Below are 55971 nucleotides of genomic sequence, written 5' to 3'. Positions count from 1 at the left end.
CGGCTGGGCGCGCGGGGGAAACCGTCCTCGACGTACGGGACCTGGCCAAGCACTACCCGCTGACGCGCGGCATCGTGCTGCGCCGGCAGATCGGCTCGGTCAAGGCCGTGGACACCGTCTCCTTCACCCTGCGCAAGGGCGAGACGCTGGGGATCGTGGGGGAGTCCGGCTGTGGCAAGTCGACGGTCGCCAAGCTGCTGGTCGGGCTGGAGAAGCCGACCGGCGGACAGATCCTGTACCGGGGCGAGGACATCACCAGGCTGTCGGGGCGCGCGCTGAAGGCCGTGCGCCGCAACATCCAGATGGTGTTCCAGGACCCGTACACCTCGCTGAACCCGCGCATGACGGTCGGGGACATCATCGGCGAGCCCTACGACATCCACCCGGAGGTGGCTCCTAAGGGGGACCGGCGGCGGAAGGTCCAGGACCTGCTGGACGTGGTCGGGCTCAATCCGGAGTACATCAACCGCTATCCGCACCAGTTCTCCGGCGGGCAGCGCCAGCGCATCGGCATCGCGCGTGGGCTGGCGCTGCGCCCCGAGGTGATCGTGGCGGACGAGCCGGTCTCGGCGCTGGACGTCTCCGTCCAGGCGCAGGTCGTCAACCTGCTGGAACGGCTTCAGGACGAGTTCGACCTGTCGTACGTCTTCATCGCGCACGACCTGTCGGTCGTCCGGCACATCTCCGACCGGGTCGCGGTGATGTACCTCGGCCGCTTCGCCGAAGTCGGCACGGAGGACGAGATCTACGGGCATCCGACGCACCCGTACACCCAGGCCCTGCTCTCCGCCGTACCGGTACCGGACCCCGAGGCGCGTGCCCGGCGCGACCGCATCCTGCTGAGCGGCGACGTGCCCTCGCCGGCCGACCCGCCGTCCGGCTGCCGCTTCCGTACCCGCTGCTGGAAGGCGCGGGAGCGCTGCGCGCTGGAGGTGCCGCCGCTGGACGTGCCGGAGGGCTTCGCGGGGGTGACGGGCCCGGCCCGGCACGCCTCGGCGTGCCACTTCGCGGAGGAACGGCAGGTCGTGCCGGGCGGGTAGCGGGCCGCGCCGTCCGCGGTCCCGGTTTCAGCTCCCGAAGGGCACGTCGCTGTTGGTGGCCATGCGCCGCTCGGCCGGGTGCCCGGCGACGTAATCGGTGACGGAGGACAGTGCCTTCTTCACGGCGGACCCGTCGGTGCCGCAGCCGCCGCGCCACCCGGACGTGCCGTCCGGGTAACAGGCGGCGCGCAGCCCGTAGATGAGGCTGTCGGCTTCGGCCCCGCCTGCCGCGTACGGTGCCAGCAGCTCGGCGACGTTCTTCGCGTCGCCCGTGCCGACCGTCCAGCCGGCCGTCGAGGCGAATTCCTTGCGGTGACGGGCCTCGGCGCCGGCCCGGAGCTCGGAAGTGATCTTGCGGGCGCCGAGCGCGATACTGAAGAGGCCCTTGTCCATCACGCGCTGGTGCGCGGGGATGCGGGAGCCGTGGGTCGCGAAGGCTTTCGCCACGTCCGCGGCGTTGCCGCTGACGTCGATCCCTTCGAGCGGGCGCAGGCCGGTCGTGACGTCCTTCCAGCCGGTGCCGCCCTCGGTGCCGTAGAACCCGTAGAGCACGCGTACGCCCTGCTTCTCCACGGTGCGGCGGGCCAGGTCGCGAAGCGCCGCCACCGAGCAGTGCCGCCACTTCGCGTCATCGCTGCGGCAGTGGTCCGGATTCTTGATGTCGAGCCACACGAAGGTGACGGTCTTGCCCTCGCTGCGCCGCTGGGCGATGCGCTGGAGCACGGCCTCCATCGTGTCACCGGCGCTGGTGGGGGTGCCGTCGTGATCCGCCCACCAGCCCTTCTTCCAGGCGGTGGCGTCGATCTCGACGGCGTTGGCGCCGTGCCGCAGCGCCGCGTCCACGCCGTCGGCGGTCAGCACCCGGTGGGCGATGGCGTAGGTGGGGCGCGGCGCGGGCCGGTGGGGGCCGGTGGTGGCAGCGGCGGCCGGGGTGCTCGCGCAGAGGAGCGTCAGGACGCCGGTGGTGGCCAGGAGGGGCACGCGGGTGCGTATCCGGGCCGGGGAGCGGTGAGCCATATGTGTCATCTGTCCTTGTGTGGAGCCGGTGTGTCCTCGGCACCTGCCCCGGACGGCTGATCCGACACCGGGGGACGCGGGCCGGCGCCCCGGCCGCTCAGGCCCCCTCGTCCCCCGCCTCCGGCCCGGGTACCGCGTCCTCGATCGCCGCCAGTGCCGGGTCCAGCACGATGTCCGCGTCCCGCGCCGCCGTCGTGGGCTCCTCCGGGAAGTGACACGCCGTCAGGTGTCCGCCGACGTTGCCGGTGATCTGCACCAGCGGCGGTTCCTCGGCGGCGCACTTGTCGCGCGCCTTCCAGCAGCGGGTACGGAACCGGCAGCCGGACGGCGGGTTGATCGGTGAGGGGACGTCGCCGGCCAGCCGGATGCGCTCGCGGTCCTCCGCTTCCTCCTGTGCGTCCAGCAGCCGGGCCTCGGGGACGGCGGAGAGCAGCGCGTGGGTGTACGGGTGGCGCGGCCGCTGGTAGATGGACTCCCGGTCGCCGACCTCGACGATCTTGCCGAGGTACATCACCGCGACGCGCTGGCTGAAGTGCCGTACGATCGCCAGGTCGTGCGCGATGAACAGGAACGCGATGTTCAGCTCCCGCTGCAACTCCTGGAGAAGGTTGACCACTTGGGCCTGGATGGAGACGTCCAGCGCGGAGACCGGCTCGTCCGCGACGATCAGCTTCGGCTCCAGGGCGAGGGCGCGGGCGACGCCGATGCGCTGGCGCTGGCCGCCGGAGAACTCGTGCGGGAAGCGGTTGTAGTGCTCCGGGTTCAGGCCGACGATCTCCAGGAGTTCGCGTACCCGCCGCTCCATGCCCCCCTCCGGGGCGATGCCGTTGATCTCCATCGGCCCGCCGATGATGGTGCCGACCGTCTGCCGCGGGTTCAGCGACGAGTACGGGTCCTGGAAGATCATCTGGATCTCGGAGCGGACCGGCGCCAGCTCCCTGCGCCCGGCGTGGGTGATGTCCCGGTCCCGGTACGTGATCGTTCCCGCGGTCGGCTCCAGCAGCCGGGTCAGCAGCCGCCCGGTGGTGGACTTGCCGCAACCCGACTCGCCGACCAGGCCGAACGTCTCGCCGCTGTGCACGGTCAGATCGATGCCGTCCACCGCCTGCACCGCGCCGACCCGCCGTTTGAACGGGAACCCGGCCATGATCGGAAAGTGCTTGGTCAGGCCCCGGGCGGTCAGCAGCACCTCGCCGGGTCCGGCGGCGGCCGGCCGGGGAGCGGGCACGATGACGTCTTCGGGTGCGCTCATGGTCGTCGCTTCGCTTCCTAGCCCAGCCGGGGCTTGATCTGCTCGGTGAACAGGGTGTGTTTCTGCTCGGGGCTCAGGTGGCAGGCCGCCGCCCGGCCGGGGGCCAGCGGCGGGCGTTCGTCCTGGCAGCGGGTGCCGCCGACCTCGGAGACGAAACCGCAGCGCGGGTGGAAGGGGCAGCCCGTCGGCGGGGAGAGCAGGCTCGGCGGGGTGCCGGGGATCGGTGTCAGCGGCTCCTCCACGCTCGCCGACAGCCGCGGCATCGAGCCCAGCAGCCCCCAGGTGTACGGGTGGTGCGGCTCGGTGAGGATCTCCTTGACGGTGCCGCGCTCGACGGCCCGCCCGGCGTACATCACCAGCAGTTCGTCGGCGGTGTTGGCGACCACGCCCAGGTCGTGGGTGATCAGGATGATCGCCGAGCCGAACTCCTGCTGGAGGTCCTTGAGCAGGTCCAGGATCTGCGCCTGCACGGTGACGTCCAGCGCGGTGGTCGGCTCGTCGGCGATCAGCAGCGACGGGTTGCACACCAGCGCCATGGCGATCATGGCGCGCTGCCGCATCCCGCCGGAGAACTGGTGCGGGTAGTCGTCCACCCGCAGCGTCGGCTGCGGGATGCCCACCTTCTCCAGCATCTCGACCGCGCGCTGCCGGCCCTCGCGCTTGCTCGCGCCGGTGTGCTTGACGAACGGCTCGGCGATCTGGCGGCCCACCGTGTAGTACGGCGACAGCGACGTCAGCGGGTCCTGGAAGATCATCGCCATCTTGTTGCCGCGCAGCTTCTCCAGGTCCCGCTCCCGGGCGCCGGTCAGCTCGTCGCCGTCCAGCAGGATCTCGCCGGTGATCGTCGTGTGGCTGGGGCTGTGCAGGCCCAGGATGGCGAGGTTGGTGACCGACTTGCCGGAGCCGGACTCGCCGACGATGCCGAGGGTACGGCTGCGCTCCAGGTCGAAGGAGAGGTCGTCGACCGCTTTGACGACGCCGTCCTCGGTGGCGAACCGCACGTACAGGTCGCGTACGGACAGGAACGGGTCCGAGGCGGCCGGGGCCGGCGCGCCCGCGGGCTGGGTGAGTGTGGACACGGGGCCTCTCCTAGGACAGCCGCACGCGCGGGTCGATGAACGCGTAGCAGGCGTCCACCACGATGTTGAACAGGATGATGAAGGTCGCGGCGAACAGCATCACGCCCATGGTCATGGGCAGGTCGGTGTTCTGCACCGACTTCACGGCGAGGGTCCCCAGGCCGGGCAGCGCGAAGGTGTATTCGGTGATCATCGCGCCGCCGAACAGCGACCCCAGGTCGATACCGAAAATGGTCACGATGGGAATGAGCGAGCCGCGCCAGGCGTAACGGAAGAAGACCGTACGGGACGCCATTCCCTTGGCCTTGGCGGTCCGTACGTGGTCCTCCTGCAACTGTTCGATCATCGACGAGCGGGCCATACGCGTGTACTGCGCGGTGAAGATGACGGACAGCACGCACCACGGAATGATCAGCCCCAGGAACCAGCCCAGCGGATCCTCGGTGATCGGCACGTATTTCGGCTGACCGAACCAGCCGAGGTTGTAGACCAGCAGCGCGAGCACGATCGGCCCGATGAAATAGATCTGCATCGAGGAGAGCACCAGCGAGGACGAGCTGAAGATTTTGTCGATGAGCCGGCCCTGTTTCCAGGCGGCGATCATTCCGGTTCCGACACCGACGCTCAGGAACACCGCGGCGGCCCCGATGGTCAGCGAGACGGTGGTAGGGAACCGGTCCACGATCGTGTCCCAGACAGGGTCGCCGTTGGCGAAGGAATAGCCGAAGCAGGGGGCGGGGCAGTGCCCCACGGCGAAATCCCGCCCGGTGACGATGCCGGACATGAACAGCCAGTACTGGACCGGTACGGGTTTGTCGAGCCCGAGATTCTTGTGGATCACTGCGATGGCGTCAGGCGTGCAGTTCTTTCCGCAGGCCAGCAGCGCGGGATCCCGGGGGGCGGCGAAGAAGAGGAAGAACGTGAACGCGCTGATGATCAGCAGGATCACGATCGCGCCGAGGGACCGGCGGAAGAGAAAACGCAGCATGGCGGTCGCAGCTCTCTTGGGCAGCCAGAGGGTCGGGAGTGCGCCGGGCCGGTGCGCCCGCCCGGGACGGCGGGCACACCGGACGCGGGCGGCGCACGGCGCGCGGGCGGCGCCGGGGCGCCGGCCCCGCTACTTCTTCACGAACATCTTGGTCGGGTCGACGGAGCTGATGATGTCGTTGTTGACCACCCCGCCGACCTTGGAGCCGTGCAGCTGGATCTGCTTGTAGTAGAAGGTCGGCAGCTGCGGCAGGTCCTCCTTGAGGATCTTCTCGCCGAGCGCGAACCAGTCGTGCGCGGCCTGCTTCTGGTCGGTCATCTGGGAGATCCGGTCGATCTCCTTGTTGACGGCCGGGTTGTTGTAGTGCGAGTAGTTCGGCGCGTTGTCCTGGATCTGGCGGCCGTCGTAGACCGGCGGGATGACGGTCAGCGAGCTGGGCCAGTCGGCGCCCCACGCGGACGGGTAGATGTCGAACTGGTTGTCGACCTTGCCGATGATGTCGTAGTACGTGTCCGAGGGCAGGTCCTTGTTCTGCACGTTGAAGCCGGCCTTGCGCAGGTTGTCGGCGATCGCGACCGAGTACTTCTGCGGCTCGGGCGCGTTGGTGTAGGCGAAGGTCAGTTTCATGCCGACCTTGCCGGCCTCCTTGAGCAACTGCTTGGCCTTCTCCACGTCGCCCATCGGCTTCTTGAGCTTGCCGTACGGGTCGATGTCCTTGTGCCCGGTCAGCGTCGGGCTGATGTAGCTGCCCGCCAGCTCGCCGCCGCCCGGCGTGCCGAACGCGTCCAGCACCGCCTGGATCGGGATCGCGTGGGCGATGGCCTCACGGACCTTCTTGTCCTTCAGGCGCTTCATGTTGAAGTTGATGACGCCGACGTAGGGCTGGTAGCCGCTGGTGGAGCGCTTCTTGATGTCCGGGGTGGAGGCCACCTGCTGGAGGCTGGCCGCGTCGACCTGGTTGTTGAAGCTGACGGCCGTCTGGTTGTCGGCGCTGTCGGACATCAGCCGCTGGGTGGAGTCGGGGTAGGAGACGCCGAACTGGATGTCGAACTTGTCCACGTACTGGTGCCGGGTGATGTCCGTGTCCGGGTCCCAGTTGGGGTTCTTGACCAGGGACATGCCCTTGCCGGACTTGAACGATCCCGGCGCGATCTTGTACGGCCCGGAGGAGACCGGGGCCTTGTCGTACCGCTCCTTGGTGTCGCCCTGCTCCGGTACGACGGCGTAACCGGCCATCGCCAGCGCGTACGGGAGGTCGCCCACCGGCTTCTTGAAGTGGAAGCGGATGGTGCTCTCGTCCGGGGTCTCCAGCACGCTGTCGGGCAGGTGCTTGCCGCCGTACGGGCCGCCCGGCAGCAGCTTGCGGTACTCGTTGCCCTCCGCGTCGGCCAGCCAGCGCTGGACGTACGTCGGGCCGTTGGAGATGAAGTTGGCGAAGGTCCGCTCGAAGGTGTGCCGGATGTCCTTGGACGTGATCGGTCGGCCGTTCTCGAACTTCACGCCCTTCTTCAGGGTGTACGTCCAGGTCCGGCCGCCGTCGGTGGACTTGCCGCTGTCCGTCGCCAGGTCGCCGACGACCGTGTACTTCCCCTTGTTGTCCAGGTGGTAGGAGGTCAGCCGGCGGAAGATCAGCGTGGAGAGGGTGCCCTCGTCGCTGACGTAGATCTGCGCCGGGTCCAGGTGGTCGTAGGTGTCGCGCTGGTAGACCTTGATCGTGCCGCCGGGGGTCGCGCCGGGCACCGGCTCGGCCGGCCCGGTGGACGCCTTGGCGTCGCCGAAGGCGATCTGGGCGCGCTGGCCCTCGGCCTTCTTGCGTCCCTGGTCGTCCTCCGCCCCCTGACCGGCGCCGCTGCTGCAGGCGGTCAGGACCAGGGCCCCCGCGGACAGCGCCACGACCGTGGCGCGCGCTCTGTGCGTACGGGCTGTGTTCATGGTGGTGGATGCACCTGCCTGTCGTAGTTCCGTGGCCGCTGCCTGACGTGTGCGGTGCTGGGGTGGCAGCACCCCCCGTGGAACACGGTTCACCGGGCGCGCTTCGGGTCGAAGGCATCCCGGACGGAATCCCCGAGGAGGTTGAACGCGACGATGAAGAGCACCATCGCGATGCCGGGGAAGAACAAGTACGTGATGTCGTTGCGGTAGTAGTCCGCCGCGTTGGCGAACATCCGGCCCCAGTCCGGGGTGGGTTCGACGAGCCCGACGCCGAGGAAGGACAGGCCCGCGATCGAGGTGACGAAGTTGGGGAGCATGTAGGTCGTCTGCACCAGGATCGGCGTCATCACGTTCGGCAGCAGCTCACGCCGGATGATCCGGGCCGGGGAGGCGCCGCTGACCTTGGCGGCGTCGATGAACTCGCGCTCGCGCAGCGACAGGACGGTGCCGCGCAGCAGCCGGGCCAGGCTCATCCAGCCCAGGAACCACAGCACCAGGATGAGAATGAGACAGCGCATCCAGGTCGCCATCGCGTCCTCGGGGGCCACGAAGATCGCGCCGACCACGGGGACGAACGCGACGAAGAAGAGCTGGTTGGGAAAGGCCATCAGCAGGTCGATGACGCGGCCGATGAAGTAGTCGACCCGGCCGCCGAAGTATCCGGCGGCGACTCCCATGACGATTGCCGTGAGCACCGAAACGAGAGTGATGGCGACCGAGAGGTAAAGGGTGGTGCGGATGCCGTAGACGAGTTGCATGAACACGTCACGCCCGAGGGTCGGTTCGATTCCGAACCAGAATTCAGAAGAGATGCCTCCGTTCGGCTGCGCCGGATATCCGTTCACCAGCAGGCCCGGAGTGATCTGTCCGTACCGGGTGTACGGATCCTTGCCGTACAGCGCGGAGATCAGCGGGGCGAGCAGACCGATCAAGAAGAACGCCAGTACGACGCAGCCACTGATCACTCCGGTCCGGTCGCGCTTGAACCTGATCCACATCAATTGGCCGGGGGAACGGCCGACCAGTTCCCCACCCTTGCGGTCCTTGACTTTCCGCAGCCCTTCGGGTCCGAGTCCGGAGGGATCGGTCTGCGTTACCGCGGTCTGGGACGGACTGGTCATCGCGAAGTTCCCCCGCACCGAGTTCACTTGCAACAGGAAGCGGAGCTGATTCGCACCGCTGGTTGAGCGGACTTTGGCAAGTGATTTATGGCCCAGTCAAGAGGACGGCGAACGCTCGGTGGGGCGGTGTCCTCTTCTTGAGCGAAGATTGCGCAGATTGACGCCATGGCGTGCTTGACAGCGGTACGCGGCGTACGGCATGGGCGACATATCCTGCTCAACGTCCGTAACGCCGGGGCAACTTGACTGTCGTCACGCCGATATACGGACGCGCCATACTCGACAGCGTACGGCCGTGCGGGTGCCGTGAACCGGCCGGGGTGGCCCTGCGATCACCCCGGCCGGCGGCGGCGCGCCCGCCGTCCGCCGTCTGCTGCCGCGCGGTTGTCCCGGTGCGGTGGGTGGAGTAGACCTGTCCGTGCGGGGGCAGGGGGTGGGCCACGACATGGGGCGGAGAAGGGCTCGCGCGCGCGGTGTCGGAGGGTTCGGCGCGCTGTTGTGCCTGCTGCTCGCGCTGTTGAGCGCCGGATGGATCACTCGCGACCTCTTCGTGGCGCAACGCCCCTCGGACCTCTGGTGGGTGTGGGCGGCTGTGCCGACGCGGCCGGACGGCGCGCGGGTGTGGGCGACCACGCTGCTGGACCCGGTGTCGGGGCTCGGCTGCCTCCTCGCGGCGGTGGCGGTGCTGCGCCGCTCGCCGTCCGCCCCGTGCGCGCTGGGCGCGGTGGCCGGGGTGACGTTGCTGTTCCGGGCGCCGCCGCTGTGGAACCTCGGCGCGGAAGGGCTTCCCGGGGCGGGGGCCGGGGCCAGGGAGTGGGCGCTGATCACGGCCGGTGTCGCCCTTGTGGTGAGTGGCCTGCTGCTGATCGCCGCCTCGGCCGGACGGAGCGGCGCGGACCGCCGGGAGAGTCGCCTGCGCCGCGCACCCGCGGTGGTGGCCTTGCTGCTGCTGGCCTGCTCCGGCCTGATACTGGCGGCCTGGCAGGTCTACTCGCTAAGGGAGTTGGGGTGGAGCGCGTACTGGGGCAGTGTCGTCGGTGACACGTACCGCGCGCTCTTGCAGCCTCCGGTCAACTGGACCCTGCTGTCTCTGGCGCTGCTGTCCCTGGTGTCCGCCGTCGGGGCGGCCCGGCGCTCGGCGTCCTTACGGCCACTGGGCCTGCTGACCGCGTCACTCCTGGTGGCGCACGGTGCCGCGGTGCTGGCCGCCGAGCAGCGCGCGGGACTGATCGGACACTTCCGTGCCCTGGCCCCACGCACGCAACTCGACGTCGCCACCGCCGCGTTCACCGTACTGGCCGGTCTTGTGGTGCTGCTGGCGCTGGCCCGCCCGGCGGCCGGGGCGGCCGCAACGCGCGGGGCCGTGGGCGGGCGGCTGCCGCCGGGGTACGTGCCGCCGCCCCCGCCCTCGGACCTTCCGCCGAACTGGTGAAGGAGAGCCGGACGGCTCAGCCCGTCCCCAGCGAGCGCTTCAGGAAGTCGACTTGCAACAGCAGGAGATTTTCGGCCACCTGCTCCTGCGGTGTCATGTGGGTGACGCCCGACAGCGGCAGCACCTCGTGCGGCCGGCCCGCCGCGAGCAACGCGGAGGAGAGCCGCAGGGTGTGCGCCACCACCACGTTGTCGTCCGCCAGCCCGTGCACGATCATCATCGGCCGGTGCGGCTTCACGGCGCCCACCAGGCCGTCGTCGTCGACCAGGGAGTTCTCGGCGTAGAGCGCCGGGTCCTCGTCCGGGTGCCCCAGGTACCGCTCCGTGTAGTGGGTGTCGTACAGCCGCTGGTCGGTGACCGGGGCGCCCACGACGGCGGCGTGGAAGACGTCGGGGCGGCGCAGCGCCGCCAGCCCGGCCAGATAGCCGCCGAAGGACCAGCCCCGGATCGCGACCCGGTCCAGGTCCAGCGGAAAGCGGTCGGCGAGCCCGTGCAGCGCGTCGACCTGGTCCTGGAGGACCACCGCCGCCAGGTCCCGGTGGATGGCCTTCTCCCACTCGGGGGAGCGGCCCGGGGTGCCCCGCCCGTCCGCGACGACCACCGCGAAGCCCTGATCGGCGAACCACTGCGACGTCAGGTAGGCGTTGTGCGCGGCCACCACCCGCTGCCCGTGCGGCCCGCCGTACGGGTCCATGAGGACCGGCAGCGGCCCGTCCTCCGCCCGGTAGCCGGTCGGCAGCAGCACCGCGCAGGGGATCTGCCGCTCGCCGGACAGGACGAAGCGCGGGCTGGTGGCGAGCACCGGCACCTCGGCGTACGAGCCGACCGCGGCCAGCCAGGTCTCGCCGCCGTCCGCCTCCAGGCGCACCACCTCCGTCTGCGCCCCCGGCCGGTCCGGACAGGCGTGCGAGAGGACCGTCACCGCCCCGCCGCGCACCGCGGAGGACACCGACGGGTACGGGCGCTTGCCGACCCGCTCCCAGCCGCCCTGGTCGCCGCTGCCGCGGTACCAGGCGCGGTAGACGCCGATGTCGTGCAGCTCCTCGCCGCTCGCCGTGAACAGCACGTCGTCCTCGCCGATGTCCAGCACGGCCCGTACGTGCAGCGGCGCCGCCGTCAGGGCCCGGTCGCCGACGAACAGCCGGCGGGCCCCGCCCTCGTCCGCGACGCGCACCAGGCGCCCGTCCGGCGTCCAGGCGGGCGACCCGGCGGTCAGCTCCACCCACCGGGGGTCCTCGTCGGCGTGCGCGGTGCTGGTCGCGCCGGTCTTGAGATCGACCGTCAGGTAGCGCTGGGCGCGCTGGTCACGGCTCTGTACGAGGAGGAGGGGCGGGCCCGCCGCCGACCAGTGCACGCGCGTCAGGTACGGGTACCGCTCGTGGTCCCAGGTGACGTCCGTGCGCGAGCCGTCCAGACCGAGCAGGGCCAGGCCCACGGAGGCGTTGGGGGTGCCGGCCGCCGGATAGGCGACCCGGGCCGGTTCGCGGTCCGGGTGCGCCGGGTCGGCGATCCACCAGCGGCGTACGGGCGCGTCGTCGACGCGTGCGGCCAGCACCCGGTCGCTGTCCGGGGACCACCAGAAGCCGCGGTAGCGGCCCATCTCCTCGGCCGCCAGGAACTCCGCGAGGCCCCAGGTGACGTCCGGGCCGTCCGGCTCGGCGAGGGAACGGTCGCCGGGCACGCCGTCGCCGCCGGGCACGCTGTCGCCGTCGCCGGGCGCGGCGTCGGCCGGGACGACCCGCAGGCGGCCCTGGGACACGTACGCGATGTGCCGCCCGTCGGGCGACGGGCGGGGGTCCACCACCGGGCCCGGAACGGGAAGTTCACGGGCGGTGCCGGCGCGCAGTTCGGCGGTGAACAGGCGGCCCGAGAGGGTGAAGGCGGCCAGTTCCACCGCGGCGTCCACGGCGTAGCCCACCACACCGGACGATCCTTCGCGCGTACGTTCCCGGCGCGCCCGCTCCTCGGGCGACAGCTCCTCGTCCGCGCCGGCGAGCAGCGCCGCCGGGTCGGCGGCGGCGTACTCCCGTCCCTCGTCAAGATCCAGTACCCACAGCAGATTCGCTCGATCGGTGCCCGTACGGGAGCGGAGGAACGTGACGCGTGAGCCGTCCGGAGCCACCGCGAAGCCGCGCGGCGCGCCCAGGGAGAAGCGCTGGGTACGGGCGTGTTGCCGAGGAAAAGAGAGCTGTCCGGTCATGCGGAGGAGCCTACGACGCCGCGCCCCGGCCGTGCCCGCTTCCGCGATGATCGCGTGCGCCCCCGTTCTGCTCCCGTGCACCGACATATGCGCGAGCGTGGAAAGTTATGATCCCCTCCGCGGAGTGGGTATGGGAGTGGAGCGTGACATCCCCGTGCCCGCGGGGCCGTCACCCGTCGGCCCCGCGTCGTCCCAACGCTGTCCGGACCGTGCGTACTTGGAGGTGAGCCGCCGTGGCACTGACGATTTCGGCGGTGGTGCTGCTGGCGATCATCGTCTTCCTGCTCGTCAAGAAGTCCGGGCTGAAGACGGGACATGCGCTGGTGTGCATGCTGCTCGGCTTCTATCTGGCCAGTTCCTCGATCGGCCCGACCATCAAGCAATTGACGACGAACGTCGCCGGGATGCTCGGCGGCATCAAGTTCTAGGCCCCTGCCCGCGCGGTGCCGCGCGCCCGCCGGAGCCCGTGCGCGGAAGCGGCGGCTCCGGCCTCCAGCCGGGGGTGGGCCGGGCGGGCCGGATCGGGATGCGGGGTCCCGGCCGCCCGGCTCGTACGCTGTCTCCATGACCGACCTTCCCGCCCGCCGGCTGTTGCTCGTGCACGCGCATCCCGACGACGAGTCCATCAACAATGGCGCCACGATGGCCAAGTACGCGGGCGAAGGAGCCCTGGTCACGCTCGTGACCTGCACCCGCGGCGAAGAGGGCGAGGTCATCCCGCCGGACCTGGCCCACCTCGCGCCGGACCGGGACGACGCCCTGGGCCCGTACCGCGTCGACGAGCTGGCCGCCGCCATGGAGGCGCTCGGCGTCACCGACCACCGCTTCCTGGGCGGCGTCGGCCGCTACCGCGACTCCGGGATGATGGGCGCCCCGCAGAACGACCGGCCGGGCGCCTTCTGGCGGGCCGACCTGGACGAGGCCGCCGGTCACCTGGTCGCCGTCGTCCGCGAGGTACGGCCGCAGGTGCTGGTCACCTACGACGACAACGGCGGATACGGTCACCCGGACCACATCCAGGCGCACCGCGTCGCCATGCGCGCCGCGGACCTCGCCGCCGACCCGGACTTCCGCCCCGAGCTGGGGGCGCCGCACCGGATCGGCAAGATCTACTGGAACCGTAATCCGCGCCCGGTGGTCGAGGAGGGCTTCGCGCGGCTGCGCGCGGCGGGCCCGTCCTTCCCCGGCGTCGGCGCGGCGGAGGACGTGCCGGGGATCGTGGACGAGACCGTGGTGACCGCCGCGGTCTCCGGAGGTGAGCGGTACGGGGCCGCGAAGGCGGCGGCGATGCGGGCGCACGCCACGCAGATCGCCGTCGAGGGCCCCTTCTTCGCGCTCTCCAACGGCCTGGGGCAGCCCCTGCTCGAAACCGAGTACTACCAGCTCGTACGGGGCAGATCCGGCGCCGCGGCAGGGGAGCGCGAGGACGATCTCTTCGCGGGTGTGGCGGACGGCACGGGGAACGGGGAGCGCGCCGAGGACGAGAAGGAGCAGGCGGTATGAGCGGCGGGAAGAAGCGCACCAGGGCCACGTCGGGCGGCAAGGGGCCGAAGGCGGGCGCGTCGGCGGTCCCCAAGGGTGGCAAGGGCGCGGCGGCCAAGGGCGGTGCCGGTGGCGGCGCCGGTACGGGTGCCGGGTCCGGTGCCGGGGCGGGCGCGGGCGCGGGAAGCGCGCGGGGCGCGGCGGCCGGAACCGGGCTCGCCGCGCCGCTGAGCCTTGGCCGGGTGGCCGCGTACGTCCTGCTGTTCGTCCTCGGCGCGGTCGTGGCGGCCGCGGGCGGGCTCGTCCAGGCGGCGTGGTTCCCCGGTGGGCTGCTGCTGGCGCTGGCGGCGGCCGGCGGCCTCTTCTACGGGGGGCAGGTGGCGCTCGGCCGTACGGGTGGTGTGCTGGCGTCGGGCGCGGGCTGGCTGCTGGCCGTGATCCTGCTCAGCGACGCCCGCCCCGAAGGGGACTTCCTCTTCGGCGCCGGCCTGGGCACGTACGTCTTCCTCGTCGGCGGCATCGTGCTCGCTGTGATCTGTGCCACCGGATCGCAGATGCGGGCCAACGGTGCGCAAGCGGCCCGACTTGGCAAGTAAGTACCGGCCCCAGTGATCATTTTCAGGACCGCACGGCGGTCCGGGAGCGGGGCGTTGTCCTGCTCCCGGGGTGACCGCCGACAGCGGCCAGTATGGTGGTGCGCGCCGCCGAGCCGCCCAAGCACCGTACTGACGAGCGGCGGAGCCAACCGGGAGAACCTGCTTTGAGTCGTGAATCTGACAGTTCGTCCTCCGGCGCCCCGGGGCGCGGCGGTGCCGCGTACCCGTCGGGGACACCGCCGTACGGAACGCCTCGGTCCGAGGCGGACGACGCGGTGGCGGCCGACGCCGCGGCGAAGCCGGAGGAGCCGAAGACCGAGACCACGCTGACCACGCGGATCAAGATCAATATTCCGGGGTCCCGCCCCATCCCGCCGGTCGTCGTGCGCAAGCCCGTCGGTGAGGAGCCGGGGGCGGGCGGATCGGCCGGTACCGGCCCGTCCCCCTTGTCCAGCACCTCCGGTACGTCCGGTACGTCCGGAGCGCTCGGCCAGAGGGCGTCCGACGGAGGGGCCGGCGGGTCCGAGCGCACGGGCAGCACCCGCAGGCCGGACGCGCCGGGGGCCGACGGCGCCAAGAGCGCTCCGGCCGAGAAGACCAGCGACTGGTTCTCGCCCCGCAAGCCGACGGCGGCCTCCGCCGGTACCCCGGCGCCCGCCTCGTCGCCCGCGCCGGGCCCGCAGGCTCCCGCCGCGCCGCAGGACCGCGCCGACGACGCGCAGCAGCGCCCGGACCTGCCGTACTTCTCCGACGCGCCCGCGTCGGGCAGCGGCTCGCCGTTCGACGAGGCCCCGTCGCCGTTCGACTCGCCGTCCAGCCCGTTCGACGGGCCTGCGCAGAGCGGGGCGAATCCGTTCGACACGCTCGGCGGCACCGGCACCGGCACCGGCTCCGGTCTTGGCGCTGGCAGTGGTGTCGGCACCGGCGTCGGCGGGGGCTTCGGCCAGGGGGCCGACCGCGGCGGTCTGACCGGTCCGAGTGGCCCCGGTGGTCCGAGTGGCCCGACGACCGGTCCGGCCACGGGTGACTCGGCCTTCGACCTGCCCACCGGGTTCCACACGCCGGGTACCCCGGGCGCTCCGGGCACGCCGGGTGCGGACGGTGGTCCCGGTATGACCGACGACACCGCGGTGCTCACCCCGCAGCCCCCCGCCCCGCCGGGCGGACCCGGCAGCGGGACCGGCGTCACGGGCGGGGTACCGGCCGGGGGCCAGGGGACGGGCGTCCACGGCGGTACGTCCGGCGGCAAGGGTCGCAAGGGCGGCAACGCCGGCAACGCCGGCGACTTCCCCGGCGGCGCGCCCACCGGCGCCGGCCGTCCCGGCGGCGACCAGATCTCCAGCGACACCCTGGTCGGCGGCATCCCGACGGTCCCCGCCGACGCCGCTCCGGCGCCCTTCCCGCCCGGACCGGGCGCGGGCCAGGACACCCCGGCCCCGCCGCGCGCCAAGATCCCCGAGCCGATAAACCCGAAGAAGAAGGGCCGCAACAAGGTCGTCCTGCTGGGCGTCGCGGTCGTCGTGCTGGCCGGTGTCGCGTACGGCGCGGGGCTGCTGCTCGACCACGCGGACGTGCCCAACGGCACCACCGCGCTGGGCGTGGACATCGGCGGCGCCACGAAGGAAGAGGCCGTCAAAAAGCTCGACGCGGCCGTCCAGAAGACCCGCAACGAGCCGCTGAAGCTGACCGTGGACGGCAAGGAGCAGACGCTCGTGCCGGCCAAGGCCGGGCTGAACATCGACACCCAGGCCACGGTCCGGGACGCCTCCGGCCGCGACTACAACCCGGTCTCCGTCATCAGCTCGCTGTTCGGCGGCACACGCACCGCCGAGCCCGCGATGATCACCGACGACGAGAAGCTGGACGTCGCGCTCAAGGCGGTGGCCGGCCCGGCGGGCGCCGCCAAGGACGGCAGCATCACCTTCGAGAACGGCAAGGCCGTCCCGCACTACGGCACGCCCTACAAGGCCGTCGACGTCAAGGCGTCCAAGAGCAAGATCGAAAAGGCGTACCTGGACCGGGCCGCCACCGGCAAGAACACCCCGGTGGTGCTGGCCGCCGTCGAGCAGCAGCCGAAGGCGGGCAAGGCGGAGGTCGACCGGGCCCTGCGGGAGATGGCCGAACCGGCCGTCTCCGGGTGGGTGTACCTGTCGGCGGGCGGCGTCGAGGTGCCGTTCAGTCAGCGCTCCATCGGCGAACTGCTCACCTTCACCGCCGCTCCCGACGGCAAGCTCCAGCCGGTCATAGACCTGGCCAAGCTGGAGGAGAAGTACGGCCACGCCTTCGACAACGTGTCGATCGACGGTGGCGCCGGCAAGGTCAAGATGACCCCGCAGCACGCCGCCGCGGCGATGACGCAGGCTCTCAGGAAGCCGGCACCGCCCGCGCCGCAGAAGCGTGTCGCCAAGGTCGAGGGAGCCACGACGAGCTGACCCATCGTCACACCGGGCCCGGCTGAGTCGAGCCGGGCCCGGTGCGCCGCTCCGCCCCGGAGCGTCGAGTCGGTGTCGGTGCGTCGGGACGGGCCCATTACGTCGAGTCGGTGCCGGTACGTCGGGTCGGTGCCGGTACGTCGGGTCGGGCCTGTTGCGTCGCTCCGCCCTCGGTACGTCGATCCGGTGCCGGTACGTCGTGCCGAGCCCGTTGCGTCGATACGGTCCCGTTACGTCGAATCGGACCTGTTGCGTCGCTCCGCCCTCGGAGCGTCGAGCCGGTCCCGGTGCGTCGAGTCGGGCCCGGAGCGTCGAGTCGGGCCCGGTACGACGCTCCACCTCCGGTGCGTCGAGTCGGGCCCGGTACGACGCTCCACCTCCGGTGCGTCGAGTCGGGCCAGTTACGTCGTCCCACCCCCGACGTGACGCTCCGCCCCCGTACCGTCGCTCCGCTCCCGTCACGGCGCTTCACCCCCGCACCGTCGCTTCACCCCCGTACCGTCGTACGGAACCGTCTCGACGTCGCCCCACCCGCCGGGCCGGGCCTCCTTGCGGCTATCAGGGCGTCGTGGCGCTGCTGTGCCGTGGCGGCCGGAACCCGCCCGTTGCAATCCCCAAAGGCAAGAGCGCGGACCTTACTTTCGTCGGTACTGTGCGGCCGCGGCGCGCCATAGCGTCCCGGGCATGATCTCCGTAACCGACCGCCGGACCCGCACCGCCGGGTCCGCCCCCGCGCGCAGCGCCTCCCACCGTTCCCACCGTCCGGCCGCCACCCGCGCCACGGCACTGGCCCTGGCCGTGACGGCCGTCCTCGCCACCGGTCCGGCCGCCGAGGCCGCAACTCCCCAGCACGGGACCGGCCGCCACCAGGCGATCCGACAAGCGCTGCGGGACGTGGTGGAGAAGGGTGGCCTTCCCGGGGTCGTCGCCGAAATTCGGGACGGGCGGGGCCGGTGGTCCGGCTCGGCCGGGTACGCGGACACGTCCACGCACCGCGAACGGACCCGCGCCGACCACTTCCGTGCCGCCAGCATCACCAAGGTCTTCCTCGCCACCGTCCTCCTCCAACTGGCGGAAGAGGGCGTGCTCGACCTGGACGACAGCGTCGAGAAGTGGCTGCCCGGACTCGTGCGCGGCAACGGCAACGACGGCCGCGCCGTCCGGCTGCGCCAGTTGCTGAACCACACCAGCGGCCTCGCCAACTACTCCGAGGACGCCGAGTTCGCCCGCCGCTCCTCCGGTCCCGCGTTCCCCGGACACCGCTACGACACCTACCGTCCCACCGACCTGGTGGCTCTCGCCCTGAAACGGCCCCCGCACAGCGCTCCGGGCAAGGCGGCCCGGTACAGCAACACCAACTACCTCCTCGTCGGCATGATCATCGAGAAGGCGACGGGCCGCTCCTACGCCCATGAGACGGAGCGGCGCATCCTGGCCCCGCTGCGGCTGCGCGAGACCTCGTTCCCCGGCCTGGACCCCCGGATGCCGCTGCCGCACCCCACCGCCTACTCGCGGCTGCGGCAGAAGCAACCCGACGCGCCGGTCGTGGACGCCACCGAGCAGAACATGTCGTGGCTCGGTGCGGCAGGCGACATGATCTCCACCACCGGTGACCTGAACACCTTCTTCCGGGCCCTGACCGAGGGGCAACTGCTCGGCCCCGCGGCGACCCGCGCGATGTTCACCACCGTGCCCGCGGAGGTCGCAGGCTACCGCTACGGGCTCGGCATCGAGTCCGTCACCCTCTCCTGCGGGGTGACGGTGGTGGGCAAGACGGGCCGCGCCAACGGCTCCGTGTCCGGGGTCGTCGGCACCCGGGACGGCGGCCACCAGTTGACGTTCAACATCAACGGCGACTGGACGGGCGACGCGGCCACGTACGTGGGGGTCGTGGAAGCCGAGTTCTGCGGCGCGCGCAAGGGCTGAACGCGCCGCGCCGCGCCGGCGCCCGCACCCACATCCGTGCCGGCGCCCGTGCCGGCGCCCGCACCCGTGCCGGTCGCTCAGGCGCACATACCGCCGTCGACCCGCAGAACCGTTCCGGTCACGTACGAGGCGCGGTCGCTGAGCAGCCAGGCCGCGGCCTGGGCGATCTCTTCCGGGTCGGCGGCGCGGCCCAGCGGGGTGCGGGCGTTGAGCTGCTCGATGGTGCCGGGGGACCGCTCGTCCCACGCGTGCAGCATCTCGGTGAGCGTGGTGCCGGGCGCGACGGCGTTGACGCGGATGCCCTCAGGGCCGTACGTGACGGCCGCCGACTCGGTGAGACTGTTGACCGCCCGCTTCGCCGCGCCGTAGACCGGCAGTTGAGGGTTGCCCGCAAGGCTGCCGACGCTGGAGGTGTTGACGATCGCCCCGCGACCCGCGGTGGCGCGGATGGCGGCGACCTCGGCGGTCATCGCCAGCCACGGCCCCTTGAAGTTGACGGCGCTCACGAGGTCGAATCCGGCTTCCGGCAGCTCGTCCAGCGGGCCGGGCGGCTGCCCCGTGGCCCCGTTGTTGAAGGCCACGTCGAGCCGTCCGTACAACTGCACGGCCCGGTCGACGGCGGCGCGGACGCTCGCCGCGTCGGCCAGGTCGCACACCACGTGGTCCGCGGTCCCGCCGACCGCCCCGATCTCTTCGGCCACCGCCTTGAGCTGGGCTTCCGTGCGTGCCGCGAGAAGCACCTGGGCCCCCTCCCGGGCGAACAGCCGTGCCGCGGCGGCGCCGATGCCGCGGCCGGCTCCGGTGATGAAGGCGACCTTGCCGCTGAGCAGGCCCGCGGGCGCGGTGGACGGGGTCTGTGCAGTCGGCGAGGTCGGCGTGATCGGCGGGGTCGGTGTGGTCGGTGTGGTCGGTGTGGTCGACAGGTTGTTCATGCCGACGAGCCTGTGCCCGGCCGCCCGGCCCAGCCAGGCACCGGCTGTACCTGGCTGGGCCGCCCGGCGTCCGCGCACACTGGGGAGGTGGACCGACGCGTACGACGAGAACTGGGCGACTTCCTGCGCAGCAGGCGCGAGCGCATCACCCCCGCCGACGTGGGGCTGCCCGCCGGAGCGCGCCGCCGCACCCCGGGACTGCGCCGCGAGGAGGTGGCGCAGTCGGCGTTCATCTCGACCGAGTACTACACGCGGCTGGAGCAGGCCCGCGGCCCGCAGCCGTCCCGTGAGGTGCTGGCCCAGCTTGCCCGCGCGCTGCGCCTGTCGGATGCCGAGCGCGACCATCTCCACCACCTCGCCGGCGCCCCGCCCGGGCCCCCTCCGGGACCGTCCCGCGAGGTACGGCAGAGCATCGTCGACCTGCTGCGGCGGCTGCCGGAGGCCGCGGCGCTCGTCGTCTCGGCGACGTACGAGGTCATCGCCTGGAACGAGCCGGCCGCCGCGCTGATGGAGGACTTCTCCGCCCTCTCACGCCGGGACCGCAACCTCGTCCGGCGCGCCTTCCTGGGGCCGCACCCGCACGGCCGACGGCTGTACGGCGTCTCCGACGCGGACGCGTTCGCCCGGACCGCGGCGCGGCAACTGCGCGCCACCGCGGCCCGCTACCCCGACGACCCGGAGGTGACCGGCCTGGTCGAGGAGCTGCTGGCCGGCAGCGAGGAGTTCGCCCGGCTCTGGGCCGCCCACGACGTGGCCGCCCGGCCCACCCTCTGCAAGACCTTCGAGCACCCCCTGGTCGGCCCCGTCAGCGTCGACTGCGACGTCCTGGACATCGCCGACCGGGACCAGCGCGTCTTCCTCTACACCGCCGCGCCCGGCTCGCCGTCGGCGGAGGCACTGCGGCTGCTGTCGGTCGTCGGCACACAGCGCATGAGCGTGCCCGGCTGACCCCGCCACGGCCGTTTCCGGGGCCGCCGGGCCGGATCCAGGGACACCACCCATGACATCTGTCATCCCGTACTTGCGACAGGCGACACTGCCGCAGGCCCCCGCCTCACTGTGAGGCTGGAACCATGACGAGCACAGCCACCACCACAGACCGGGCCGCCGGGCGACGGGCGGGCCCGGCGCCCGTGGTCAGCTTCCGGGGAGTCAGCAAGAACTACGGCGCCGTACGGGCGGTGGCCGACCTGGACCTGGAGCTGCACCCGGGCGAGACCGTCGCCCTCCTCGGCCCCAACGGCGCCGGCAAGTCCTCCGCCCTCGACCTGCTCCTGGGCCTGCGCACCGCCGACGCCGGCACCGTGTCGCTCTTCGGCACCAGCCCGCAGCGCGCCATCGAGCAGGGCAAGGTCGGGGCCATGCTCCAGAGTGGCGGCCTGATGACCGGCGTGAAGGTCCGTGAGCTGGTCAAGCTCGCCAGTGACCTGCACCCGGGCGGCCACCCGGTCGAGCAGATCATGGACGCCGCCGGCATCACCGAGATCGCCGACCGGATGGTCGACAAGCTCTCCGGCGGCCAGGAGCAGCGGGTGCGCTTCGCGCTCGCCACGGCCGGCGCCAACGACCTGATCGTGCTGGACGAGCCGACCACCGGTATGGACGTCTCCTCCCGGCAGACGTTCTGGGGCACCATGCGGGCGCAGGCCCGGCAGGGCCGTACGGTGCTGTTCGCCACCCACTACCTCGAAGAGGCGGACGAGATCGCGGACCGCGTGATCGTGCTGCACCGCGGCCGGGTGCTGGCCGACGGCACCGCCGCCGAGATCAAGGCACGGGCCGGCGCCCGCCGCATCACCTTCGACCTGGACGGGCCGGTCGACCGCGAGGCGCTGCGCCGCCTGCCGTACCTGACCTCCCTGGAGGTGTCCGGGCGTACCGTGCGCATGCAGTCCGGGGACGCCGACGCGACGGTGCACGCCGCGTACGGCCTCGGTCTGTACCCGCGCAACCTGGAAGTGGCCGGACTCGGCCTGGAGCAGGCGTTCATCGCCATCACCGACGCAGCGACCGCCGAGGAGGCGGCACGATGACCACCCTGATCAAGCTGGAGATCGTCCGCTCCCTGCGGAACAAGAAGTTCATGTTCTTCTCGGTGATCTACCCGCCGGTGCTCTACCTGATCATCGCGGGCGGCGCCGGCAGCAAACCGATTCCGGGCATGACCCTGGACATGCCGCTGTACTTCATGGTCGCCATGGCGGCGTTCGGCGCGATGACCGCCGTCCTGATCGGCAACAGCGAGGCGATCGCCAAGGAGCGCGAGAAGGGCTGGGTACGGCAGCTACGGCTGACCGCGCTGCCCGGACGGGGCTACGTCGCCGCGAAGATGGGCGCCTCCGCGACGGTCAGCCTGCCGTCCATCGTGCTCGTCATGCTCGTCGCCGCGACGGTCAAGGGCGTCCGCCTGGAAGCCTGGCAGTGGATCGCCATCCTCGTCGCCACCTGGCTCGGCAGCTTCGTCTTCGCCGCGCTCGGCGTCGCCATCGGCTACCTGGCCAGCGGCGACGCGGTCCGCCCGATCGCGATGATGATCTACTTCGTGCTGGCGTTCCTCGGCGGGCTGTGGATGCCGCTGACGATCCTGCCGGAATGGGTGCAGAACATCGCCGAGTGGCTGCCGACCCACGCGTACGCCGCGCTCGGCACGGCCATCGAGGGCGGCCACGCCCCGGACGCCAAGGACCTGGCCATCCTCGTCGGCTACCTGCTCGTCTTCGCGGGCGGCGCGGGCTGGCTCTACCGGAAGGACACGCGTACGGCATGAGGACGGCGGAGACCGAGCCCAACCCGGTGCTGATCGGATCGGCACCCCGCACCCGTCGGCAGGCGCTGGTGAAGAGCGCCTGGGTCGTCATCTGGTTCCTGTACCTGGCGGGGCCGATCGGGGACCTGGCCGACGGCGGGATGTCCCCGGCGCACGAGCTGCTGGGCTGCGCCGGTCTCCTGACGTTCGTCGCCGTCTACTTCGTCGTGCTCTTCCGCCACATGGCCCACCGGCCCGTGAAGAACCCGCTGGTCCGGTCCGCTGTGGCCGTCATCGCCGCGCTCGCCGTCCTGCTGTCCTCGGTCCTCGGGCCGAACTGGCTGGTGCTCTTCACCTTCGTGGGCGTCGCGGTGGCCGTCACCCAGCCCTTCGGCGTCTCGCGATGGGCCATTCCCGCGCTGACCGCCACTCTCGTACTGGTCGGCCTGCGCTACGAGGACATCCACGCCTACCTCTTCGCGTACGCCCTGCCCTGCCTGCTCAGCGGCTTCGCGATGGTCGGCGTGCAGTATCTGATCCGTACGACGAAGGAACTGCGCGAGGCGCGGGAGGAGGTCGCGCGGCTGGCCGCCAACGAGGAGCGGCTGCGCCTCGCCCGCGACCTGCACGACCTCCTCGGCCACTCGCTCTCCCTGATCACGCTCAAGAGCGAACTGGCCGGCCGGATGCTGCCCGGCGAGCCGGCCGGCGCGGCCCAGCAGGTCGCCGACATCGAACGGGTCAGCCGCCAGGCGCTGGTGGACGTACGCGAGGCCGTCACCGGCTACCGGCGCCCCCGCCTGACCGTCGAGCTGGCCGGGGCACGCGCCGCGCTGCGCACCGCGGCGATCACGGCGGACATCGACCCGGCGGTGGAACAGGAGCACCGGGGCCTCGCGGAGGACGGGGAGGGCGCGCTGGCCTGGGCGCTGCGGGAAGCCGTCACCAACGTCGTACGGCACAGTGGTGCGGGCCGCTGCGAGGTGCTGCTCACCGAGGAGTGGGAGGCCGACGAACGGCGGTACCTGTGCCTGTCCGTCGTGGACGACGGCACCGGACCGCCGCGCGGCGGGAGCCACGACGGGAACGGCCTGAGCGGGCTGCGGGAACGTCTGGCGCTGACCGACGGCCGCCTGGAGACGGGTGCGGCGCCGGGCGGCCGCGGCTTCGCCCTGCGCGCGTACGTGCCGCTCGGCGGCCCGCCGGTGCCCGGCGCCGTCGCCCGGCCCGCGGAGCAGAGCCCGTCGGGGCGTGAGGCGTAGGGCCGTGCGCCCCGGTGGCTCCGGCGCGCGGGCGCGCGCTCCCGCTCCGCCCGTTGGAGTGGCCCGGCGCGGGAACCGGCGCAGCGGCCCTCCGGGTTGTGCAGGCTGGCGCCATGCCACCCATCGACCCGCGGGCCGTCGTCGGCCCCCTCGCCCCGCCCGGCTGTCCGGCCTGCCGCGACCGGCGCCGCCTGTGGAAGGACACCAGCGACTCGGGCCGGGCACCGGAGACCTGGCACTGGTGGTGCTCCGGCTGCCGCCAGACCTTCGAGCCGACGTCGCAGCACAAGCGCTTCTACATGTGAGCCCTGCGCCCCGCCCGCACCGGCCGCCCGCGCTGCCGTCGCCCGCCGACCTGCGCCTTCCCTGGCCTGGCTAGGGTGGCCGCATGACTGACCCGCACGGCGAGCAGCCCGTGAAGAAAGTGCGCCTCCTCCTCGCCGAGGACCAGTCCATGGTCCGGGAAGCGCTGGCCGCGCTGCTGGGGCTGGAACCCGACATGGAGGTCGTGGCCCAGGCCGCGCGGGGTGACGAGGTGATCGGCGCGGTGCGGGAACAGTCCGTGGACGTGGCGCTGCTCGACATCGAGATGCCCGGCCTCAGCGGCCTGGACGCCGCCGCGCTGCTGCGCGCCGAGTTCCCGGCGCTGAAGGTCGTCATCCTCACCACCTTCGGACGGCCCGGCTACCTCCGCCGCGCCATGGAGTCCGGCGCCGACGCGTTCCTGGTCAAGGACGCCCCGGCCGCGCAGCTGGCGGACGCCGTACGGCGGGTGCTCCGCGGTGACCAGGTCATCGACCCCGCGCTCGCCGCCGCCGCGCTGTCCGAGGGGGCGAGCCCCCTCACCGACCGGGAGTGCGACGTGCTGCGCGCGGCGGCGGACGGCTCCACCAACGCGGAGATCGCCGCCGCCCTGCACCTCTCGCACGGCACGGTGCGCAACTACCTGTCCACCGCCATCCAGAAGACGGGCGCCCGCAACCGCGCCGAAGCCGTCCGCACGGCAGGCGCCAAGGGCTGGCTGTAACCCCGCCCGGTGCCGGTCCGCGCTGTAAGCAGTCTCACCCCCGCAACCGCCTCACCAGGACTTTCGACCCTGTGCGAGGCGGAACGGCGCCAGCACGCTGGAATGTGTGACGACTTTCCAGCGATCCCCGGCGCGTGACCGCGGTGTGGCGGTGCTGCTGATCGTCGCGACCCTGGCCATCACGCTGGCGGACGCGGGGACCGGCCCGCAACTGCACTTCGCCCTGTTCATGGGCATCGCGCCGCTGATCGCCGCACTGCGCTGCGGCTACCGGTGGACGGCCGCGGTGGCTGCCGTGTACGTGCTGTGCCAGGTGTTCATCCAGGTGCGGCTGGTGCCGGACTGGTCGGTGGCCAGCAAGGTCGTCGGGGTCTTCGGGGCGCTGCTGGTCGCGGTGTTCGCGCTGGTGCTGTGCCGTACCCGGCTGGAGCGGGAGGCGCTGTACGCCCGTACGAGCATGGTCGCCGACGCCGTGCAGCGGGAGATGCTGCGCGAACTGCCGCTGACCGCCGGACCGCTGGAGGCGTACGGGTTCTATGTCTCCGCCCAGGAAGGGGCCCGGGTCGGCGGGGACATCTACGAAGCCGTGGAGACGCCGCACGGACTGCGGCTGATGATCGGCGACGTCCAGGGCAAGGGGATGCCCGCGATCGGCGCCGGGCACGAGGTGCTGGCCTCCTTCCGGGAGGCGGCGTACCACACGGACAGCCTCGAAGCCGTCGCCGAGCGGATGGAGCAGGCACTGGCCCGCTACAACGCCCGTTCCGCCGAGCGCGGCGGCCAGGAGCGGTTCGTCACCGCCCTGCTGCTGGAAGTACGCGGCGAGGACGGTACGAAGGTGCTGTCCTGCGGCCACATCCCGTACTACCTCGTACGGGACGGCCAGGTCGCCGAACGCAACGACGGCGAAGGCGGTCTGCCCCTGGGGCTCGGCCGGCTCACCGACGAGCCGCGGCAGAGCGTGGCCGTCGAACCGGTGGCGGACGACTGGATCGTGCTGTGCACCGATGGCGTGACCGAGGCCCGCGGCGCGGACGGCGCGTTCTACCCGCTGGCCGACCGGCTGGCCCGCTGGACGCACCTGGAGCCGGACGAGCTGGCGCGCACGCTCCGCGCCGACCTGGAGCGGTTCACCGGCGGTGAGCTGAAGGACGACGCGACCGTACTGATCGTGCGCCGCGGCCCGCACACCGCCGGACAGCGGTCCGCCGCCGAGCGGACAGGGCAGACAGAGCGGACAGGGCAGGCCACGGCGGATCAGTTGAGCATGGCGCGGGCCGCGGCCGCCTGACGCCGTACCGCAGCGGCGGTGGCCGGGTCGATCTCCTCCACCACCTTCGCGTACTCCTCCAGCCCGGCCGCGCCGCCCAGGAAATCTCCGCGCTGCACGAGCAGTTGCGCGTGGTCGTGACGCAGCCGCGCCGGGTGGCTGGGCAGCAGCAGGGACAGCTCGACCGCCCACAGCTGCACGTCACTGCGCTCCGGCCGGGCCGCCGCCCACGCCCGGATGTTGTTCAGGACGCGCAGCACGATCTCCAGCGGGCCGGCCGGAGCGAGCATCTGCTCGGTCAGCGGCGCGCCGGTCGCGCCCGCGACCAGCACCCCCGCGTCCTCGTCGGTCAGCAGCCGCCCGCCGTCGAAGGGGTCGGCGAGGACGTGCGTGCCGTGCGGGTCGCCGAAACCGACGACGAAGTGGCCCGGCAGCGCCACCCCGTACACCGGAGCGCCCGCCCGGCGCGCGACCTCGATCCACACCACCGACAGCAGGATCGGCAGACCCCGCCGACGCCGCAGCACCTCGTGCAGCAGCGACGACTCCAGCCGCCGGTAGTCGGTGGGCGTGCCGCGGAACCCGAGGCGCGCGCCGAGCAGTTCGGCGACGTTGCGGGCCCAGGGGCGCGGGCCGCCGGTGGGGGCGTACGGCAGGCACCCGGCCAGCGCGTCCAGTTCGATCTGCGCCGCGTCCAGGGCCGCCTCGTCCAGCGCGGGATCCGCCTCCGCCGCGATCAGCAGGCACAGCCGGGCGAGGTCCGGCCGTTCGTCGCGCGCGGCCTCGGCGAACTGCCGGCGCCGCTCTGCGGACGTGTCGTCCCCGTCCGGGTCCGGGTGCATACGAGGTTCGTACCCGTTCAGCTCGGGCCTCCCTGGGAGGCGCGCCAGTGGTGGTAGTGGTGGTGGGTGACGAAGCCCAGCCCGTCGTACAGCGCGCGGGCACGGTCGTTGTCCGTCTCCACCTGGAGGTACGCGGCCGAGGCGCCCTCGTCCAGGGCTTTGCGGGCGAGCGCCGCCATCACGGCCGAGGCCAGGCCGCGCCGCCGGTGCTCCGGGCCGACCTCGACCGCCGCGAACCCGGCCCAGCGCCCGTCCACCACACACCGTCCGATCGCGGCCAGGCCGCCCGCGTCGTCCGGAACGCCCGCGAACCACACGGACGGGCCGCCCCGCAGCACCTTGAGCACCTCGGGCCCCGGCACCCCGGACCGCCGGTAGCGGCGCAGCCAGGCCGGTCCGGCCTCCCGGGTGAGCGCCACCCGGGACACGTCCGCGTCCAGGTCGCCGACGGGGGCCAGCGCGGCGGTACGCAGCTCCGCCGTCACCTCGCGCGTCCAGCCGCGCCGGTCCAGCGCGGCCGCCAGGTCTTCCCCGGCGCCCTGGGCGCCCGTACTGACCTGTATGTACGCGGGCAGTGAGCGTTCCGCGTACCAGGTGCGGACCCGGCCCAGCGCGGCGTCCAGCGGCAGCCCCGGGTCGCCCGACGCCGCCACCGAGTTGGCCCGCCGGGTGAACCCGGCACTGGCCCGCAACTGCCACTCGCCCAGCCACGCGCTCTCCACCGGCGGCCAGCCGCGGGCGGCCACCCGGTCCAGTTCCGGTGTGCTCGTCGCGGGGGAGCGGCGGCGGGCCGGCGCCGCCGGAACCGTCTTCCCGGCGACCAGAGTGGTCTCGGGGATCCGGACGGTCTCTCCGTTCCGTCGTGTGATGCTCAGCACACCGCCGTCCCAGGATGTGAGAACACCGACCGTGTCGGTGAACCTGGCGGCCCCCTCCCCGGCCCCGCTCAAGCGCCGGACAGATACCCTTTTGCCCACGTCAGCACGGGTGATGTGGACCTCCAGCCGTCCGCCGGTAGTGAATTCCACGGCTCTACCCGCCCCTCTTGTTCGTCTCGTGCCCGGGAACGGAGATACTAGGTGCGGGCATCGACGACGCCGCGCTCCCGCGCGCCCCGCGGCGGAACTGCCAATCGGTCCGCCAGCCCTACCGAGGAGGAACGACAGCGTGACCTACGTCATCGCGCAGCCTTGTGTCGACGTCAAGGACAAGGCATGCATCGAGGAGTGCCCCGTCGACTGCATCTACGAGGGCTCCCGGTCCTTGTACATCCACCCGGACGAATGCGTCGACTGCGGCGCCTGCGAGCCGGTCTGCCCGGTCGAGGCGATCTTCTACGAGGACGACACCCCGGAGGAGTGGAAGGACTACTACAAGGCGAACGTCGAGTTCTTCGACGAGCTCGGTTCGCCCGGTGGTGCCAGCAAGCTGGGCCTGATCGAGCGCGACCACCCCTTCATCGCAGCGCTGCCGCCGCAGAACGGCTGAGCGGCCGCATGGCGCCGCCCCGGTCCCGTACGGCCGGCCTCCCCGTCACCTGAGACCGGGAAGCCGACGCCGCACGGGGCCGAGGCGTTTCCCGACCTGTGCGGCCAGAGGAACGTGAGGAAAGAGAGCAACGTGGGCACCGTTTCGTCCCGTCTTCCGGTCTTCCCCTGGGACCGGCTGGAGCCGTACAAGACCACGGCGGCCGCGTATGCCGACGGCATCGTGGACCTGTCCGTCGGCACTCCGGTCGACCCCGTGCCCGCGCTCGTGCGCACAGCCCTCACGGACGCCGCCGACAGCCCCGGCTACCCCACGGTGTGGGGCACCGCCGCCCTGCGTGACGCGATCACCGGCTGGGCCGGGGAGCGCCTGGGCGCCACCGGCCTGGACCACACCAAAGTGCTGCCGGTCGTCGGCTCCAAGGAACTGGTCGCCTGGCTGCCGACCCAGCTCGGCCTGGGCGCCGGCGACCGCGTCGCGTACCCGCGCCTGGCCTACCCGACCTACGAGGTCGGCGCGCGCCTGGCGGGCGCCGAACCGGTCGTCTACGACGACCCCTGGGAGCTGGACCCCACCGGCCTCGAGCTGCTGTGGCTGAACTCGCCGTCCAACCCGACGGGCCGCGTGCTGAGCGCCGACGAGCTGCGCCGTACGGTCGCCTGGGCGCGCGAGCACGGCGTCCTGCTCTTCAGCGACGAGTGCTACATCGAACTGGGCTGGGAGGCCGACCCGGTCTCCGTCCTGCACCCGGACGTGTGCGGCGGCTCGTACGACGGCATCGTGGCCGTCCACTCGCTGTCCAAGCGGTCCAACCTGGCCGGCTACCGCGCCGCGTTCCTCGTGGGCGACGCCGCCGTCCTCGGCGAGCTGCTGCTGATCCGCAAGCACGGCGGCATGATGATCCCCGCGCCGGTGCAGGCCGCGACCGTCGCGGCGCTCGGCGACACCGAGCACGTCGGCGAGCAGCGCGAGCGCTACGCCCGCCGCCGTACGGCCCTGCGCGAGGCCCTGGAGGCCGCCGGCTTCCGCGTCGAGCACAGCGAGGCGTCGCTCTACCTGTGGGCGACGCGTGACGAGTCGTGCTGGGACACCGTCGGCGACCTCGCCAAGCGCGGCATCCTGGTCGCGCCGGGCGACTTCTACGGGAGTGCGGGGGAGCGCTTCGTACGGGTCGCCTTCACCGCCACCGACGAGCGGGTGGACGAGGCCGTACGGCGCCTGGCGCAGTAGCCCCCAGCCGCACGCCGGGGCAGTGGCCCGACCCGCACGCCCGGCGCGGCGGCCGCAGACGCGACGAGCCCGGAGCGGACGCCGTACCTCAGGCGTCCGCTCCGGGCTTCGCTGTGCGGCACTCCGTCAGCTGATGGGCAGCCCGTTCGTCGGCAGCAGGTCCGAGGCCAGGCCGCTGTCGCCGACCGCCTGGGCCAGTCCGTCGGTGGACAGCGAGTCGGTCAGCCCGTCGGTGGACAGCCCGTCGCCCGGCAGCGCGTCGGTCAGGCCGTCGGTCGGCAGGCCGTCCTCGGTGGCGGTGTGGAGGGTGTCGGTGAGGATGTCCCCCGCGCTGTCCGCGGTGTCGCTGGCGGCGTTGCCGGCGGCCTGCTTCGCGGCCGGCGCGGTCTCCCCGAGCGTCTTGCCCGCGGTCTTGCCGGCGGTCTTGCTCAGGGCCGGGACGGCCTTGCGGACAACCTTGCTGCCGGCTTCGGTGGCGTTCGCGCCGGTTTCGCCGGCGAGGTCGCCGGCACCCTGGACCGCGCCGTCGGCGGTGTCGGCGAGGCTCGCGGTGTCCACTGCGCTCAGTCCGCCCAGGTCGGAGGAGTTCGGCAGTTCCACGGCGCTCGCGGAGCCCGCACCGACCACGGGGGCTGCGCCGGCTGCGACCAGCAGCGCGGCTCGGGCGATCCGACGCGAGAGGGGGAGGGACATGGTGCTCCTTTTACGGAGAGGGACTGGTTCTTCTGACAGACGTGCCGTGTCCGCCGGCGGGGCGCGGTGGCTGCCGGACGCACGACGTGACTACCGCGTCAGGCCCGGGAAGGTTGCGGCACGGCCGGTAAAGAATCAGTGGGGGGTCACATAATCTGCTCCGGAGGAAACCGGGCAAACTGCGCCGTGCGCAGTATGGTGCTGAAACGTCACGCCTCAGTCTCCGGGCGGGACCCACGCCGTTCGAGTGACCCCGGCGACGGTGAGGCGGCGCCGCTGCCCGGGGTTGACGACGTTAACTCGGCCGAGGGACCGGCCGGACAGCTGCGCGGTGCGCACGAGGCTGACGGCGTGACGGCCGTACGGGTGAGGAGCGGCGCCGCGCGGGGGCTCCGGCGGCGGTCGCGCGAGCGCGTCCCCAGAGGCCGGTACGGCCGCCCGGCGCCCTGGCCGCACGGCCGCGTCACCGGGGCCGGCGCCACCGCCCGGCGCACGGCCGTTCCGGCGGCCGCTCCCCGGTGCCACCCGCTCCGGCAGCCGCCTCCGGGCTCACTTCGCGGTGACGATCCGTACGTCCGTACCGGAAGCCCGCGCCGCCGCGCCGGTCGCCTTCTGCCAGCCCTTCCCGGAATCGGCCGCCGACCACATCTTCCCGGCGTAGGAAATCTGCTCGATGCCCAATGCCCCGGAGTGGGCCATCGCCCAGGTGGCCAGCTCCCAGCCGCGGCGCTCCGTCCCCGGACCGGCCGCCGGCGCGCCGCCGGCCTGCCCCGCGCCCGCCGCGGCCCCGGAGACCCCGGAATCCGCGGCGTCACCGTGGGAGGCCGGCCGCGCGGGCACCGTCAGCACCCGGCCGCCGTCCTTGCCGCCGTCCGCGCCGCCGGGAGCCGTCCCGTCCGTGTGCGGCAGGACGTCGGGCCCGAACTCGCGCACCAGCTTCTTGCGCACCTCGTCCGTACCGCCCGGCCGCTTCCGGTCCGCCGGACGGTTCACCGAACATGTCATCGCCGCGCCGTCGCGCCCGGTCAGGGCGCCGGTCAGCAGCGCGGCGTCCGGCTCGTGCTTGGCGTACGCCTGCGGGAAGCCGCTGCGCTGCACCTTCTGCGCGGCCACCGTCAGCGGCAGCCGCGAGTAGCCCGGCACCTTGACCAGGTGCGTGTAGAACTCCCCGGCCGAGTAGACCGGGTCCATGATCTGCTCGACCGTGCCCCAGTCCTGGGACGGGCGCTGCTGGAACAGGCCGACCGAATCGCGGTCACCGAAGCCGATGTTGCGCAGCCCGGACTCCTGCATGGCGGTCGCCAGCGCGATCGTCACGGCCCGCTGCGGCAGCCCGCGCGCGGAGCCGACGGCCGAGATGGTCGCGGCGTTCGCGGCCTGCTCCGGCGAGATCTCGTACGGCTGCCCGCCGTCCGCGGCACGCACCGAGCAGCGCGGCGCACCCGGGCCGCCGGTCACGTACTGCACGACGAGATACACGCCCAGTCCGACGAGCACGGCGAAGGCCGCGCCGGCTCGCAGGAGGCGCTTGCCGCGGGTGCCGCGGGAGGGGGCGGAGGACTGGGGAGACACGCAGCCAACGGTACTGGAGGGGCGCCGGTAGGGTCGGACGCATGGAGACCGCTACGCAGACCCCCGCACTGGACCTCTCCCGCGACGCGGCCGAGCTCACCGCTCAGCTCGTCGACATCCCCTCCGTCAGCCGGGACGAGAAGGCCATCGCGGACGCCGTCGAGAACGCGCTGCGTGCGCTCCCCCACCTGACGGTGGAGCGCGACGGCAACTGCATCGTCGCGCGCACGCACCAGGGCCACGCCGAGCGGGTCGTGCTGGCCGGCCACCTGGACACCGTGCCGATCGCGGACAACGTGCCGTCCCGGCTCGACGAGAACGGCGTCCTGTGGGGCTGCGGCACCACCGACATGAAGTCCGGCGTCGCCGTGCAGTTGCGCATCGCCGCCACCGTCCCCGCGCCCAACCGCGACCTGACCTTCATCTTCTACGACATGGAGGAGATCGCCGCCGAGTTCAACGGGCTCGGGCGGCTGGCCGCGGAGCACCCGGACTGGCTGGAGGGCGACTTCGCCGTCCTGCTGGAGTCCTCGAACACCGAGGTCGAGGGCGGCTGCCAGGGCACGCTGCGGGTGCTGCTGCGCACCGAGGGCGAGCGGGCCCACTCGGCGCGTAGCTGGATGGGCAGCAACGCCGTCCACGCGGCGGCGCCGATCCTCGCCCGCCTGGCGTCCTACGAGCCGCGCCGGGCCGTCATCGACGGTCTCGAATACCGCGAGGGCCTGAACGCCGTACGGATCGAGGGCGGCGTGGCGGGCAACGTCATCCCCGACGCCTGCACCGTCGCCGTGAACTTCCGCTACGCGCCCGACCGCAGCGAGCAGGAAGCGCTCGACCACGTCCGTGAGGTCTTCGCGGACTGCGGCGTCGCCGAGATGATCGTCGACGACCACTCGCCGGGCGCGCTGCCGGGCCTGTCGCACCCCGCGGCCGCCGCCTTCATGAAGGCGGTCGGCGGCGTCGCGAAGCCCAAGTTCGGCTGGACGGACGTCTCGCGCTTCAGCGCCCTGGGCGTGCCCGCGGTGAATTACGGGCCCGGCGACCCCGTACTGGCGCACAAGAAGGACGAACGGGTCGCCGTCGAGCGGATCCTGCACTGCGAGGAGCGCCTGCGGTCCTGGCTCACCGCGTAACCCACCGGCCCCACGTGCCCCACCGGTGTCCCGGCATCCGGAATTGCCCTGCCCGTCACCTGCGCCGATCTACCCTTGCCGGACACCGACCGGCAGCGGAGGGAGCACGATATGGCCAGCCCCGAGGAAGAGCGGGCGTGGGAGGAACAGCGCCTGGGACCCGTGGTGCGCCGACGCGAGCAGGTGCAGAAGGGCACCACGGACCAGCGGCTGCTGGACACCGCCGAAGGCGACACGGACTGGGTGCACACCGACCCCTGGCGGGTCATGCGCATCCAGTCGGAATTCGTGGAGGGCTTCGGCGCACTGGCCGAACTGCCGAGCGCCATCAGCGTCTTCGGCTCGGCCCGGACGCCCGTCGGCTCGCCCGAGTACGAGACGGGCGTCGAACTCGGCCGGGCGCTGGTGGAGGCCGGCTTCGCGGTGATCACCGGCGGCGGGCCCGGCGTGATGGAGGCCGCCAACCGGGGCGCCAGGGAGGCCAAGGGCGTCTCCGTCGGCCTGGGCATCGAGCTGCCCTTCGAACAGGGCATGAACCCGCACGTCGACATCGGCGTCAACTTCCGCTACTTCTTCGTCCGCAAGACGATGTTCGTGAAGTACGCGCAGGGATTCGTCGTGCTGCCCGGCGGCATGGGCACTCTCGACGAGCTGTTCGAGGCGCTGACCCTCGTCCAGACGCGCAAGGTCACCCGCTTCCCGATCGTGCTCTTCGGCACGGAGTACTGGGGCGGCCTGGTCGACTGGCTGCGTGACACGGTGGTCGCGCAGGGCAAGGCGTCGGAGCACGACCTGCTGCTCTTCCACGTCACCGACGACGTGGACGAGGCGGTCGCGCTGGTGTCCAAGGAGACCGGGAAGTAGCGCCGGCTGCCCGGCAGCGCGCTACGCGAGTCCCCGGCGGGCGACCGCCGGGGGCCGGTGGCCCGCGATGGAGGCCACCATGTCCAGGACCTGCCGCGTCTCGGCGACCTCGTGGACGCGGTAGACCTGAGCGCCCAGCCACGCCGAGACCGCGGTCGTGGCCAGCGTCCCGAGGAGCCGTTCCTTGACCGGCCGGTCCAGCGTCTCGCCGACGAAGTCCTTGTTCGACAGCGAGACCAGCACCGGCAGCGGGGTGTCCCCCGCCCCGGGGAAGCCGAGGTCCCGCGGCACGGCGTGCGTCATCTCGTCCAGCCGGCGCGTCGCCTCCAGACTGTGCCGGGTGTTCTTCCCGAAGTCGTGCCCCGGGTCGATCATGATCGCGTCGCGCCGTACGCCCAGCTCCACCGCCCGCTCGGCCAGTCCCAGCGTCACCCTCAGGATGTCCGCCAGCACATCCTCGTACGCCACCCGGTGCGGGCGGGTACGCGGCTCCACACCACCCGCGTGGGTGCACACCAGACCGGCGCCGTGGCGCGCCGCGACCTCGGCCAGCTTCGGGTCCACCCCGCCCCACGCGTCGTTGAGCACGTCGGCGCCGGCCTCGCAGACCCCCTCGCCGACCTCGTGCCGCCAGGTGTCCACGCTGATCACCACGTCCGGGAAGCGCTTGCGCACCTCGGCGACGAAGCCGACCGTGCGCCGGGCCTCCTCCTCGGCGCTGACCTCCTCGCCCGGGCCCGCCTTCACCCCGCCGATGTCGATGATCGCGGCACCCTCGGCCACCGCCTGCTCCACCCGGGCGAGCGCGGGCTCGTCCGTGAAGGTGGCTCCCTGGTCGTAGAAGGAGTCCGGGGTCCTGTTCACGATGGCCATGATCACCGGCTCGTGCTCGGTGAACTCTCGATTCCCCAGCCGCAGCATTGCTTCTCCTCTTCCTGGTCCGGCAGCGACCCTAACGGTCACACCCGCATGGCACGATCAGTGCCAACACATAGCTCGGGGAGATGGTCGTGTTCTGGTTCTTGCTGATCGCGATGGTCGTGGTGGTCGCCGCGGTCACGCTCGCCGTGGTCGGCGGCGGCGACGCGGGCGGGCTCGGCGAGGCCGCCCCGGACCGGCTGTACGAGCCGCTGCCCGCCGACCGGCCCGTCTCCCGCGCCGACGTGGAGGCGGTACGCCTGGCGGTGGGGGTGCGCGGCTACCGGATGAACGACGTCGACGACGTGCTGGACCGGCTCGGTGCCGAGCTGGCCGAACGGGACGCGCGGATCGCCGAGCTGGAGGCGGCCCTCGCGGGCGCGCACGCCGCGGCGATGGGCCCGCCGGACCTGATCAAGGACGGCCCGGAGGACGGCTCCGGGGACCGGGACGGGAAGCGGCCCGGGGAACGCCCGGCCGCACCGGAGCCTCCGGTCCCCGGGGGCGAGGAAGAGGGGAAGACCGCCTCATGACGGGAGTGAGCACGGCTCCGGACGGGGTGCCCCGCTGCCCCTGGGGCATGGAGTCGGAGAAAATGGCCGACTACCGCACCTACCACGACACCGAATGGGGCCGGCCGGTCCACGGCGACGACGCGCTCTTCGAGCGGATGAGCCTGGAGGCGTTCCAGTCCGGGCTGTCCTGGCTCACGATCCTGCGCCGCCGCGAGGGCTTCCGGGCCGCGTTCGCGGACTTCCGGATCGAGGCGGTCGCCCGGTTCACCGACGCGGACGCCGAGCGGCTGCTCACCGACGCCCGCATCATCCGCAACCGCGCGAAGATCAACGCGGTGCTCACCAACGCGCGGGTCGCGGCCGAGCTGGCCCCGGGCGAGCTGGACCGCCTGATCTGGTCGTACGCGCCCGAGCGCGGCACCCGCCGGACCCCGCGCACGCTGTCCGACGTGGCGCCCGTCACCCCGGAGTCCACGGCGCTGGCCAAGGACCTCAAGAAGCGCGGCTTCCGCTTCGTCGGCCCCACGACCGCGTACGCGACGATGCAGGCGTGCGGCCTGGTCAACGACCATCTGGCGGACTGCCATGTGCGGGACGCGGTGGAGGCGGCGGCGGAGGTGTGAGGCGCGACCGGGCCGGGGCCGCGGGCCTCGGCCGGGCCGGCCTCAGCGCCCCAGGAACGTCGGCTTCTCCTTCTTCACGAACGCCTCGACCGCGATGTGGTGGTCCTCCGAGGCGCCCGCCCGCGTCTGCAGTTCCTCTTCCTTGGCCAGCGTCTCGACGAGCGAGTGCCCGGCCCCGTACGCGAGGGATTCCTTGATCGCGGCGTAGGCGGCGGTCGGCCCCTCGGCCAGCGTGCGCGCCACCGCCGCCGCCTCGGCCGCCAGTTCCGCCGCCGGGACGACCTTGTTCGCGATGCCCAGCTCGTACGCCTCCTGAGCGGAGATGCTGCGCGGGAAGAGCAGCAGGTCGGCGGCGCGGCCGTGGCCGATCAGGCGGGGCAGCGTCCAGGAGATGCCGGAGTCGGCGGTGAGCGCCACGCCCGCGAAGGAGGTGTTGAAGGAGGCGGTGTCGGCGACGACCCGGTAGTCCGCGGCCAGCGCGAAGCCGGCGCCGGCGCCCGCCGCCACCCCGTTGACCCCGGCCACCACCGGCTTGGGCATCCCGGCGAGCGCCGTGACGACGGGGTTGTAGTGCTCGCGCACCGTGCTCATGGTCTGCCCCGAGCCGGTCGCGCGGTCCTCGGCCAGCAGCCCGATGTGCTCCTTGAGGTCCTGTCCCACGCAGAAGGCGCGTCCGGTGGCGGTCAGCAGGACGGCCCGTACGGCCGGGTCGGCGGCGGCCTCGCGCAGAATGTCCCGCAGGGCGGCCTTGGCCTCCGTGTTCATCGCGTTCATGGCGTCGGGGCGGTTGATCGTGATCGTCCCGACGCCGTCGGTCACGTCGTAGAGCACGGTGTCGGCCATGGTGAGGGGTCCCTCCGTCGCGGCTCGCGCTGCCGGGCAGTGGCAGCCAGCGCTCAGGATGCCGGAGATCATCGGTGCCCGTCATGTGACGTACGTCAAACGACCGGCGAGGACCGGACGCCGGACGAGGGCGAAGTATCGCAGCCCACTCCCCGAATTGGGTGGTTTTGCGAGAGCGCGTTGCCGAAGGGATGCTCCCCGATGTTGGTCATCGGGTCGTGCGATGCGGGATAATGGCCTGGAAGCAATGTGTTCGATGCCGGTGACACCTGGGTTGTCGGCTGCGTGAGCTGGTTTCAGGAAGGGGAACGAGCATGGCGGCCATGAAGCCGCGGACGGGCGACGGCCCGCTCGAGGTGACCAAGGAGGGGCGGGGCATCGTCATGCGCGTTCCGCTCGAAGGCGGCGGTCGACTCGTCGTCGAGCTGACTCCCGACGAGGCCAAGGCTTTGAGCGAGGCCCTGGAGAAGGTCACCGTCTGACAGGGCAGCCGCCCTGATGCTGCGGTTTCCCGGGGCTGACCCCTGGACCCCCAGCCGAATACCCGGGCCCCGGGGGGGGGGGGGGGGGGCGGCGGCCCCCCCCCCCCCCGGCGGGCGGGGGGGGGGCCCCCGGGGCCCCCCCCCCCACCGGGGCCGTGTTCGTTCCCGTGCGGCCGGTCCGCACCCGCGGCGGGCCTTGCGTCCGTACAGTGGTCCCCGTCGCGCCGCCGCTCCGGCGGCCGGGCCGTGCGCGCCGCGGTCCGTGGTCAGCCGCGCTTGACGGCGCACAGCAGGCCGTCGCCCACCGGTAGCAGGGACGAGACCAGCGCGTCCGTCTCGCGGAGGGTGCGCAGCAGTTCCCGCAGGCGCAGCACCTCGGCGGGCTGGGCCGCCGAGTCGACCGTACGGCCGTCGGCGAAGACGCCCTCGAAGCAGACCAGGCCGCCGGGGCGCAGCAGCCGCAACGATTCAGCGAGATAGTCCAGGCACTCCATGCGGTCGCCGTCGCAGAAGACGAGGTCGTAGCCGCCGTCGGCGAGCCGGGGCAGGACGTCCAGGGCGCGGCCGGGGATGAAGCGCGCGCGGTTGCCGGCGAAGCCCGCCTCCCGGAACGCCTGCTTCGCGAACTGCTGCCGCTCCGGTTCCAGGTCGACCGTCGTCAGGACGCCGTCCGGACGCATACCGTGCAGGAGGTAGATGCCCGACACTCCCGTGCCGGTGCCGATCTCGGCGACCGCCTTGGCGTCGGCCGTCGCGGCGAGCAGGCGCAACGCGGTGCCGGTGCCGGTGGACACCGCACGGATGCCCGCCTCCCGCGCCCGCTCCCGGGACCAGTGCAGGGCGGCGTCGGCCTCGTCGTCGATGGTCCCGGCGCCGTACGCCTCGGCGAATGCCAAGCTCGTCTGCCGGTTGCCGGTAATGGCCCTCTCCTGTCCCCGTAGTTGACGCAACCGTGACTGTATCCGCTGCGTGCGGGAACCCGCAGATGGGACCGGGCGTTGAAGCACAGCAGGGGGGATGCATCGGTGAAGACCCAACGAGATGTGCGGGATGACGCGAAGCCAGGCCAAAAGCAGGTCAAATCTGCTTATCCGGAGCTAACGGGCGAGGTGGATATGGTAGGGGCTCTACTGGACACCACCAGAGCCACCAGGGGAGGTGCGGCTGCGACGGGTGACCGATGGGCGCTCAGGCGTCTCAGGCGGTCGGCCGCCGAGCCGAAATCCGTGACAGACACCGCTGACCGTTCCCGCTCCCACGGCCTCAAGGGTAGGGGAGGGGCCTTCGACACCGCTACGACAGCGACGTTCGCCGCCGAAGCGGATGCGCAGGCCTGGACCCCGCCCAGCTGGGAGGAGATCGTCAGCACGCACAGCGCGCGGGTCTACCGTCTCGCCTACCGCCTCACCGGCAACCAGCACGACGCCGAGGACCTGACGCAGGAGGTGTTCGTCCGCGTCTTCCGCTCGCTGTCGACCTACACCCCCGGCACCTTCGAGGGCTGGCTCCACCGCATCACGACCAACCTCTTCCTGGACATGGTCCGCCGGCGCCAGCGCATCCGCTTCGACGCCCTCGGCGACGACGCGGCCGAGCGGCTCCCCAGCCGCGAGCCCTCCCCGCAGCAGCATTTCAACGACACCCACTTCGACGCCGATGTGCAGCAGGCGCTGGACACCCTCGCGCCCGAGTTCCGCGCCGCCGTGGTGCTCTGCGACATCGAGGGCCTGTCGTACGAGGAGATCGCCGCCACCCTCGGTGTGAAGCTGGGCACGGTCCGCAGCCGGATCCACCGCGGCCGCTCCCACCTGCGCAAGGCGCTCAAGCACCGCTCCCCGGCGGCGCGCGCCGAGGAACGCGAGCGCGACCGGCGGCCGCTCACTTCGGTCACTACAGGGGAGGTCGGAATCGCGTGAGCGGTACAGGCGGTCCGTCCCCCGCCGAGCATCATCTCGGCGACCGCCTCGCGGCTCTGGTCGACGGGGAGTTGGGGCATGACGCGCGCGAGCGGGTGCTCGCGCATCTCGCTACGTGTGGAAAGTGCAAGGCGGAGGCCGACGACCAGCGGAAGCTGAAGAACGTCTTCGCCGAGACGGCGCCCCCCGGTCCCTCCGAGGGGCTGCTGGCGCGCCTCCAGGGGCTGCCCGGAGGTGATGCCGACGGCTCCGGAAGTCGGCTGGGCCCCGGGCGCTTCGGCAGCGGCGCCTTCGGCGGTGACTTCACCGAGGGCGGCGATTTCGAGGCGCGCGGCGGCTCGTTCCGGTACGTACCGTCCGGCAGCCGTGCCGTCGGCGCGGTGCCCCGCCAGCCGCGCTCGCGCGGCTTCCGTATCCACGAGCCGGACCGGCCCGCGCCGCAGCGCCGCCGGTTCGCCTTCGCGGCGGCCGGGGCGGTGTCCCTGGCGGCGTTCGCGCTCGGCGGCGCCCTGCCGCTGGAGGCGGCGGTCGACACCCCGAGCAGCCGCGGCGACGGTACGGGCAGCCAGATGACGCCGCTCAGCGCCACCCCGGGACCGGTCGGCCCGCCCGGAACGACCCGCGGCGAGGCCCTGCTGTACGCGACGGGCCACCCCTGGGCGCGGTCGCTCCCCGACGCGGGCCCGACCGTGGAGCCGGCCCCCAGTTCGCTCGGTCTGACCGGCCCGTCGGCGCCGTCGGCCGCGCGCCCCGCGCCGACGCTGCCGCTGTCCGAGATCGCGTTCCCGGCCGACGGCCGGTCCGCCCTGCCCGCGCTGACGCTCCAGACCGGTCAGCTCCTGCCGTACCACCCCGCGCGGGGCAGCGCGTCCGCCCCGCTGTCCGGCGCCCGTGTCGTCGGCCCGTACCTGCCCTCGGCGGACGCCGGACGCCCCCTGGCCGGGCCCGCCGTACCGTCCGGTCCCGCCTCCCGGGAGGCGATGACCGCCCATCACCCCGCCCCGCGCTGACCGGGCTCTGCGCACGGCCGCGCGAACCTGGTTGAATCGCTCTCCGGACGGCGTTCCCCCCGCGCGGGGGCGGGCCTCCGGCGAGGTGGTGGTGCCCGCCTGACACAGCGGGCGAATCGGTGGGGAGCACGGAGACCATGGACGAGGGGACGGCCGCCGGGCCGAAGCGGAACTGGTGGAGCCGGTCGGGGCAGCAGCCCGCGCAGCCGCCGGCACAGGCGCCCGCCGCGCCCGGCCCCGCGGCACCCGACGCCGAAGCGGCCGCCGCCACCCGGGAATTCACGGCCCTGCCCGGGGAGGCCGACGCCGCACCGGGTACGTCACCGGACACCGGGCAGGCGGCGGGCACCAGCGCGCCCCACAGGCCGAGCGCGCCCACTCCCGCACCCCGGGCGCCCGCGCCGCACGCCCCCGCACCGCCGGTCGGCCCTCCCGCCGCGCCGCCGCGGCAACAGCCCCTCCACCCCCAGGACCCGTACGGCACACCTCCGTACGGCGACCCCGGGCCCTGGGCCCCCGCGCCGCCGGTCCAGCGTCCGACGGCCACCCCGGCGCACGGCACGGGCGTTCCGCCGCAGAGCCCGGCGCCGACGCCTGCCGGACAACCGACCTCTGCCGGACAGCCGACGCCTGCCGGACAGCAGCCCGCGTACGGCACCGGCGCACCCGTACCGCCGCCCCAGCAGCCGTCCCCGGCCCAGCCGCAGCCCCCCGCGGGCCCGCAGCCGCACGAGGGCTCCGCCGCCCGTGCACCGATGCCGCAGGCCGAGCCCTCGCCGACGGCTGCCCAGCCGCCGCAGGCTCCGTCCGAGGCACACGACACGTCGAGCCGCGCCCCGCTTCCGCCCGCGGCGTACGACACGTCCGGCGGCGCCCCGCTTCCGCCCGAGGCGCACGGCGCGCCGCAGCCCCCGCACGCCCCGCCGCCCGGCCTTGGCGGCACGGAGCCGCATCCGGGCGCGACAGTGGACGGACAGCCCCACCAGGCCCCCCAGGCCCAGCAGACCCACCACGCCCACCCGTCCCATCCGCAGAGCGAGCAGCAGGGGCACTGGCAGCAGTACGACCCCTGGCGGACGCCGCAGCACGGCGCGGCGATGCCCCTGGGCACGCCACCCCCGCCGCCACCGGCCCCCCGGCGCAACCGCCGCGGCGCGCTGGCCGCGGGCGCGGTGATCCTGGCGCTGGTGGCGGGCGGTGTCGGCGGCGGCGTCGGCGCGTACATCGAACGCAACGGCGGCCTCGGCAGCATCGAGCTGCCGCAGGACACCGGCGACCGGGGCGGCCGCAAGCCGGACAGCGTCGCCGGTATCGCCCAGGCGGCGCTGCCGAGCGTGGTCACCCTGCACGTACGCGGCAACAGCGAGCAGGGCACCGGCACCGGCTTCGTCCTCGACAAGCAGGGCCACATCCTCACCAACAACCATGTCGTCGAGCCGGCCGGCACCGGCGGGGAGATATCGGTCTCCTTCAGCGGCGGCCAGACGGCCAAGGCCAAGGTCATCGGCCGGGACGGCGGCTACGACCTGGCCGTCGTGCAGGTCCAGGGCGTCTCCGGGCTGCGGCCGCTGGCGCTCGGCGACTCCGACTCGGTCCGGGTCGGTGACCCGGTCGTGGCGATCGGCGCACCGTACGACCTCGCCAACACCGTCACCGCGGGCATCATCAGCGCCAAGCAGCGGCCCATCACGGCGGGCGGCAAGAAGGGCGACGGCAGCGACATCTCGTACGTGGACGCCCTGCAGACCGACGCCCCGATCAACCCGGGCAACTCCGGCGGCCCGCTCGTCGACTCCCGGGCCCGGGTGATCGGCATCAACAGCGCCATCCGGGCGGCCGACAGCTCGGGCGGCGGCCTGGACGGCGGCGGCCAGGGCGGCAGCATCGGCCTGGGCTTCGCCATACCGATCAACCAGGGCAAGTGGGTGGCCGAGCAGTTGATCAACAAGGGCAAGGTCCTGCACCCGGTGATCGGCGTCACGCTGGAGATGGAGTACGCGGGCGACGGCGCGCGGGTCAGTTCCCAGAGCAAGGACGGCGGTGTCCCCGTCACGCCCGGCGGCCCGGGGGCCAAGGCGGGCATCAAGCCGCGGGACGTGATCACCAAGGTGGACGGGCAGCCCGTGCACAGCGGCGAGGAGCTGATCATCAAGATCCGCAGCCACCGGCCGGGCGACCGGCTCACGCTGACCCTGCGGCGCGACGGCAAGGAGCAGACCGCCCCGCTGACCCTCGGCGCGGCCGGCCAGGAGTAGCGGCCCCGGGAGCGTTTGCCCGGTGTTGGGACGGGCGACTCCCGCCGGACGCCACGGGCCAGGTACCGTGATAGGCGGCCTGGCCCATAGGCCCGACACGTCCCCCTAGGTCCTGGTGGGCCACGGATGACCCAAGGAGCTGCAAGGTGTTCTTCGACATAGGACCCCTAGAGCTGGTCGCGCTCGTGATCCTTGCGGTACTGATCTTCGGGCCGGACAAGCTGCCCAAGGTGATCTCCGATGTCATGGGGTTCGTGCGCAAGGTGCGGGCGTTCTCGGACAACGCCAAGGAAGACATCCGCAGCGAGCTGGGCCCGGAGTTCAAGGACTTCGAGTTCGAGGACCTGAAGCCCAAGAACTTCGTCCGCAAGCACGTGCTGGAGAACGACCAGTACGGCCTTCAGGAGATCCGTAACGGCTTCGACCTGAAGAAGGAGATGGCCGAGGTCACGGACGCCGTGCACGGCGTCGACAGCGCCTCCTCCGCCGACCAGGGGTCCGCGTCCCGGGTGAGCTTCAGCAAGGAGTCCCCGGCCGCCGGGACCGGCTCCGGCGGCGGGTCCGCCGCGCCGGACCTGTTCACCAAGGGCGCGAAGCCGGCCCGGAACGAGCGCCCTCCGTTCGATCCCGATGCCACCTGACTCGTCTTATGCAAGCCTTATGCCCGCTGGTGCCGAACGGGTTGACTATGCTCCCGGTGTCCGGGGTGAGGTCGCCTGAGGGGGGCGGGCCGCCCACGACGCAGGGCAACTAGGAGGCTCCGCGCAGATGGAGACGACGGGTCGGGCAGGAGTTCAGGCGGTCACCGCCGACACCGGGCGGAAGGTCGACGGCTATCTGTCGGCCGCGTTCCCGTGGTACGGACTCGACGACGCGTTCACCGGTCCCCGCTGGCTGCTGCAGGTCGGCGCGGCCGCGGACGGCACGGTCGAGCACGGCGCGACCGGCCACGGCCAGCAGCCCACCATAAAGGTGGAGAGCACACCGGACTCGGAGCGTTTCGCGGTCGTGGTGACCGTCGCCAGCCGCCCCGTGCGGCGCAGCGCCGACGGCACGGGGGTCCTGGACGCCACCTCCACCGCCACCGCGGCCTGGCTCGCCGGATCGGGTCTGCTCTCCCGCACCTGGCCGACGCAGATGGACCGCACGCTCCGCCAGGACTGGCTCGACCAGCAGACGATGCTCGCCTGGGAACTGGCGGACGACCTCGGCGGCGAGGGCTGGAGCGCGCTGACGCTGCCGGTGGACGGCGTGCCGACGCCGTTCCGCTACCGGGAGTCGGAGTACGGCTGGGTGCTCGCCGGGTCGGCGGGCGACGGCCCGGAGGGCGTGCACATCGGTGCGTACGGGCGCGGCATGAGCGCGTACGGACTGGGCTTCGCGGTGGTCAAGGACATCGCCGCGTACGAGAGCGGCGACGGTGTCACGAGGCCGGCGGCCACCGGAGACACGCGGACGGAGGACGTGCCCGCGGAAGGCGTGGCGGCGGACTGAGCCGAGCGCGGCCGGGGCCGTACGGGCACGGCCCGGCGCCACGCCCGCCGCACGACGACGAAGGGGCGGGCCCGCCGGGCCCGCCCCTCCGCCTGTCCCGGCCGCCGTCCCCGGCCGCCGGGCGCCTCAGAACTTGTTGCGCGGGGTGATCCCCAGTGACATGCCCGACAGGCCGCGCTGGCGGCCGCCCAGCTTGCCCGCGATGGCACGGATGGCCGCGCCGGCCGGGGACTCCGGGTCGGTCAGCACGACGGGCCTGCCCTCGTCGCCGCCCTCTCGCAGCCGTACGTCGATCGGGATGGCGCCCAGCACCGGTACCTGGGTGCCGGTCGTCTTCGTCAGGCCCTCGGCGACCCGCTCGCCGCCGCCGGTGCCGAACACGTCCACCATCTCGTCGCAGTGCGGGCAGGGCAGCCCGGACATGTTCTCCACCACGCCGACGATCTTCTGGTGGGTCTGTACGGCGATCGAGCCGGCCCGCTCGGCGACCTCCGCGGCGGCCTGCTGCGGGGTCGTGACGACCAGGATCTCCGCGTTCGGTACGAGCTGTGCCACCGAGATGGCGATGTCGCCGGTGCCCGGGGGCAGGTCGAGCAGCAGGACGTCCAGGTCGCCCCAGTACACGTCGGCCAGGAACTGCTGGAGCGCGCGGTGCAGCATCGGCCCGCGCCAGACCACCGGGGCGTTGCCCGGGGTGAACATGCCGATGGAGATCACCTTCACGCCGTTGGCCGACGGCGGCATGATCATGTTCTCGACCTGGGTGGGACGGCCGTCCGCACCCAGCATCCGGGGCACCGAGTGGCCGTAGATGTCGGCGTCCACCACGCCGACCTTCAGGCCGTCCGCCGCCATCGCCGCGGCCAGGTTGACCGTCACCGACGACTTGCCGACGCCGCCCTTGCCGGAGGCGACCGCGTAGACCCGGGTCAGCGACCCCGGCTTGGCGAACGGCACCTCGCGCTCGGCGGTGCCGCCGCGCAGCGACGACGCCAGCTCCTTGCGCTGCTCGTCGCTCATCACGTCCAGGTCGACCGAGACACCGGTGACGCCCTCGACCCGGCCCACCGCCTCGCGCACGTTCGAGGTGATCGTCTCGCGCATCGGGCAGCCGGCGACCGTCAGGTAGACCGCCACCGCCACCGCGCCGTCCGCCGCGATGTCCACCGATTTGACCATGCCCAGTTCGGTGATGGGGCGGTGGATCTCGGGGTCGTTCACCGTGGCGAGCGCGGCGTGGACCGCGTCCTCGCTGGGCGCTGCGCTTCGGGGCGTGTCGGTAGCCATGCCCCAAGACTACGGGGGTGGTGGCGGCCTCCGGAAAGGCCTGGTGACGGTCGTGTTCGTCACTCCCGGCGCCCGCTCCACCCCCGACTTCGTCCGCCTTCTCCGCCCCGGGTGACCGCGCTACTCCCGGCGCCGGCTCTCCTGCTCGCTCTCCGCGTCCACCATCTGACGCAGCTCCAGCTCCTTCAGCAGGTCCTGGAGTTCGGAGCGGATCCAGTCGCGGGTGGCCACCTCGCCCAGGCCCAGCCGCAGCGCCGCCACCTCCCGGGTCAGGTACTCGGTGTCGGCGATGGCCCGCTCGTTCTGCTTGCGGTCCTGCTCGCGGGTGACCCGGTCCCGGTCGTCCTGCCGGTTCTGCGCCAGCAGGATCAGCGGCGCGGCGTAGGACGCCTGGAGCGAGAGCATCAGGGTCAGGAAGATGAACGGGTAGTTGTCGAAGCGCAGATGACCGGGCGCGGCGACGTTCCAGATGATCCACACCACGATGATCACCGTCATCCAGACGATGAACCGGCCGGTCCCCAGAAAGCGGGCGATCTTCTCCGACAGCCGTCCGAAGGCCTCCGGGTCGTACTCCGGCAGCAGACTGCGCCGGGGCGCGCGCGGCTGGTCCAGGCGCACCCGGGGGCGCCCGCCGCTCGTCCCGGGCCCCGGCGCCGCACTCAGCGCCCGCGCACGCTCCTTGACACCGTCCCGTTCCTCAGCGCCCATCGTCCGGCTCTCCCTCCCGGTCCGCTGCCGCGCCCGGCGGCCCGTGCATCTCCGCCTCCCGCCAGTCGTCGGGCAGCAGGTGGTCCAGTACGTCGTCGACGGTCACCGCGCCCAGCAGGGAGCCGCTCTCGTCCACGACCGGCGCCGCCACCATGTTGTACGTCGCCAGATAGCTGGTCACCTCGTTCAGCGGGGTGCCCGGCGGCAGCGGCGGCAGATCGGTGTCCGCGATGGAGCTGACCAGGGTGAACGGCGGATCGCGCAGCAGCCGCTGGAAGTGCACCAGCCCCAGGTACTTGCCGGTCGGCGTCTCGTCCGGCGGCCGGCACACGTACACCTGCGCCGCCAGCGACGGCGACAGGTCCGGGTCGCGCACCCGGGCCAGCGCGTCCGCGATCGTCGCGTCCGGCCGCAGCACGATCGGCTCGGTCGTCATCAGACCGCCCGCGGTGCGCTCCTCGTACGCCATCAGGCGCCGGACGTCCGCCGCGTCGTCCGGCCGCATCAGAGCGAGCAACCGTTCCTTCTCGTCCTCCGGCAGCTCGGAGAGCAGGTCGGCGGCGTCGTCCGGGTCCATCGCCTCCAGGACGTCGGCGGCCCGCTCCTCCTGGAGCTTGCCCATGATCTCGACGCGGTCGTCCTCCGGCAGCTCCTCCAGGACGTCCGCCAGCCGGTCGTCGTCCAGCGCGGCGGCGACCTCGCCGCGCCGCTTCGGCGTCAGATGGTGCAGCGCGCTGGCCAGGTCCGCCGGACGTAGCTGCTCGAAGGTGGCGAGCAGGTTCTCCGCGCCCTGCCCGTGCTCCTCCAGCGAGAACCCGGTCACCGCCGACCACTCCACCGTCAGGGTCTCTCCCTTGCGGCGCAGCGCCCCGCCCTTCCCCTTCCGTACGAAGACCTTGTCGATCTCCCAGTCACGGCGGGCCGGCAGTTGGCTGATGCCGATGTCCAGGACGGTGGCCTCCTCGCCGGTCTCGACCAGGCTCACCCGGCGGTCCAGCAGCTCACCGAGGACCAGGGTCTCCGACGCGCGCTGCTCGAAGCGCCGCATGTTCACCACGCCGGTGGTGATGACCTGGCCGGACTCCACCCCCGTCACCCGGGTCATCGGCAGGAAGATCCGGCGGCGGCTGACGACCTCGACGACCAGGCCCAGCAGCCGGGGCGGCCGGCCGCGCACCCGCAACATCGCCACCAGGTCCCGGACCCGGCCGACCTGGTCGCCGTTGGGGTCGAAGACGGCGATGCCCGCGAGATGGGAGACGAACACCCGAGGGGTGACCACCGCCATGCCGAGTGCCTCCGCTTCCGTTCCGCTGCGCCGTAGCGGGCCGCCGCGCCACCGCGCGGCCGCGCCCCCTCTTCCCTGGCGTTACGTGTTGCCGCTTCTCCGCAGGTGAAGCCCCTCAGGCGGGCTTGATCCGAAATCAGGCTAACGTGCACCACCCGGTGCCGCCCCGACGGAAAGGGCCGTACGGTGTCCACCGCGCACTCCGCCGTACGACGTGCCCGGGCCCGGGTACGCTGCCGTACTGCCGTCGAGGTCATCCGTATCAGGAGGCAGAACCGTCGTGACCGCTTTCCCCTCGGCAGGCCCCGCCGGAGCCTGCTCCCGCCGACCGGCCGCATCCCGTCGCAGGCGCGGGGCGACGCTGACGGCGGCGGTGTGCGCGGTGCTCGCCGGGGCACTGGCGGGGTGCTCGACGGAGGACCCGGACGCCGGGACCAACGGGGTCGGCAAACTGCCCGCCGAAAAGATCCAGGCCAAGGCGCAGACGGCCGCCCGCGGCGCCAGAACGGTACGGCTCTTCGGCCACCTCGTCAGCCAGGGCCGCACCTACAAGCTGGACCTGCGGCTCGGCCCCGAGGGCGCCCGGGGTGAACTCGCCACCGACGCGGCCACCTTCCAGTTGCTGCGGGCCGACGGCGCGCTCTACCTCAAGGCGGACGCCGGGTTCTGGGCCCGCGAGAAGAACGCCAATCCGTCGAAGAACGACGAGACGGCCGTCGCCAAGCTCGTCGGCAAGTACGTGAAGGTGCCGGCCACGGACCCCGTCTACAAGCGCTTCAGCGGCTTCACGGACAAGGACGTCCTGCTCAGCAGCCTCCTCGGCCTGCAAGGCAAGCTCGTCACCGGTGACCGCAGCACCCTCGACGGCACCCGCACCATCCGCATCGCCGCCGGCCAGGGCGCGGGCGGCACCCTCGACGTCTCCCTGGAAGGCGAGCCCTACCCGCTCCGGCTGCGCCGCGCGGGCGACGCGGGCGAGGTGCGTCTCACCGACTGGGGAAAGCCGGTGGAGATCCAGGCACCGGCGGACAGCCAGGTCATCGACTACGGCAAGTCGATCACGCTGGGCGGCTGAACGCAGCGCACGTCGGTACCATGGTTCGGCTATATTGCGGCTATGGCGACGACGACGATTCAGGTTCTGCGAGAGACCCGTGATCACCTTGCCGAGCTGGCCAGAGAGCGCGGTGTGAGCATCGGGCAGCTCGTCGAAGCGCTTGCCGCGGAGCAGCCGACGGCAGCGCAGCGGGCCGAGCGGCTGGCCGCCGACCGGGAAGCCGTACGCCGCATGATGGGCGTGGCCATCAGCGACGAAGAGTTCGAGCAAGCCCCCGACGTGCTCGGCAACATCTACAAGATCGCTGCTGAGAAGGTCCGGGCGGCCAAGGGCGTCGCAACGTGATCATCCTGGACACCAGCGCCGTCATGGCGCTCGCCGGCGGCCACAAGACGCTGAACCTCCTGGCCGGCAATATGGCGGAGACCCCCGGCGAGCGTCTGAACATCCCCGCTCTGTGCCTCACTCAGGCCGAAGCCGGTGAAGAGAACCTCGCGCAGCGCGTCCTGGCCTTTTCCTCAGTGGTCGTCGACAGCCTCGACACGATGGCCGCTGTCAGCGTCGGCACCATGATTCGCGACGGCTACGGCGGCCCGGACACCTGCCACGCCCTCTACTGCGCACTGCCGCGCCCCGAGTTCACCGGCATGCCCATCCTGCTGACCGGCAACGAGGACGCCTACCCGCCCGGCGTGGTCACCGTCGACATCGACTCACCCGGCATGCTCGGCTTCCACTGACGGGCAGTCGGCCCAGGCCGGAGCAGCGGTGCGCCGGGCCGTCCAGGTGTGCCCCTCAGCGCCCGCGCCGCTTCCCCCGCAGCAGCTTGGGCAGCGCCGCCGGAACGGGCTCGCGGGTCGTGACCGGGGTGGGGAGCGGGCGCGCGGCCCGGGAGTCGTCGCCGAAGGCCGTGGTGGCCGACGTGTCCGCGACCGGTTCCAGGCGCAGGACGCGGCACTCGCGCGCCCAGCGGCGCGGCATGGTCTCCGCGTCCGGCGCGTTGAGCCGCTTGCCCTTGAGGTCTTCCACGGCGGCCTGCCACGCCTCGCTGTCCGGCTCCAGCTCGGTGACCCGGGCCTGCCAGCCGACCAGCCGGCCGCCCTTGTCCTTGCTGCGCAGGGTGACGGTCGCGGTGCCGCCGTCGGTCAGCCCGAGGTCGTGCAGCGGCTGCTCGTCGGCCGGGTCGGCCACTCCGTCCGTACGGCCGGAGCCCGCTCCGACGACGCACGCGGCGCCGTCGTGCCAGACGTGCCACAGGGCCCGCGCCGGGCCGGTGGCGCCCCGTACCCAGATGAGGCCGGACTTCTTCGTGGCCTCTTCGATGAGCGCGCGGTCCAGCAGCGCCTGCGACACGGTGTCCGTCATGGGATCAGCCTAATGGGCGGCGCGCGTGGTGCCCGGACCGCTCAGCCCTCTCACAGCCACCCGTTGCGCTTGAAGCCGCGGTGGATGCCGAAGCAGATGCCGACCGTGACGAGCAGGACGAGCGGGTAGCCGTACCTCCACTTCAGCTCGGGCATGTACTCGAAGTTCATGCCGTAGATCCCGGCGATCATCGTCGGTACGGCGAAGATCGCCGCCCAGGAGGTGATCTTGCGCATGTCCTCGTTCTGGGCCACCGTCGCCTGCGCCAGGTTGGCCTGGAGGATCGAGTTGAGCAGGTCGTCGAAGGAGAGCACCTGCTCGTTGACCCGGGCCAGGTGGTCGGCCACGTCCCGGAAGTACTTCTGGATGTCGCAGTCGACCAGCCGCATCGGCCGCTCGCTCAGTACCTGCATCGGCCGCAGCAGCGGCGACACGGCCCGCTTGAACTCCAGGACCTCGCGCTTGAGTTGGTAGATCCGTCCGGCGGCGTCGCCACCGCCCTTCGCCGCGCCCTTGCCGGCGCCCGCGTTCTTGCCGTCCGAGCCGGAGCTGAAGACGTCGATCTCCACCTCGTCGATGTCGTCCTGCATCGCGCCGGCCACCGCGATGTAGCCGTCCACGACCTGGTCGGCGATGGCGTGCAGCACCGCGGACGGGCCCTTGCCGAGCAGCTCGGGGTCGTCCTGGAGGCGGTGGCGCAGGGCGCGCAGCGAGCCCTGGCCGCCGTGCCGCACGGTCACGATGAAGTCCCGGCCGGTGAAGCACATCACCTCGCCGGTCTCGACCACCTCGCTGGTGGCGGTCAGCTCCGTGTGCTCGACGTAGTGGACCGTCTTGAAGACGGTGAACAGGGTGTCGTCGTACCGCTCCAGCTTGGGCCGCTGGTGGGCGTGGACCGCGTCCTCCACGGCCAGCGGGTGCAGCCCGAACTCCCGAGCGATCTCGGCGAATTCCGCCTCGGTGGGCTCGTGCAGCCCGATCCAGGTGAAGCCCCCGTCGCTGCGTACGCCCGCCATCGCCTGGGACGGCGTGACGTGGTCGCTGACGCGCCGGCCGTCACGGTAGACGCCGCAGTCCACGATGGCGCTGTTGGTGTGCGCCGCCTGGTGCGGGTCGGTCTCGTACTTGTACGGGGAGTCCTCACGCCGGCGGGAGGGGCGGACGGCGGCACGCAGGTCGCGGATCATCGACATGGGCAGGCTCCTTCACGGGCCGGCCGCCAGCCGCGGGCGCGCGGCGTAACGCTGCCCGGAACGAGGACGTACAAGACGGCGCTGGCCGTACGTCCGCAAAGCGGGCGGCGCTCCGTGCGCAGGTCTGACGGCAGTTCGCAGAAAACACGGAAACGAGAGTCGAAGGCGCTCTTCCGTCATCTGTTTCCGGCGCGAAGGCACTTAGCGGGTTTCACCGCGTGCGGCAGGGGTACGGAAGCCCCTGGATCAAGAAAGCCGCTGGGCGCGCTGGGGGATGACAGGAGAACTGTCGGTACTGCACGGTCGACTTGGATCCACCGCAGCCCCACCTCCTCCGGCCGGTCCCCGCTGGGGGACGAACGTCATTCCCTGACCAGACGGCAAGGCTATCAGCCGTCAGAACCGATCCGGCGCGCCTTTGCCCGTTCCATACGAACGGCCGCCACGGGCGGCGGGACGGGCCGCCGGGCGGCTGCGGCCGGGCCAGGACCCGGGCCTATGCTCGCGGCATGTCTGACGTTCTCGATCTGGTCGAAGCCCGCCTGCGCACGACCCTGGGCGAGCCGGACGCGCGCGCCGCCGTCACCTTCCTCGGCACCGACCGTGTCGAGGTCCTGCGCTTCACCGGCGGTGGCCCGGACGGCGATCTGGTGCGCTACGTCACGCTCGGCATGTCGGACCGGCCGATGACCGACCCCACGGCCGTGCTGGCCGACCCGCTGCGCGGCCCGCGCGCCGAACTGGTGCTGTCGGTCAAGGCGGGCCGCGCCGACGTCGACAAGGTGCTGCGGCCGCTCGCCGTGCTCGCCGCCTCCCCGCAGGTCGAAGGCGTGATCGTGGCGCCGGGGGCGTCGCTGGACGTGGGGGAGCCGCTGTGGCCGGGCGCCCCCTTCACCTCCGTACTGGTCGCGGAGCCCGGCGGTCTGGTGGAGGACCTGGAGCTGGACGAGCCGCTGGACCCGGTCCGCTTCCTCCCCCTGCTGCCGATGACGCCCAACGAGGCCGCCTGGAAGCGGGTGCACGGCGCCGAGGCGCTCCAGGAACGGTGGCTCAAGGGCGGGACGGACCTGCGCGATCCGCTGCGTACAGGGGTGGCGCTGGCATAGCGGTGCGGGTGGAGTCGATGTTCAGAGGGGGAGCCGCACCGGTGCGTACGGGAGTGGCGTCGGCCTGACGGCGTACGGGAGCGGCGTCGGCCTGACGGCGCGCCGGCCCGGGTGGGCGGCGCGCCGTACCGCGGTGGTGCGGACCGTCAGTTGGCGAAGGCGGACACACCGTCCTCGGTGGCGTGCCGCGGCTCCAGCTCGTGCGCCCGTACGGTCAGCGCCCGGCGCCGTACGGCCACGATGCCCGCGCCGACGAGCGCCGCCAGGGCCGCGACCACGAACGGGATGTGGATGTCGGTCCACTCCTCGATCTTCGGCGCCAGGAACGGGGCGGCCGCGGCGGCGAACCAGCGCACGAAGTTGTAGCCCGCGCTCGCCACCGGCCGCGGCGCGTCGGAGACGCCGAGCGCCAGCTCCGTGAAGACGGTGTTGTTCAGGCCGATGAAGGCGCCGGACAGGATCGTGCAGACGACGGCCGTGACGTGGTTGCCGTACCCGAGGACCAGGAGGTCGACGGCGAGCAGGACCAGTGAGCCGCCCAGGACCCTCAGCGACCCGAAGCGCTCCTGGAGGCGCGGCGCCACCAGCACGGAGAAGACGGCGAGCAGAACGCCCCAGGCGAAGAAGACCCCGCCGGACTTGTACGGGCTCATGTCCAGCACGAAGGGCGTGAAGGCCAGCACCGTGAAGAACGCGTAGTTGTAGAAGAACGCGGAGACGGCGGCGGAGGCCAGCCCGCCGTGGCCCAGGGCCTTGATCGGGTCCAGTACCGAGGTCTTGCGCGCCGGCCGGGGCTGTTCCTCGAGGAGGACCATGATGGCGATGAAGCCGACGGCCATCAGGACGGCGGTGCCGAAGAAGGGGTAGCGCCACTTCATGTCGCCGAGGACCGCGCCGAGCAGCGGCCCGCAGGCCATGCCGAGGCCGAGCGCCGACTCGTACAGCAGGATCGCCGCGGCGCTCCCGCCCGCCCGTCGCCCGCCACCGCCCCGGGCCGAATCGCTTCGCGATGCCCCTATGGGATTCGCCGCACCCACGATGACGGCGAGCGATGTGGAGACGAACAGCGCGTTGCCGAGGCCCCAGCCGGCCCGGAAGCCGACCAGTTCGCCGACCGACGAGGACGTGCCGGACAGGGCCGCGAAGACCACCACGAGCGCCAGCCCGGCGAGCAGCGTCTTACGGCCGCCGATCCGGCTGGAGACGAAGCCGGTGACCAGCATCGCGACCGCGGTGATCAGGAAGTAGGAGGTGAACAGCAGGGAGACCTGGCTGGTGGAGGCGTGCAGGCCCTTGGCTATGGAGGGCAGGATCGGGTCGACGAGGCCGATGCCCATGAAGGCGACGACCGAGGCGCCCGCCGTGGCCCAGACGGCCATCGGCTGGCGCAGGATGCCGGTGCCGCCCTCGTCGAACGGATCGTCTCCGCCGCCGCCGTGGCCGCTCTTGCCGTGTGCCGACATGCCGTTGTCCCCTTTCTGCTCGGGTGGCGCGAGCCCCCGGTCCCCGGGGGCGTCCGGCGTGCCCACCGGAACGTTGCTGTCTGCACACAATAAGTTAGCCGACCTAAAGAATGCAAGCTACAACTAAATTGGTCCGAGGGCTGGCCCACCGGCCCGGGACGCCGGATGGGTGATCGTCCTTGACGCGGCGCCCGGCCGGGAGGACCGTGGGGCTCTATGAGGGGCGAACCCAGTTGCCCGAAGTGCGGTGGCCGGGTGCGGGCGCCCGGTCTCTTTGCCGACTCCTGGCAGTGCGGCGTGCACGGCACCGTGCACCCTCTGCAACCGGTCGTCCCGCCCAGCGTCGAAGCGCTGGCCGTGGTCGTACGCCGGGCCCGGGTGCCGGTGTGGATGCCGTGGCCGCTGCCCGTCGGCTGGCTGTTCACGGGCGTGTCCTGCGCGGGCGACGACCGCAGCGGCGGGCGCGCCACCGCGGTGGCCTGCTCGGGGCCGGGACCGCTGGGCGGGCCCGGTGAGCTGCTGCTGATCGCGGAGGAGCTGGGCGTCGGCCTGGGCGCGCGGTACGCGGGCATCGACGGCCCCGACCCCGGCCCGCACATGTGCGTGAACAAGCCGCCGCACGTGAAGGTGCTGGCGGCCGGGCGGCCGACCCCGCTGTGGCACGTCGAAGGGGCGCCCGAGGACCGGGCGGTCTTCGCCGGGGAGGCGCGCGGGCTGTGGCTGTGGGCGGTGGTCTGGCCCGCCGAGTCGGGGCTGCTGCTCTACGACGAGCTGGTCCTCACCGACCTGCGGGACGCCGGCGCCGAGGTCGATCTGCTGCCGTGCGGGGCGCTGTCGCCGCGGTTGCTCACGTGAGGAGGGCGGCCACCGGCTCCCTGGGCTTCTGCGGGGCCGGTGGCCGGCCCGCGCGGGCGTGTGTTCGAGGGTCCGGCGGGCGGCCGGTATCCTTCTGAGGTCCCCTGGCCGGCCCCGCAGCAGTCTGGAGTTCAGCGTCGTGCGCATCGATCTGCACACCCACTCCACTGCTTCCGACGGTACGGACACCCCCGCCGAGCTGGTGCGCAACGCCGCCGCTGCCGGGCTGGACGTCGTCGCGCTGACCGACCACGACTCCGTGGGCGGCCACGCCGAGGCCCGGGCCGCGCTGCCCGAGGGGCTCACCCTGGTCACCGGCGCCGAGCTGTCCTGCCGGGTCGGCGGGGTGAGCATGCACATGCTGGCGTACCTTTTCGACCCCGAGGAGCCCGAGCTGGCCCGGGAGCGCGAACTGGTCCGTGACGACCGGGTGCCGCGGGCCCGCGGCATGGTGGCCAAGCTGCGCGAACTGGGCGTCCCGATCACCTGGGAACAGGTGGCGCGGATCGCCGGCGACGGCGCCGTGGGGCGGCCGCACGTGGCCGCCGCGATGGTGGAACTGGGCGTCGTCGAGACCGTCTCCGACGCCTTCACGCCGCAGTGGCTCGCCAACGACGGCCGGGCCTACGTCGACAAGCACGAGCTGGACCCGTTCGACGCCATCCGCCTGGTCAAGGCCGCGGGCGGGGTGACGGTCTTCGCCCACCCGCTGGCGGTCAAGCGCGGCCGCACCGTCCCCGAGGACGTCATCGCCGAGCTGGCGGCGGCGGGGCTGGACGGCGTCGAGGTGGATCACATGGACCACGACGACGCCGCGCGGTCCCGGCTGCGCGGACTCGCCGCCGACCTCGGCCTGCTGACCACCGGCTCCAGCGACTACCACGGCAGCCGCAAGACCGTCGCGCTCGGCGAGTACAGCACCGACCCCGAGATATACGGCGAGATCGTGCGCCGTGCCTTCGGCGCCTTCCCCGTTCCCGGCGCGGGCGGCTGACCGTACCGCGCTCCGGCCGGCGGGCAGGTCCCCGTCCCGGCCGGACGGGCACGTTCGTGCTCCGGGCCGGCGGGTGTTCGCCCCGCCGTGCCCTGTCCGGGCCACTGCCGCCCGCTCACGCGCCCGCGCGCGTGAGGCCACGCGCGCTCCCCTCTCTCGCACCACGCTTCCGCCTTTTCCCTCCCGTACCGCCGCTCTCTCCTACCGCTGTTCTCTCGTCACACCGCTCTCTCGTACCACCTCTCGCAAGGCCATCACTGTGTTCGACTTCGCTGTCTTCAGTACGCTCTTCGTCACCCTGTTCGTGATCATGGATCCACCGGGAATCATCCCGATCTTCCTCGCCCTCAGCTCCGGCCGCCCCGCCAAGGTCCAGCGGAAGATGGCCTGGCAGGCGGCCACCGTCGCGTTCTGCGTCATCGCCGTCTTCGGTCTCTTCGGCGAGCAGATCCTCGGCCGGCTGCACATCACCCCGCCCGCGCTGATGATCGCGGGCGGGCTGCTGCTCCTGCTCGTCGCGCTCAGCCTGCTGACCGGCAAGTCGGAGCAGCCCACGCAGACCAAGGACGTCAATGTGGCGCTGGTGCCCCTGGGGATGCCGCTGCTGGCGGGGCCGGGGGCCATCGTCTCGGTGATCCTCGCGGTGCAGCACGCGGACGGGATCAGCGGGGAACTGTCGGTGTGGGCGGCGATCGCCGCCATCCATGTGGTGCTCTACCTCGTGATGCGCTTCTCGCTGGTCATCATCCGGGTGATCAAGGACGGCGGGGTCGTGCTGGTGACCCGGCTGGCCGGCATGATGCTCTCCGCGCTCGCGGTGCAGCAGATCATCAACGGCGTCATGCAGGTCGTACGCGGCGGCTGAGCCGTCGGCGCGCCGGGGCGCCGGGCCGGTCGAGCCGTCGACGGTTCCGGGCGCCCGGCGCGCCCGGCCGGGGGCGGGCGCGCGCAGCGCCCCCCCCGCAACGGTTGGTGGGGGGGGGGCCGGGCGCCCGGCCTGTTCGCGGGCCGCCCACCAGTGTGTCTCCGGTAGGGGGTCG

The 55971-nt window shown here is 72.6% G+C and carries 54 protein-coding genes (1 of these 54 only partly in view); 33 read left to right on the top strand and 21 right to left on the bottom strand.

Going from position 1 to position 55971, the window contains the following annotated elements; all coding sequences use genetic code 11:
• Positions 1-1040, top strand: the 3' portion of a protein-coding gene (locus AB0A97_RS10085) for a dipeptide ABC transporter ATP-binding protein (RefSeq protein ID WP_361147091.1). 13 nt of this gene lie to the left of the window's left edge; the window shows 1040 of its 1053 coding nt (coding positions 14-1053); its start codon lies beyond the left edge, outside the window; its stop codon occupies positions 1038-1040.
• A 27-nt stretch (positions 1041-1067) separates the two neighbouring features.
• Here the strand turns inward: AB0A97_RS10085 and AB0A97_RS10080 are convergent, their stop codons facing one another.
• The 6 genes from AB0A97_RS10080 to AB0A97_RS10055 form a co-directional block, all read right to left on the bottom strand.
• On the bottom strand, positions 1068-2066 hold the full coding sequence (locus tag AB0A97_RS10080; protein WP_361147089.1) for a phospholipase: 999 nt from the start codon (positions 2064-2066) through the stop codon (positions 1068-1070).
• Between the two features lie 88 nt (positions 2067-2154).
• A complete protein-coding gene (locus AB0A97_RS10075; protein ID WP_361147086.1) occupies positions 2155-3309 on the bottom strand; it encodes a dipeptide ABC transporter ATP-binding protein in 1155 nt (384 codons plus the stop codon).
• A 17-nt stretch (positions 3310-3326) separates the two neighbouring features.
• On the bottom strand, positions 3327-4388 hold the full coding sequence (locus AB0A97_RS10070; protein WP_361147083.1) for an ABC transporter ATP-binding protein: 1062 nt from the start codon (positions 4386-4388) through the stop codon (positions 3327-3329).
• Between the two features lie 10 nt (positions 4389-4398).
• Positions 4399-5376 carry an ABC transporter permease gene (locus tag AB0A97_RS10065; protein WP_361147080.1) on the bottom strand — a complete coding sequence of 326 codons (978 nt, stop codon included), beginning with the start codon at positions 5374-5376 and terminating at the stop codon, positions 4399-4401.
• Between the two features lie 129 nt (positions 5377-5505).
• Positions 5506-7308 (bottom strand): ABC transporter substrate-binding protein, encoded by a 1803-nt coding sequence (locus AB0A97_RS10060; protein ID WP_361147079.1) that lies wholly within the window; start codon positions 7306-7308, stop codon positions 5506-5508.
• Between the two features lie 89 nt (positions 7309-7397).
• A complete protein-coding gene (locus tag AB0A97_RS10055; protein WP_361147076.1) occupies positions 7398-8429 on the bottom strand; it encodes an ABC transporter permease in 1032 nt (343 codons plus the stop codon).
• Between the two features lie 445 nt (positions 8430-8874).
• Between AB0A97_RS10055 and AB0A97_RS10050 the strand changes: the two genes are divergently transcribed.
• On the top strand, positions 8875-9861 hold the full coding sequence (locus tag AB0A97_RS10050; RefSeq protein ID WP_361147073.1) for a hypothetical protein: 987 nt from the start codon (positions 8875-8877) through the stop codon (positions 9859-9861).
• 16 nt (positions 9862-9877) lie between these two features.
• Here the strand turns inward: AB0A97_RS10050 and AB0A97_RS10045 are convergent, their stop codons facing one another.
• Positions 9878-12061, bottom strand: coding sequence for a prolyl oligopeptidase family serine peptidase (locus AB0A97_RS10045; protein ID WP_361147070.1), 2184 nt, complete (start codon positions 12059-12061; stop codon positions 9878-9880).
• Between the two features lie 233 nt (positions 12062-12294).
• On the opposite strand from AB0A97_RS10045, the gene AB0A97_RS10040 reads away from it, so the two are divergent.
• The 5 genes from AB0A97_RS10040 to AB0A97_RS10020 all read left to right on the top strand — a co-directional run bounded on the left by AB0A97_RS10040 (position 12295) and on the right by AB0A97_RS10020 (position 18497).
• On the top strand, positions 12295-12489 hold the full coding sequence (locus tag AB0A97_RS10040; RefSeq protein ID WP_030020272.1) for a hypothetical protein: 195 nt from the start codon (positions 12295-12297) through the stop codon (positions 12487-12489).
• Positions 12490-12625: 136 nt separating this feature from the next.
• A complete protein-coding gene (gene mshB / locus AB0A97_RS10035) occupies positions 12626-13564 on the top strand; it encodes an N-acetyl-1-D-myo-inositol-2-amino-2-deoxy-alpha-D-glucopyranoside deacetylase (protein ID WP_361147067.1) in 939 nt (312 codons plus the stop codon).
• On the top strand, positions 13561-14139 hold the full coding sequence (locus AB0A97_RS10030) for a DUF6113 family protein (RefSeq protein ID WP_361147065.1): 579 nt from the start codon (positions 13561-13563) through the stop codon (positions 14137-14139). Before mshB ends, AB0A97_RS10030 begins: the two co-directional genes overlap by 4 nt.
• Positions 14140-14303: 164 nt before the next feature.
• The gene (locus AB0A97_RS10025) at positions 14304-16571 is read left to right on the top strand and encodes a hypothetical protein (RefSeq protein WP_361147062.1); all 2268 of its coding nucleotides are present in this window, start codon (positions 14304-14306) and stop codon (positions 16569-16571) included.
• Between the two features lie 684 nt (positions 16572-17255).
• Positions 17256-18497: a serine hydrolase domain-containing protein gene (locus AB0A97_RS10020; protein WP_361147059.1), complete on the top strand. Its 1242-nt coding sequence runs from the start codon at positions 17256-17258 to the stop codon at positions 18495-18497.
• Between the two features lie 77 nt (positions 18498-18574).
• Here AB0A97_RS10020 and AB0A97_RS10015 read toward each other — a convergent pair whose 3' ends face one another.
• Entirely contained in the window at positions 18575-19429 is an 855-nt protein-coding gene (locus tag AB0A97_RS10015) for a glucose 1-dehydrogenase (protein ID WP_361147056.1), read from the bottom strand.
• Between the two features lie 87 nt (positions 19430-19516).
• Here AB0A97_RS10015 and AB0A97_RS10010 point away from each other — a divergent pair, with 87 nt between their 5' ends.
• The 7 genes from AB0A97_RS10010 to AB0A97_RS09980 all read left to right on the top strand — a co-directional run bounded on the left by AB0A97_RS10010 (position 19517) and on the right by AB0A97_RS09980 (position 25755).
• Positions 19517-20377 (top strand): helix-turn-helix transcriptional regulator, encoded by an 861-nt coding sequence (locus tag AB0A97_RS10010; protein WP_361147053.1) that lies wholly within the window; start codon positions 19517-19519, stop codon positions 20375-20377.
• 125 nt (positions 20378-20502) lie between these two features.
• Positions 20503-21462, top strand: a complete 960-nt coding sequence (locus tag AB0A97_RS10005) for an ABC transporter ATP-binding protein (protein ID WP_361147050.1) — start codon at positions 20503-20505, stop codon at positions 21460-21462.
• Positions 21459-22196, top strand: coding sequence for an ABC transporter permease (locus tag AB0A97_RS10000; protein ID WP_361147047.1), 738 nt, complete (start codon positions 21459-21461; stop codon positions 22194-22196). The genes AB0A97_RS10005 and AB0A97_RS10000 overlap by 4 nt, the downstream gene beginning before the upstream one ends.
• Positions 22193-23437, top strand: a complete 1245-nt coding sequence (locus AB0A97_RS09995; RefSeq protein ID WP_361147044.1) for a sensor histidine kinase — start codon at positions 22193-22195, stop codon at positions 23435-23437. Before AB0A97_RS10000 ends, AB0A97_RS09995 begins: the two co-directional genes overlap by 4 nt.
• A gap of 113 nt (positions 23438-23550) precedes the next feature.
• Positions 23551-23742: a hypothetical protein gene (locus AB0A97_RS09990; RefSeq protein ID WP_361147042.1), complete on the top strand. Its 192-nt coding sequence runs from the start codon at positions 23551-23553 to the stop codon at positions 23740-23742.
• An 83-nt stretch (positions 23743-23825) separates the two neighbouring features.
• Positions 23826-24464 carry a response regulator transcription factor gene (locus AB0A97_RS09985; RefSeq protein WP_361147039.1) on the top strand — a complete coding sequence of 213 codons (639 nt, stop codon included), beginning with the start codon at positions 23826-23828 and terminating at the stop codon, positions 24462-24464.
• A gap of 106 nt (positions 24465-24570) precedes the next feature.
• Complete coding sequence (locus AB0A97_RS09980; protein WP_361147037.1) at positions 24571-25755, top strand: PP2C family protein-serine/threonine phosphatase; 1185 nt, start codon at positions 24571-24573, stop codon at positions 25753-25755.
• Here AB0A97_RS09980 and AB0A97_RS09975 read toward each other — a convergent pair.
• On the bottom strand, positions 25722-26576 hold the full coding sequence (locus tag AB0A97_RS09975; protein ID WP_361147035.1) for a transglutaminase-like domain-containing protein: 855 nt from the start codon (positions 26574-26576) through the stop codon (positions 25722-25724). The two genes, AB0A97_RS09980 and AB0A97_RS09975, sit on opposite strands and share 34 nt — an antisense overlap.
• 17 nt (positions 26577-26593) lie before the next feature.
• Entirely contained in the window at positions 26594-27604 is a 1011-nt protein-coding gene (locus AB0A97_RS09970) for a GNAT family N-acetyltransferase (RefSeq protein ID WP_361147032.1), read from the bottom strand.
• 139 nt (positions 27605-27743) lie between these two features.
• Here AB0A97_RS09970 and fdxA point away from each other — a divergent pair, with 139 nt between their 5' ends.
• On the top strand, positions 27744-28064 hold the full coding sequence (gene fdxA / locus AB0A97_RS09965) for a ferredoxin (RefSeq protein ID WP_003985062.1): 321 nt from the start codon (positions 27744-27746) through the stop codon (positions 28062-28064).
• Positions 28065-28196: 132 nt separating this feature from the next.
• On the top strand, positions 28197-29294 hold the full coding sequence (gene dapC / locus AB0A97_RS09960; protein WP_361147029.1) for a succinyldiaminopimelate transaminase: 1098 nt from the start codon (positions 28197-28199) through the stop codon (positions 29292-29294).
• A gap of 126 nt (positions 29295-29420) precedes the next feature.
• Here dapC and AB0A97_RS09955 read toward each other — a convergent pair whose 3' ends face one another.
• Positions 29421-29987, bottom strand: coding sequence for an ATP-binding protein (locus tag AB0A97_RS09955; RefSeq protein WP_361147026.1), 567 nt, complete (start codon positions 29985-29987; stop codon positions 29421-29423).
• Between the two features lie 549 nt (positions 29988-30536).
• A complete protein-coding gene (locus AB0A97_RS09950; protein ID WP_361147023.1) occupies positions 30537-31559 on the bottom strand; it encodes a heavy metal transporter in 1023 nt (340 codons plus the stop codon).
• Positions 31560-31600: 41 nt separating this feature from the next.
• Between AB0A97_RS09950 and dapE the strand changes: the two genes are divergently transcribed.
• Positions 31601-32692 carry a succinyl-diaminopimelate desuccinylase gene (gene dapE / locus AB0A97_RS09945; protein ID WP_361147020.1) on the top strand — a complete coding sequence of 364 codons (1092 nt, stop codon included), beginning with the start codon at positions 31601-31603 and terminating at the stop codon, positions 32690-32692.
• Between the two features lie 111 nt (positions 32693-32803).
• Positions 32804-33556, top strand: coding sequence for a TIGR00730 family Rossman fold protein (locus AB0A97_RS09940; protein WP_361147018.1), 753 nt, complete (start codon positions 32804-32806; stop codon positions 33554-33556).
• A gap of 21 nt (positions 33557-33577) precedes the next feature.
• Here the strand turns inward: AB0A97_RS09940 and folP are convergent, their stop codons facing one another.
• Positions 33578-34477 carry a dihydropteroate synthase gene (folP, locus tag AB0A97_RS09935; RefSeq protein WP_361147015.1) on the bottom strand — a complete coding sequence of 300 codons (900 nt, stop codon included), beginning with the start codon at positions 34475-34477 and terminating at the stop codon, positions 33578-33580.
• A gap of 89 nt (positions 34478-34566) precedes the next feature.
• Here folP and AB0A97_RS09930 point away from each other — a divergent pair, with 89 nt between their 5' ends.
• Positions 34567-35007, top strand: coding sequence for a DivIVA domain-containing protein (locus AB0A97_RS09930; protein WP_361147012.1), 441 nt, complete (start codon positions 34567-34569; stop codon positions 35005-35007).
• Complete coding sequence (locus tag AB0A97_RS09925; protein WP_361147009.1) at positions 35004-35612, top strand: DNA-3-methyladenine glycosylase I; 609 nt, start codon at positions 35004-35006, stop codon at positions 35610-35612. The genes AB0A97_RS09930 and AB0A97_RS09925 overlap by 4 nt, the downstream gene beginning before the upstream one ends.
• Before the next feature lie 42 nt (positions 35613-35654).
• Here the strand turns inward: AB0A97_RS09925 and AB0A97_RS09920 are convergent, their stop codons facing one another.
• Entirely contained in the window at positions 35655-36455 is an 801-nt protein-coding gene (locus AB0A97_RS09920) for an enoyl-CoA hydratase-related protein (RefSeq protein ID WP_361147006.1), read from the bottom strand.
• A 314-nt stretch (positions 36456-36769) separates the two neighbouring features.
• Here AB0A97_RS09920 and AB0A97_RS09915 point away from each other — a divergent pair, with 314 nt between their 5' ends.
• Positions 36770-36937, top strand: a complete 168-nt coding sequence (locus tag AB0A97_RS09915; RefSeq protein WP_125045128.1) for a DUF3117 domain-containing protein — start codon at positions 36770-36772, stop codon at positions 36935-36937.
• 266 nt (positions 36938-37203) lie between these two features.
• On the opposite strand, the gene AB0A97_RS09910 is transcribed toward AB0A97_RS09915, so the two are convergent.
• Positions 37204-37887: an O-methyltransferase gene (locus tag AB0A97_RS09910; RefSeq protein WP_030020299.1), complete on the bottom strand. Its 684-nt coding sequence runs from the start codon at positions 37885-37887 to the stop codon at positions 37204-37206.
• 276 nt (positions 37888-38163) lie between these two features.
• Here AB0A97_RS09910 and sigE point away from each other — a divergent pair, with 276 nt between their 5' ends.
• The 5 genes from sigE (at position 38164) to AB0A97_RS09885 (ending at position 43612) form a co-directional block, all read left to right on the top strand.
• Positions 38164-38853 (top strand): RNA polymerase sigma factor SigE, encoded by a 690-nt coding sequence (sigE, locus tag AB0A97_RS09905; RefSeq protein WP_030020300.1) that lies wholly within the window; start codon positions 38164-38166, stop codon positions 38851-38853.
• Positions 38850-39863 (top strand): zf-HC2 domain-containing protein, encoded by a 1014-nt coding sequence (locus tag AB0A97_RS09900; RefSeq protein WP_361147001.1) that lies wholly within the window; start codon positions 38850-38852, stop codon positions 39861-39863. Before sigE ends, AB0A97_RS09900 begins: the two co-directional genes overlap by 4 nt.
• A 137-nt stretch (positions 39864-40000) precedes the next feature.
• Complete coding sequence (locus AB0A97_RS09895) at positions 40001-42118, top strand: trypsin-like peptidase domain-containing protein (RefSeq protein WP_361146998.1); 2118 nt, start codon at positions 40001-40003, stop codon at positions 42116-42118.
• A gap of 146 nt (positions 42119-42264) precedes the next feature.
• A complete protein-coding gene (locus AB0A97_RS09890) occupies positions 42265-42759 on the top strand; it encodes a sec-independent translocase (RefSeq protein ID WP_361146995.1) in 495 nt (164 codons plus the stop codon).
• 127 nt (positions 42760-42886) lie between these two features.
• Positions 42887-43612 carry a hypothetical protein gene (locus tag AB0A97_RS09885; RefSeq protein ID WP_361146992.1) on the top strand — a complete coding sequence of 242 codons (726 nt, stop codon included), beginning with the start codon at positions 42887-42889 and terminating at the stop codon, positions 43610-43612.
• A 126-nt stretch (positions 43613-43738) separates the two neighbouring features.
• Here AB0A97_RS09885 and AB0A97_RS09880 read toward each other — a convergent pair whose 3' ends face one another.
• The 3 genes from AB0A97_RS09880 to AB0A97_RS09870 form a co-directional block, all read right to left on the bottom strand.
• The gene (locus AB0A97_RS09880) at positions 43739-44899 is read right to left on the bottom strand and encodes a P-loop NTPase (RefSeq protein ID WP_361146989.1); all 1161 of its coding nucleotides are present in this window, start codon (positions 44897-44899) and stop codon (positions 43739-43741) included.
• Between the two features lie 120 nt (positions 44900-45019).
• The gene (locus AB0A97_RS09875) at positions 45020-45610 is read right to left on the bottom strand and encodes a DUF1003 domain-containing protein (RefSeq protein WP_361146987.1); all 591 of its coding nucleotides are present in this window, start codon (positions 45608-45610) and stop codon (positions 45020-45022) included.
• Positions 45600-46898: a CBS domain-containing protein gene (locus AB0A97_RS09870; protein ID WP_361146985.1), complete on the bottom strand. Its 1299-nt coding sequence runs from the start codon at positions 46896-46898 to the stop codon at positions 45600-45602. Before AB0A97_RS09870 ends, AB0A97_RS09875 begins: the two co-directional genes overlap by 11 nt.
• Before the next feature lie 382 nt (positions 46899-47280).
• Between AB0A97_RS09870 and AB0A97_RS09865 the strand changes: the two genes are divergently transcribed.
• From AB0A97_RS09865 to AB0A97_RS09855, 3 genes are read left to right on the top strand one after another with little or no spacing between them, the layout of a single operon-like run.
• A complete protein-coding gene (locus tag AB0A97_RS09865) occupies positions 47281-47973 on the top strand; it encodes a hypothetical protein (RefSeq protein WP_361147398.1) in 693 nt (230 codons plus the stop codon).
• 42 nt (positions 47974-48015) lie between these two features.
• Entirely contained in the window at positions 48016-48300 is a 285-nt protein-coding gene (locus AB0A97_RS09860; RefSeq protein ID WP_361146982.1) for a hypothetical protein, read from the top strand.
• The gene (locus AB0A97_RS09855) at positions 48297-48695 is read left to right on the top strand and encodes a hypothetical protein (RefSeq protein WP_361146979.1); all 399 of its coding nucleotides are present in this window, start codon (positions 48297-48299) and stop codon (positions 48693-48695) included. The genes AB0A97_RS09860 and AB0A97_RS09855 overlap by 4 nt, the downstream gene beginning before the upstream one ends.
• Positions 48696-48750: 55 nt before the next feature.
• On the opposite strand, the gene AB0A97_RS09850 is transcribed toward AB0A97_RS09855, so the two are convergent.
• Together AB0A97_RS09850 and AB0A97_RS09845 are read right to left on the bottom strand one after the other, a co-directional pair.
• Positions 48751-49320: a hypothetical protein gene (locus tag AB0A97_RS09850; protein ID WP_361146976.1), complete on the bottom strand. Its 570-nt coding sequence runs from the start codon at positions 49318-49320 to the stop codon at positions 48751-48753.
• Positions 49321-49370: 50 nt separating this feature from the next.
• On the bottom strand, positions 49371-50513 hold the full coding sequence (locus tag AB0A97_RS09845; RefSeq protein ID WP_361146973.1) for a magnesium and cobalt transport protein CorA: 1143 nt from the start codon (positions 50511-50513) through the stop codon (positions 49371-49373).
• Positions 50514-51022: 509 nt separating this feature from the next.
• Between AB0A97_RS09845 and AB0A97_RS09840 the strand changes: the two genes are divergently transcribed.
• The gene (locus AB0A97_RS09840) at positions 51023-51619 is read left to right on the top strand and encodes a suppressor of fused domain protein (protein WP_361146970.1); all 597 of its coding nucleotides are present in this window, start codon (positions 51023-51025) and stop codon (positions 51617-51619) included.
• Between the two features lie 146 nt (positions 51620-51765).
• Here AB0A97_RS09840 and AB0A97_RS09835 read toward each other — a convergent pair whose 3' ends face one another.
• A complete protein-coding gene (locus AB0A97_RS09835; protein WP_361146968.1) occupies positions 51766-53082 on the bottom strand; it encodes an MFS transporter in 1317 nt (438 codons plus the stop codon).
• A gap of 216 nt (positions 53083-53298) precedes the next feature.
• Here AB0A97_RS09835 and AB0A97_RS09830 point away from each other — a divergent pair, with 216 nt between their 5' ends.
• From AB0A97_RS09830 to AB0A97_RS09820, 3 genes are all read left to right on the top strand, one after another.
• Positions 53299-53937 carry a DUF6758 family protein gene (locus AB0A97_RS09830; RefSeq protein ID WP_030020315.1) on the top strand — a complete coding sequence of 213 codons (639 nt, stop codon included), beginning with the start codon at positions 53299-53301 and terminating at the stop codon, positions 53935-53937.
• A gap of 139 nt (positions 53938-54076) precedes the next feature.
• Positions 54077-54931 (top strand): PHP domain-containing protein, encoded by an 855-nt coding sequence (locus AB0A97_RS09825; protein ID WP_361146964.1) that lies wholly within the window; start codon positions 54077-54079, stop codon positions 54929-54931.
• A 259-nt stretch (positions 54932-55190) separates the two neighbouring features.
• Positions 55191-55796 carry a MarC family protein gene (locus AB0A97_RS09820; RefSeq protein ID WP_073758457.1) on the top strand — a complete coding sequence of 202 codons (606 nt, stop codon included), beginning with the start codon at positions 55191-55193 and terminating at the stop codon, positions 55794-55796.
• The last annotated feature ends 175 nt before the right edge of the window (positions 55797-55971 follow it).

The organism is Streptomyces sp. NPDC045470, from assembly GCF_040646595.1.
In the GTDB taxonomy this organism is placed as follows: Bacteria; Actinomycetota; Actinomycetes; order Streptomycetales; family Streptomycetaceae; genus Streptomyces.
Note: the sequence above shows the minus strand (reverse complement) of the source record. Positions and strands in the feature narration are given on the sequence as shown.

What these genes read in the sequence shown, in the direction of transcription:
- AB0A97_RS10080 (WP_361147089.1), bottom strand. Translation starts at nt 2,066, where the DNA reads ATGACACATATGGCTCACCGCTCCCCGGCCCGGATACGCACCCGCGTG.
- AB0A97_RS10075 (WP_361147086.1), bottom strand. Translation starts at nt 3,309, where the DNA reads ATGAGCGCACCCGAAGACGTCATCGTGCCCGCTCCCCGGCCGGCCGCC.
- AB0A97_RS10045 (WP_361147070.1), bottom strand. Translation starts at nt 12,061, where the DNA reads ATGACCGGACAGCTCTCTTTTCCTCGGCAACACGCCCGTACCCAGCGC.
- AB0A97_RS09985 (WP_361147039.1), top strand. Translation starts at nt 23,826, where the DNA reads ATGACTGACCCGCACGGCGAGCAGCCCGTGAAGAAAGTGCGCCTCCTC.
- AB0A97_RS09830 (WP_030020315.1), top strand. Translation starts at nt 53,299, where the DNA reads ATGAGGGGCGAACCCAGTTGCCCGAAGTGCGGTGGCCGGGTGCGGGCG.
- AB0A97_RS09920 (WP_361147006.1), bottom strand. Translation starts at nt 36,455, where the DNA reads ATGGCCGACACCGTGCTCTACGACGTGACCGACGGCGTCGGGACGATC.
- AB0A97_RS09845 (WP_361146973.1), bottom strand. Translation starts at nt 50,513, where the DNA reads ATGTCGATGATCCGCGACCTGCGTGCCGCCGTCCGCCCCTCCCGCCGG.
- AB0A97_RS09990 (WP_361147042.1), top strand. Translation starts at nt 23,551, where the DNA reads ATGCCACCCATCGACCCGCGGGCCGTCGTCGGCCCCCTCGCCCCGCCC.
- AB0A97_RS09895 (WP_361146998.1), top strand. Translation starts at nt 40,001, where the DNA reads ATGGACGAGGGGACGGCCGCCGGGCCGAAGCGGAACTGGTGGAGCCGG.
- AB0A97_RS09955 (WP_361147026.1), bottom strand. Translation starts at nt 29,987, where the DNA reads ATGTCCCTCCCCCTCTCGCGTCGGATCGCCCGAGCCGCGCTGCTGGTC.
- AB0A97_RS10050 (WP_361147073.1), top strand. Translation starts at nt 8,875, where the DNA reads ATGGGGCGGAGAAGGGCTCGCGCGCGCGGTGTCGGAGGGTTCGGCGCG.
- AB0A97_RS09975 (WP_361147035.1), bottom strand. Translation starts at nt 26,576, where the DNA reads ATGCACCCGGACCCGGACGGGGACGACACGTCCGCAGAGCGGCGCCGG.
- AB0A97_RS10015 (WP_361147056.1), bottom strand. Translation starts at nt 19,429, where the DNA reads ATGAACAACCTGTCGACCACACCGACCACACCGACCACACCGACCCCG.
- AB0A97_RS09875 (WP_361146987.1), bottom strand. Translation starts at nt 45,610, where the DNA reads ATGGGCGCTGAGGAACGGGACGGTGTCAAGGAGCGTGCGCGGGCGCTG.
- AB0A97_RS09870 (WP_361146985.1), bottom strand. Translation starts at nt 46,898, where the DNA reads ATGGCGGTGGTCACCCCTCGGGTGTTCGTCTCCCATCTCGCGGGCATC.
- AB0A97_RS09915 (WP_125045128.1), top strand. Translation starts at nt 36,770, where the DNA reads ATGGCGGCCATGAAGCCGCGGACGGGCGACGGCCCGCTCGAGGTGACC.
- AB0A97_RS09835 (WP_361146968.1), bottom strand. Translation starts at nt 53,082, where the DNA reads ATGTCGGCACACGGCAAGAGCGGCCACGGCGGCGGCGGAGACGATCCG.
- dapE (WP_361147020.1), top strand. Translation starts at nt 31,601, where the DNA reads ATGGAGACCGCTACGCAGACCCCCGCACTGGACCTCTCCCGCGACGCG.
- AB0A97_RS10000 (WP_361147047.1), top strand. Translation starts at nt 21,459, where the DNA reads ATGACCACCCTGATCAAGCTGGAGATCGTCCGCTCCCTGCGGAACAAG.
- mshB (WP_361147067.1), top strand. Translation starts at nt 12,626, where the DNA reads ATGACCGACCTTCCCGCCCGCCGGCTGTTGCTCGTGCACGCGCATCCC.
- folP (WP_361147015.1), bottom strand. Translation starts at nt 34,477, where the DNA reads ATGCTGCGGCTGGGGAATCGAGAGTTCACCGAGCACGAGCCGGTGATC.
- AB0A97_RS09940 (WP_361147018.1), top strand. Translation starts at nt 32,804, where the DNA reads ATGGCCAGCCCCGAGGAAGAGCGGGCGTGGGAGGAACAGCGCCTGGGA.
- AB0A97_RS10020 (WP_361147059.1), top strand. Translation starts at nt 17,256, where the DNA reads ATGATCTCCGTAACCGACCGCCGGACCCGCACCGCCGGGTCCGCCCCC.
- AB0A97_RS10055 (WP_361147076.1), bottom strand. Translation starts at nt 8,429, where the DNA reads ATGACCAGTCCGTCCCAGACCGCGGTAACGCAGACCGATCCCTCCGGA.
- AB0A97_RS10060 (WP_361147079.1), bottom strand. Translation starts at nt 7,308, where the DNA reads ATGAACACAGCCCGTACGCACAGAGCGCGCGCCACGGTCGTGGCGCTG.
- AB0A97_RS10005 (WP_361147050.1), top strand. Translation starts at nt 20,503, where the DNA reads ATGACGAGCACAGCCACCACCACAGACCGGGCCGCCGGGCGACGGGCG.
- AB0A97_RS09885 (WP_361146992.1), top strand. Translation starts at nt 42,887, where the DNA reads ATGGAGACGACGGGTCGGGCAGGAGTTCAGGCGGTCACCGCCGACACC.
- AB0A97_RS09925 (WP_361147009.1), top strand. Translation starts at nt 35,004, where the DNA reads ATGACGGGAGTGAGCACGGCTCCGGACGGGGTGCCCCGCTGCCCCTGG.
- AB0A97_RS09840 (WP_361146970.1), top strand. Translation starts at nt 51,023, where the DNA reads ATGTCTGACGTTCTCGATCTGGTCGAAGCCCGCCTGCGCACGACCCTG.
- AB0A97_RS10030 (WP_361147065.1), top strand. Translation starts at nt 13,561, where the DNA reads ATGAGCGGCGGGAAGAAGCGCACCAGGGCCACGTCGGGCGGCAAGGGG.
- AB0A97_RS09850 (WP_361146976.1), bottom strand. Translation starts at nt 49,320, where the DNA reads ATGACGGACACCGTGTCGCAGGCGCTGCTGGACCGCGCGCTCATCGAA.
- AB0A97_RS09995 (WP_361147044.1), top strand. Translation starts at nt 22,193, where the DNA reads ATGAGGACGGCGGAGACCGAGCCCAACCCGGTGCTGATCGGATCGGCA.
- AB0A97_RS09880 (WP_361146989.1), bottom strand. Translation starts at nt 44,899, where the DNA reads ATGGCTACCGACACGCCCCGAAGCGCAGCGCCCAGCGAGGACGCGGTC.
- AB0A97_RS09860 (WP_361146982.1), top strand. Translation starts at nt 48,016, where the DNA reads ATGGCGACGACGACGATTCAGGTTCTGCGAGAGACCCGTGATCACCTT.
- AB0A97_RS10065 (WP_361147080.1), bottom strand. Translation starts at nt 5,376, where the DNA reads ATGCTGCGTTTTCTCTTCCGCCGGTCCCTCGGCGCGATCGTGATCCTG.